This window comes from Streptomyces sp. NRRL B-3229 (assembly GCF_000719505.1).
Classification (GTDB): domain Bacteria; phylum Actinomycetota; class Actinomycetes; order Streptomycetales; family Streptomycetaceae; genus Streptomyces; species Streptomyces griseorubiginosus.
The window spans coordinates 56,597-109,257 of record NZ_JOGP01000034.1 but is presented as its reverse complement, the minus strand read 5'-3'; the positions used below and the strand labels follow the sequence as shown (position 1 = coordinate 109,257).

Here is a 52,661-nt window from a genome sequence, read left to right as displayed (position 1 = left end):
CAACCTCAGCCTGGGCGGCGGCGACACCCCGGAGATCGACCCGCTCGAGGCGGAGGTCAACAAGCTCTCGGCCGAGAAGGGCATCCTGTTCGCCATCGCGGCAGGCAACTCCGGTCCTGAGTCCATCGGTTCGCCGGGCAGCGCGGACGCCGCGCTCACCGTCGGCGCCGTCGACGACAAGGACAAGCTGGCCGACTTCTCCAGCACCGGTCCGCGCGTCGGGGACGGAGCCATCAAGCCGGACGTCACCGCGCCCGGCGTGGACATCACGGCCGCAGCGGCCAAGGGCAGTGTCATCGACCAGGAGGTCGGTGAGAAGCCGCCGGGCTACCTGACCACTGTGGCCGCACACCGACGACAAGCCGGTCACCAAGAAGCTGACCTACCGCAACCTCGGGTCGAAGGACGTGACGCTGAAGCTGGCGTCAACGGCGACCAACCCGAAGGGCCAGGCCGCTCCGGCCGGCTTCTTCAAGCTGGGCGCGACCACGGTGACGGTTCCGGCGGGCGGCAAGGCCTCCGTCGATGTCACGGTCAACACCAAGCTGGGCGGCACCCTCGACGGCGCCTACTCCGCGTACGTGACGGCGACCGGCGGCGGTCAGACCGTGCGCACCGCGGCCGCGGTGCAGCGCGAGATCGAGTCGTACGACGTCACGGTCAAGCACATCGGCCGTGACGGCAAGCCGACCGCCGACTACAACACCATCCTCTACGGCTACTCGGGTCTCGGCGAGGGCCGTGGCTTCCAGGTGACGGTCGCGCCGCCCTCCGGTACGACGACGATGCGCGTCCCCAAGGGCACCTACCTGCTGGACGCCTGGATCGCCAAGGACTTCGTGAACTTCGAGGGCGGCGTGGACTGGCTGGTCCAGCCCAAGCTGAGCGTCACGAAGAACGTCTCCGTGACGATCGACGCCCGCAAGACCAAGACGTCCGACATCACCGTCCCGGACGCGCAGGCCAAGCAGCAGCTCGGCGTGATCAGCTACAACTACGACCCGGCCGGCATCGGCTTCAGCATCGGTCTCAAGTCCTTCGAGGGCGTCCGCGTGGCTCCGCTCGGCGGTGACGTCTCCGGTCTGCACCAGACCTGGAGCGGTCAGTGGACCAAGGGCGATAACACCGAGTACGACGTGGCCACCACGGCCGACGTCAAGAAGATCCAGGGCGACAAGGTCCGGCACTTCAAGGCCGGCGAGCTCGCCACGGTCAAGAACAACCTCGGTTCGGGCGGCTCCGGCAAGACCGGCGCGATGTCCGTGATGGGCTTCTTCCCGACCGACTTCACCCTCGGCATGTCGTTCGAGCAGAAGCTGCCGAGCACCCGCACGCTGTACCTGTCGACGGTCGACAAGGTCAAGTGGATGTTCGACCTCTCGCAGTACAAGGGCAAGGACGCGGACGGCTTCCCGATCACGGAGGCCTACTACAGCCTGGACGACGCGCAGACCTTCAAGGCGGGGCAGAAGTACTCGAAGACCTTCAACACGGCGGTCTTCGGCCCGCACCTGAACAAGTACTACGGGCTCTTCCGCTACGAGAACGCGATCTACGGCATCGTGCCGCTGTTCGCCGACGGTGCCGGCCACGCCGGTTCGTCCGACTTCACCGCGGTCAGCACCAGCCTCTACCGCAACGGCGTCAAGGTCGGCACGAACGACGACCCGCTGTTCGGCGGCAAGGAGTTCACGGTCCCGTCCGGCGAGGCCAAGTACAAGCTGACCACGTCGGTCAAGCGCAGCGTCAAGGTCGCGGCGGCCTCCACCCGCATCGACGCCAGCTGGGAGTTCAAGTCCAAGAAGCCGACCGGCGCCGATGCGGCCACCCTCCCGAAGAACCCGGCGAAGGGCAAGGCCATCTCCTTCCACGCCAAGATCGCCGACAAGAAGGGCAACAAGTCGACGATCTCGATCTACAACGCGTACTACGGCAAGTGATCGCGTACTACGGGCTGTAGAACCCCGTAGGCAGCGGTAGTCACGACGCCCGCCGGAAGCACTGCTTCCGGCGGGCGTCCGTGTTTGAGTGGCCGTATGACCACAGAGACCGTCGAGTACATCCGCTACCGCATCCCGGAAGACCGCTCGGCGGAGTTCCTGTCCGCCTACACCCACGCCTCGGCCAAGCTGGCGGCGGCCCCGCAGTGCGTCGACTACGAACTCGCGCGCTGTGAGGAGGACTTCGAGCACTACGTGCTGCGCATCACCTGGACCTCGACCGAGGACCACCTGGAGGGCTTCCGCAAGTCGGAGCTGTTCCCGGACTTCCTCGCCGACATCCGGCCGTACACCGAGAACATCGAGGAGATGCGGCACTACAAGCCGACGGCGGTCCGCGGCCGGGGCGCCGCCGTCCCCACGCTCTTCGCCTGGGCGGGCGGCGCGGAAGCCTTCTCCCGGCTCACCACGGTCTTCTACGAGAAGGTTCTCGCCGACGACCTCCTGGCCCCGGTGTTCGAGGGCCTGGCCCCGGAGCACGCCGAGCACGTGGCGCTCTGGCTCACCGAGGTCTTCGGCGGACCGCCCGCCTACTCCGAGACGCAGGGCGGACACGGGCACATGGTCGCCAAGCACATGGGCCGCGGGATCACCGAGCCGCAGCGCCGCCGCTGGGTGAACCTCATCCAGGACGCCGCCGACGAGGCCGGCCTGCCCACCGACCCGGAGTTCCGCTCGGCGTTCCTCGCGTACGTGGAGTGGGGCACCCGTCTCGCGGTCCACTTCTCGGGCCCGGACGCGAAACCGCCGGCGGACCAGCCGGTTCCCGTGTGGACGTGGGGGGCGGCGCCGCCGTATCGAGGCTGAGACCCGGGGGGAGGAGGGGAGAGAAACCCGGTGCTGCCGATCAGCGTTCGGGGGCGTGCCCGGGGTTCAGGGGCGCGCCAGGGGTGTGCCCATGCCCGGTGTTCAGGGGCGCGCCGACTCCCCCGCGCGGGTCGCGTCCGCGCCCCAGCTGGCCAGGAGGCGGAGGGCTTCCGCCGAGGGGGAGCCCGGTTCCGCGTGGTAGGTGATCAGGGCCTGGTCGGTGCCGTCGGACAGCCGGAAGGACTCGAAGTGCAGGGCCAGGTCGCCGACCAGCGGATGCCGGAGGCGCTTGACGCCGTAGCTCTTCTCCTTGACGTCGTGCGTGGCCCAGAGCCGCCGGAACTCCTCGCTCTTCAGCGAGAGCTCACCGACCAGCGTGGACAGCAGCGGGTCGTCGGGGTGGCAGCCGGCGTCCATCCGCAGATAGCTGACCATGTCGTACGCCTTCTGGTCCCAGTCCACGAACAGATCGCGGTACTCCGGCTTCAGGAACACCAGCCGGGCCCAGTTCCGCTCCGCCACCGGCAGCTCCGACCAGTCCCCGAAGACCGCTGCCGCCATCCGGTTCCAGGCGAGGATGTCCGACCGGCGCCCCGAGACGTACGCCGGGACCTCGATCGAGTCCAGCAGTTGCCGCAACGGCCCGCGCACCTGCTCGGTCCGCGCGCCCGCCTTCTTCTTGTGCTGCTTCGGCTTCGCCAGATGCGTCAGGTGCGCCTGCTCGGCGTCGCTCAGCCGCAGCGCGCGGGCGATCGCGTTCAGGACCTCCGCCGAGACGTTGCGCCCGTTGCCCTGCTCGAGGCGGGTGTAGTAGGCCACCGAGACGCCCGCCAGCTGCGCCAGCTCCTCCCGCCGCAGCCCCGGCACCCGGCGGTGCCGCCCGAACTCCGGCAGCCCCACGTCCTCCGGCTTCAGCCGGGCCCGCCGGGTGCGCAGAAACTCGCTGAGCTCGGCACGCCGGTCCAGTGAGCCGCCTCCGGCGCGTTCCTCGGCCATCTCGTCCATACGTCAAGTATTCACGGTCGTACGCACACGATCCTGTCCCCGCCAGTAGTAGGCACAGCGAACGTAGGCTGAGCGGTGACCTGGGTGGATGACGGTTCTCCGGGCACGCTGTACATCGTGCCCGGACGGATGGAACACGACAGAAGGCAGCCGGGCGCGCACCCCCCTTCGAGGAGAACCACCCTCATGACCACTGTTGCCGCATACGCCGCCCCCGCCGCCAAGGCTCCCCTGGAGCGCACCACCATCGAGCGCCGGGCGGTCCGCGAGCACGACGTCCTGATCGACATCAAGTTCGCCGGTATCTGCCACTCCGACATCCACCAGGCCCGCGAGGGCTGGGGCGAGGCCATCTTCCCGATGGTCCCGGGCCACGAGATCGCGGGCGTGGTCTCCGAGGTCGGCCCCGGTGTCACCAGGTTCAAGGTCGGCGACCGCGTGGGCGTCGGCTGTCTCGTCGACTCCTGCCGTGAGTGCGAGAACTGCAAGGCCGGTCTGGAGCAGCACTGCACCGGCGGCAACGTCGGCACGTACAACGCCGTCGGCAAGGACGGCGAGCCCACCTACGGCGGCTACTCCGAGAAGGTCGTCGTCGACGAGAACTTCGTGGTGGGCATCCCCGAGGGCCTGTCCCTCGACGAGGCCGCGCCGCTGCTGTGCGCCGGCATCACCACCTACTCCCCGCTCAAGAAGTGGGGCGCCGGCCCCGGCAAGAAGGTCGCCGTGATCGGCCTGGGCGGCCTCGGCCACATGGGCGTCAAGATCGCGCACGCGCTGGGTGCCGAGGTCACCGTCCTGTCGCAGTCCCTGCGCAAGAAGGACGACGGCCTGAAGCTGGGTGCCGACCACTACTACGCGACCAGCGACGAGAACACCTTCAAGGAGCTCGCGGGCACCTTCGACCTGATCCTCTCCACGGTGTCGGCCCCACTGGACTTCGGCGCCTACCTCGGCCTGCTCAAGACGGGCGGCGCGCTGGTCAACGTCGGCGCCCCCGAGGAGCCCGTCGCGCTCAACCTCTTCTCCCTCATCGGCGGCAACAAGACCCTCGCCGGTTCGATGATCGGCGGCATCGCCGAGACCCAGGAGATGCTGGACTTCTGCGCCTCGCACGGCCTCGGCGCGGAGATCGAGCTGATCGCCGCGTCCGAGATCAACGAGGCGTACGAGCGGGTCGTCAACAGCGACGTGCGGTACCGGTTCGTGATCGACACGGCGACGATCTGACACCGACCGGTTGGGTGGAGGGCCCCGGCGAGCAGCCGGGGCCCTTCGCCGTACGGCGGCCGACGGGGTCCTTGGGCGTACGGCCGCCGGAGAGGTCCTTGCGAGTAGGCTTTTCGTGAGGAGGCACTGTCACGCACCGTGGCTTCCGGGAGGCCCGCACGATGACCGTTCAGCTGAACCACACCATCGTCGCCGCTCACGACAAGCAGGCCTCGGCCCGCTTCCTGGCCGACATCCTGGGCCTGAGGGTGAGCCCGCAGTACGGCCCCTTCGTCCCCGTCGAGATCCCCAACGGCGTGACCCTGGACTACATGGACACGTCCGACGAGATCACGCCCCAGCACTACGCGTTCCTGGTCTCCGAGGACGAGTTCGACACGATCTTCGCGCGTGTGGAGCGAGCGGGGCTGACGTACTGGGCGGACCCCTTCCACCACCGCCCCGGCGAGATCAACCGCAACGACGGCGGCCGGGGCGCGTACTTCGACGACCCGAACGGCCATCGGCTGGAGATACTGACGCGGCCGTACGGGAGCGGGGGATAGGGGACAGCGGTAGGGGGCGGCGTCGGCCGCCCCCGCTCCTGCTGCCTTTCTACGGGGTGCCGTTGGCCGGGAACGTCCACACCGCGTGGCTGCCGGGTCCGACGGTGAGCGTCGAGTTGCCGATCTCCTCCACGTGCCGGTCCTTCACGGGCCGGTTGAGGGACATGGTGACCCGCTGCAACCCGGCCTGCGCGCGCGGCACGGCGTCGAGCCGGATCGTGGTGCCGCCGCCCTCCGCGACCACGCCACCACTGGCGAGGGTCCGCACGGTGAACCCGCCGGCCCGCAGCAGCGGCACGGTGTCGGCGAGGTCGCCCTCGGTGACGGCGAGGTGGACCGAGGTGATGTCACGCATCAGGTGGTTGCGGTAGTCGTCGGAGAGATAGCGCTCCCTGCCGACGTCGCCGGGAAAGCTCGCCGGCTCGGTGTTGCTCCGGGGATCGGCGAAGTACTCCGGCCGGTACTCCATCGCCCAGGCCTGGAAGGCGTCGTACTCGGTGGCGGTGAGCAGGGCGTCGAACCACGGCACGGGCACCCCGTCACCGAAGTCCCGGGTCTGGAGGAACTCGACGGGGGTGGCGCCCTCGCTCTTCATGCGCTCGGCGACCGTGGCCAGGTCGCCGTCCCGTTCGGTCGACACGCCCAGTCCGGCGGCGCCGAGCGTGCCGTCCGGGCCGGGGAGGTCACCGACCCCGAACAGCTCCAGGTAGGTCTCGCGCCCCCGCAGATAGCGGCCGGTCCAGGTCTGCCCGCCGGAGCCGGTCGTGGTGCGGACCTCGAAACTCGCGAAGTCCTTCAGGTAGGCGGAGTGCTCGATGGCATCGGCGGTCTCCCGGTCGAGCACGCCGTAGGAGTGGTTGTAGAACAGCAACTGCCGGTCGTAAGAGGCTCCGCTTCCGCTTCCCTCGGCCTGGGCGGTGCCCACACCGCCCCTGACCGCTCCGACGAGGGTTACGGCGAGTATGACGATCATCCGTAATGTCCGACGAATCAGCATGCGGGGATCGTAGGACAGGGTGCTCGCGGCCAAAGCTCCTTTTCGGCGGAGGCCGAATGACGGGGAGGCGGCGTTTGAGATGCCCGTCGGCCTCACGGCGGCACGGCGGCACGGCGGCTCAGGGAGGCGGAATCGGCGGGACCCTTGCTGCGTTGAGCACAGTGGGCGTGGACTGCCGGTGAGATGTGGGCCGAGCGCCTCGAATGACCGAGCGGACATATATGGGAGGAGCGGCAATGGCTGCGCAGACGCAGAGGGCCGTGCTGGCGGGCGGATGCTTCTGGGGGATGGAGGAGCTGATCCGCCGTCTTCCCGGTGTGACGGCGACCCGGGTCGGATACACCGGGGGCGACGTGCCGAACGCGACGTACCGCAACCACGGCACCCACGCGGAGGCCATCGAGATCCTCTACGACCCCGAGCGGACCGACTACCGCACCCTGCTGGAGTTCTTCTTCCAGATCCACGACCCGAGCACCAAGAACCGCCAGGGCAACGACATCGGCCTCAGCTACCGCTCGGCGATCTACTACGTCGACGACGAGCAGAAGCGGATCGCCGAGGACACGATCGCGGACGTGGACGCGTCCGGCCTGTGGCCCGGCAAGGTCGTCACCGAGGTCGAGCCGGTCGGCCCCTTCTGGGAGGCCGAGCCGGAGCACCAGGACTACCTCCAGCGCTACCCCGACGGCTACACCTGCCACTTCCCCCGCCCGGGCTGGAGGCTGCCGGAGCGGGCGAAGGACTGACGCGCGGGAGTGCAGGCCGCCCTCCTGTCGTTCGCGGCCGCCCTCCTACCCTTCTCGCACTCGCGCCTGCTCCAGGTTCGAGCGGTGGGGGGCGGCCAGCCATTCCGCGGCCGCCAGGCGTGCGTCGGCCGGTTCCTCTCCCCGTCGTAGGGCGGCGATGTAGGTGCGGTCGGCGGTGAGGCGGGCCGTCACCTCGCTGCCTGTGGCGAGGGCGCCGTGGCCGGGGACGACGACATCTGCGTGGGCGGCGGCCTTCTCGAGAAGGTCGAGCGCCGTCTCGTAGGCGCTGAGCTGATCGTCCTGACGGATGTCCAGGAGCGGGATCAGTACGTCGGAGAGCATGTCGCCGACGAGCAGGACACCGCGGTCCGCGAGGAGGAGCGCGGCGTGGCCGACGGCGTGCGCCCGATGCTCGACGACCTCGCCCGGCAGGGGGCTGCCCTCCGCGGGCAGCGGGGTCACGAGTGCGACCAGGTCGAGAGGAACGGCGGAGGCGCTCTGCGCCGCCATCGCCTGGGCGCGCTCCCGGGCCTGGCCGGCGAGGTGGGCGCAGGGGGCCGTGGCGTAGCGCGGCACGTCACCGAACCGGGGGTGCCAGAGCAGGTGGTCCCAGTGGGGGTGGGTGGAGAACCCGGCGACCACCGGCACACCGAGCCCGTCCACGTCATCGGCGAGCCGGTCCAGCTCGGCGCCGTGGATGCCGGGATCGATCAGGACCAGCCCCTCGTCCCCGCGCACCACGACCGAGTTGGACCAGACCCACTCGCTCTGCCGCACCCAGACCCCGTCCGCGACCTGCATCAGCTCGCCCATGTCCACGCTTCCTTTCGCTTTCGCCCGCTCACGGAGCTGGGACTGCGGGCGGCCACGGAACTCATCGCTGTGGTCCGGTTCGGTTTCTCCGGGGGCGGTTTGTCGTCCGGTCGCGGTCCCGCGCGAACCCTCACCAAGTCGTGGCCGGTGCCCGGGGTGCGAGGCGAAACCGGCACCGAGAAGTCCACCGACCGGTCGTGACCAGATGGTGTTCGCCGTGATCGCGGGTGACCTCATGTCTTCCTCAGGAAATGCGACGAAGACGGGAGCCCGTCTCCAGGACTGACATGATCGCGGGAGGTGCTGGTACGTCCCCGAGGCATGCAAGGGCAGCGACCATGCCCGCAGCCTTCGCACGACGCCTCTGGAAGGACCGATATGCCGCGCTGGACCCGCGCAACAGGACTGAGTCTCCTGTGCGTTGCGACGGTCTTTCCCGCCGCCGCATGCACAACAGATCATCCGGACGCCAGGCAGGCCGCCCAGCCTCGGCATTCCTCCTCGGCCGGTCCGGCGACGGCGACCTCCGCGCCAAGCACCGCACAACCCTCCGTGCAGACCCCGCCGGAGCTGGACGTCAGTGAGACTCTTGCCGGCCGCCAGGAAATGACCAGCGGGGGCGCCGGTGTCGCTTACAGCAAGGGCAGGAAGGGCCAGACCCTCATCATTGCGGTGCGCTGCCAGGGCGAAGGGAAGATCAAGGTGGCCGTACGGTCCGTCCAGGTCTCCTTCTCGCAGCCATGTGCCGCCGACGAGAGCAGCACCATCTTCAACGAGGTGGCCCTGACAGGGGCGGACCGCGACGGCGTCGCCTCGGTCGAAGCACCCTCAGCCGTGCGCTGGTCCATGACCATCGGCCACGGCGCACCGGTGCAGGTAGAGCCACCGGGGGAAAGCTGAGCCTCAGAGGCCGGCCGCGCGAAGTCGCCGCTCATTCCCTGGACCGGCCCCAGCCCGAACGGGCACGAGGCACCTGTCCGGGACCACCGTGTCATCCGTGCAACGGGGCGAGGACCTCGTCCTCGACGGGGTAGGGGCGTTCCTGGGGCAGCAGCCGGGCGGCGGAGTCCAGGTCGCCGCTGCTGACGAGGGCGTGGATCTCGCGGGCGAGTGGGGTCACGTCGCGTATGGAGATGGTCCACTCGTCGGCGTAGCGTCGCGCGGCCTCGCCGGAGAGGCCGAGTTGCAGGGACCGGTACGGCATGGGTTGCAGGTGCAGGTCCCGCTCGGGATCCCACTGCACGCGCGCGGGAGCACGCTTCAACTGGCGTTGCCAGGTGGCCCGGTTGGGGTGCAGGCCATGGGCGTAGCTGGACAGACACGCGTTGCGCAGCGCCCAGTCGAAGCCCTCGCGACTGATCTCGACAGCGAGGACGGTCTCCTGCCCCTCCTTGGCGCCCCAGCCGCACCGGTACATCATCCACAGGAACGACGGCTTGATCCACGTCATCCTGTCCCGCTTCCACGCGGCCGGGAAACGACCGGCGCGGGCAGCCGGCAGGCCGATTTCGCGCGAGTACGCCTGGTAGACGGTGATCGTGGAGTCCGAGTGGGCCGCACGGATCCTGCGTGTTGGTTCTTCCATGGCGTACAGCGTGAGGTGGGCCGACAGGGGTGGCCACTGATTTTCGGCGAGGGTCTGCCGTTCCTGCGTCCCGAAACCCACCCGAGCCCACTCGGCAACGTCAGCCTTCGTCCTCGCCGATGCCGATGCCGATGCCGATGCCGATCGGACAGGACACGCCCGTCCCGCCCCACCCGCAGTACCGCCGGGTTCTTGTCAAGGTACTGCTGGTGTCAGTGCTCGATCGCGAAGGACCGAGGACCGTGTGCCGGTCCGGGACCCTGAACACCGGCTCCGGGCGCCCCTGCAACGCCTGCTCGGGCGTGGGCAGAACGGGTGTACGACCGAACAGCATGACGCGGGCTCCTTCTTCAGCGGCTGGGGAGACGCAAGTGAGGACGCAGAGAGTGGGCGTTGAGCGGCGAGACCGTGCACCGTCGCCTACGGCGTCACTGGGCGAGTGTCGCCGGACTGCCGCCGTTCGCCTCGTACCCCGCCACCGCCAGGGCCCGGTATATCGCGAACTCGGCGGCCGGGTCCGTGGACAGGGTCCAGGGCAGGGCGCCGACGTGGCCGTCGATGTGCACGAGCTGACTCATCGCCTCCGCCCAGCGCTCACCGCGCACCAGGAAGAACAGCAGCAGATGCCGCACATGAGCCAGCATCGGGTCGTCCGCGCGGGCCGAGTGCACCGCGTGCAGCGCGCCGTGGATCGCCTTGGTGACGACCTCGCTCTGATAGAAGCCGCTGACCAGGTTCACCTCCGGCAGGTGCTCGAAGACCGCGAACAGCGGCATCGCGGCCAGCAACGAACCCCGCGGGGCACGGGCGGCCGCCGCCTCCGCGAAGCCGTACGCCTGCTCCCGCGAGCCGTGCCACTTCTCGCACCAGTAGTGCAGCGCGGCCAGATGCGCTCCCATATGGGTCGGCGCCCGGTCCAGGATCTTCAGCCACAGCTGCTCGAACTCCGCCTGTGAGTAGCCCAGTCCGCGTGCGACGGACAGCTCCACGATGTACGGCACGGGATCGCCGGGAGCCAGCAGCGCCGCCTCGCCGCAGGCCGCCTTCGCCTCCTCCATGATGATCCGGAAGTCGTCGGTGCCCGGCGTCGACGTGCGCCACGCCTGCTGCACCAGGAACTCCGCGTGCACGGCCGCGCCGCCCGCGTCCTTGGGCTGCTCGGCCCGCCACACCCGCAGCCACTGTCCGCCCGGCGCCTCGCTCACGCCGCCCGGCCGCTGCTGCAACTCCAGCGAGGCGGCACCGGCGAAGGCCTGCACCCGCTGCCAGCGCTGCTCGCCCTCCCGCTCGGTGCCGGCCAGCAGCTGGGAGGCCGCCTTGTAGTCCTGGGTGCGCTGCACCAGGTCCAGGACGTCCAGCAGGTCCTGGTCGGGGCCGGGCATGCGGACGTCCAGCTCCTCTTGCAGCACGAAGCCGTAGTCCGCCGGGTCCGCGGCGTCCGGGTGGCCTGCCGGGACCTGCTCGATCCCGCCTCGCCTGCGCCGCAGGAACGGGAGCAGCACGAAGCCCAGCAGGACCACCGCCATCAGGACCCAGAGAATCTCCATGCCTCAAGAGTTCCAGACGCCACCGACAATTGCCCAACCCGGTCGGCGGCCTGTGGAAAACTCCCGCACCGACACACGAACCCACTGTGGAAAACCGCCCCGAGCAGCCCGAACGCCCTGCCGTGAAGCACAGGCCCGCGGCCCGAACGCCCTGCCGTGAAGCACAGGCCCGCGGCCCGAACGCCCAGCCGTGCAGCACCGGCCCGCGGCCCGCAAGCCCCGCCGCGCAGCACCGGCCCATGGCCCGACCGCCCCGCAACACCGCACGCCCGCTCAGGAATCCCCCGCCCCGACGCCGGGGGAAAACCCTGCCGTACGACCGCCCCGACCTCGGTGTCCGTCATCCGCCTCGCGAGCGGACTACCCTCGGGGCCCATGAGCGACACGCACATCAGTCAGCACTTCGAGACCCTCGCGATTCACGCGGGCAACACCGCGGACCCCCTCACCGGCGCGGTGGTCCCCCCGATCTACCAGGTCTCGACCTACAAGCAGGACGGGGTCGGCGGTCTGCGCGGCGGCTACGAGTACAGCCGTAGCGCCAACCCGACGCGCACCGCCCTGGAGGAGAACCTCGCCGCCCTCGAGGGCGGCCGCCGGGGCCTCGCGTTCGCGTCCGGACTGGCTGCCGAGGACTGCCTGCTGCGTACGCTGCTCAGCCCCGGCGACCACGTGGTCATCCCCAACGACGCGTACGGCGGCACCTTCCGGCTGTTCGCCAAGGTCGTCGCCCGGTGGGGGGTCGAATGGTCGGTCGCCGACACCAGCGACCCGGCCGCCGTACGGGCCGCGATCACCCCGAAGACCAAGGCCGTGTGGGTGGAGACCCCCTCCAACCCGCTGCTCGGCATCACCGACATCGCCGCCGTCGCCCAGGTCTCCCGGGACGCGGGCGCGAAGCTCGTCGTCGACAACACCTTCGCCACGCCCTACCTCCAGCAGCCGCTGTCGCTGGGCGCCGACGTCGTCGTGCACTCCCTGACCAAGTACATGGGCGGCCACTCCGACGTCGTCGGGGGCGCGCTGGTCACCGCCGACGAGACGCTCGGCGAGGAGCTGGCGTACTACCAGAACGCGATGGGCGCGGTCGCCGGGCCCTTCGACTCCTGGCTTGTGCTGCGCGGCGCCAAGACGCTGTCGGTGCGGATGGACCGGCACAGCGAGAACGCCACCAAGGTCGCCGACATGCTCACCCGGCACGCGCGCGTGACGCAGGTCCTCTACCCGGGCCTGGCGGAGCACCCCGGCCACGAGGTCGCCGCCAAGCAGATGCGTTCCTTCGGCGGCATGGTCTCCTTCCGGGTGGAGGGCGGCGAGGAGGCGGCCGTCGAGGTCTGCAACCGCGCGAAGATCTTCACCCTGGGAGAGTCCCTGGGCGGCGTCGAGTCGCTGATCGAGCACCCGGGCCGGATGACGCACGCGTCCGTGGCTGGCTCGGCCCTGGAGGTGCCCGCGGACCTGGTGCGCCTGTCCGTGGGCATCGAGAACGTCGACGACCTGCTGGAGGACCTCCAGCAGGCGCTGACCAAGTAGTCCGGGAGCAGTCCGGGGCCGCACCGGCCGGCGGCCGGGCTCACGAGCGGCCCGGGCTCACCAGCCCGTCATCGGTGGAGTCGTCGTGGACGGCGGCTCCACCCACGGGTGCGCGGTCAGCGCCCACACCGTGAACGCCACACCCGCCGCGAACAGCGCCAGCCACATGAGCCGGCGCGCCACGACCCTGCGCCGCAGCATGCGCGTCCCGCGCCGTACGGCGTCCCCGTAGAGGTCCGCCGGCACCTGCGGCGTCGCCCGCTCCATGAGCTGCCGCACGGCGGCCTCACGCTGGCTCCGGTTCACGCGAACCTCCCCGGGCGTTCCGTGCGTCCAAGGAGCGGGTGTCTCACGAGCGCGGGTCTCGGGAGCGGGTGTCCCAGGAGTGCGGGTCCCGGGAGCGGGTGTCTCACGAGCGCGTGTCTCATGACGCCGCCACCTTCGCCTTCGCGCCCACCACCGCCGGTGCGGCCTCGCGCGGGGGATGCAGGAGGGTCGCCGTCGCCCGGTCGCAGATCGTGCTGACGCGTTCCGTGGGCAGACCCAGCAGCGCCGCCGCCTGCTCCTCGGCCACCCCCTCGTAGAGCCGCAGCACCACGATCAGACGTTCCTGGGGGGCCAGCCCGGCCAGTGGGCCGGCGGAGTGCGTACGGCCGCGGAGCAGCAGTCCGTGGCGGCGCCAGGTGCCGTGCGCGTAGCGCAGCGCGAGGTCCTGGCGGGTCCGGTCGTAGGGATCCTCGCCGCGCAGCCGGTCCCAGCACGCGTACGTGTGGGCGAGCGCCAGGGTCAGCAGCCGTCGTGCGCGCGGGTTGTCGTCCGGGGCCTCCGCCGTCAGGAGGGTGGCCGTGTGCAGCAGCCGCCCGGATGCGCCCGCGACGAACGCCTCGAACTCCCTGGCCCGACGCGTGCCCTGGACCACCTGCCGTTGCCGCACCGCACCTCCCGCCGCCGCGGACGGTCGTACGACGGCTTCGCACGACCACGAGAACCCGGTCTCGAAGGCCCCCCGGTCTCATATGAGGCCCGGCACGGCCGTCCGGTCAAGAGGTGGGGCCGCACACGCGTGTGCGGGGAGGGGCTAGGACGACTGGACCTCCGGTGCCGGGACGTCCTGGGCGGCCATCCGGGAGGAGAGCGCCGTGTTGAAGCGCGTGAGGAGCGTGCAGAACGCCTCGCGCTCCTCGGGCGCCCAGTCGTGTGTCAGCTCGGCCATCAACTGACGCCGGGAGGAGCGCACTTCCTCCAGCCGGGACTGTCCGCGCGGGGACAGCTGGAGCACCACGGCGCGCCCGTCCTCGGGGTGCGAGGTGCGCTTGACCAGCCCGGTGTCGACGAGCGGGGCCACCTGCCGGGTGACGGTCGACGAGTCGATCCCCATGCTCGCCGCGAGGGCCTTGACGCCCATCGGACCTTCCTTGTCGAGCCGGTTGAGCAGCAGGTACGCGGCCCGGTCCATGGAGTTGCGCACCTGCCCCACCCCGCCGAGCCGGGTCTGTTCGGCACGACGGGCGAAGAGCGCCACCTCGTGCTGGAGTGTGTCGAGGAGACCGGTGTCACCGACGGTCGTCATGTCCATCGACATTTCAGGTGTAGTGGGCATGGCCGGAGGCTCACTTCATGAAAGGGGGAGCTGAATTGGGGGACAGAGTACGCGGCCGGGAGGCAAGCCGTACCAGCGCTGCGCAAACCCGTCTCGGACGTTGGTCACAGCGCGAGTCCGCACGTGTGAACTGCGAGACTTGAGTCATGAACTACCGCAAGGCCCACTCCGTGCCGCCGGTGACACTAGACGACGTGCGAGGCGCGCAGAAGATGCTGTCGGGCGTGGCGCGGACGACCGCCATGGAGGGCAGCCGCCATCTGAGTCAGCTGGTGGGCGCGCCGGTGCACTTCAAGTGCGAGAACCTCCAGCGGACGGGGTCGTTCAAGCTCCGCGGCGCCTACGTGCGGATCGCCGGGCTGCTGCCCGAGGAGCGGGCCGCGGGTGTCGTGGCCGCGAGCGCCGGAAACCACGCGCAGGGCGTCGCGCTGGCCTCCACGCTGCTCGGCGTGCGCTCCACGGTGTTCATGCCGAAGGGCGCCCCGCTGCCGAAGGTCAGCGCGACCAGGGACTACGGCGCCGAGGTGCGGCTGCACGGCCAGGTGGTCGACGAGACGCTGACCGCCGCCCAGGAGTACGCGGCCGAGACGGGCGCGGTGTTCATCCACCCCTTCGACCACCCCGACGTCATCGCGGGCCAGGGCACGGTCGGCCTGGAGATCCTGGAGCAGTGCCCCGAGGTGCGCACGATCGTCCTCGGCATCGGCGGCGGTGGACTCGCGGCCGGCGTCGCGATCGCCGTGAAGGCCCTGAGGCCCGACGTGCGGATCGTGGGCGTGCAGGCGGCGGGCGCTGCCGCCTATCCGCCCTCGCTGGCGGCCGGGCGCCCGGTGGCGATCGAGAACCCGGCGACGATGGCGGACGGCATGAAGGTCGGGCGGCCCGGCGACGTGCCGTTCGGGATCGTGGACGCACTGGTGGACGAGGTCCGCACGGTGTCGGAGGACGAGCTGTCCGCCGCCCTCCTGCTGTGCCTGGAGCGGGCCAAGCTGGTCGTCGAGCCGGCCGGGGCGAGCCCGGTCGCGGCCCTGCTGAGCGACCCCGGCGCCTTCGAGGGACCGGTCGTCGCGCTGCTGTCCGGCGGCAATGTCGACCCTGTCCTGCTCCAGCGCGTCCTGCGCCACGGCATGGCCGCGCAGGGCCGCTACCTGGCCGTACGGCTCCGCCTCACCGACCGGCCGGGTGCCCTCGCGACGCTGCTCGGGGTGCTGTCGGCGGTCGACGCCAACGTCCTCGACGTGAGCCACGTCCGGACCGATCCACGGCTCGGGCTCGCGGAGGCGGAGGTCGAGCTGCACCTGGAGACCAAGGGGCCGGAGCACTGCGCCGAGGTCGGCCGCGCCCTGCGCCAGGCGGGTTACCTCGTCATCGACTGAGGTCATCGGCTGAGGTCACCGGGCAGGTCATCGGCCAGGCCCCCGGCCCCGGGGTTCACTCGTTCGGGAAAGTCCATTGAGAGACGCGATACATCGCGTTATGGTGTGTGCGAAAAGAGAAGGCGGACGCAGTCGCGCCTCCCTAGGCTTTCCCCAGATTCCCCGACGACGTGGAGACTCATATGCCTGGCGCCATCTACGCCGAAGGCCTGGTCAAGACCTTCGGTGACGTAAAGGCTCTGGACGGCGTCGACCTCGATGTCCCGGAGGGCACCGTCCTGGGCCTCCTCGGACCGAACGGCGCCGGCAAGACGACGACCGTCCGCTGTCTGACCACCCTGCTCAAACCCGACAGCGGCCGCGCGGTCGTCGCGGGCCTCGACGTGCAGCAGCAACCCGACGCCGTCCGCCGCTCCATCGGCCTCTCCGGCCAGTTCGCGGCGGTCGACGAATACCTCACCGGCCGCGAGAACCTCCAGATGGTCGGCCAGCTCTACCAGATGAAGGCCAAGGCGGCGAAGGCCCGCGCGACCGAGCTGCTGGAGCAGTTCGACCTCGCCGACGCGGCCGACCGCCCCACCAAGACCTACTCCGGCGGCATGCGCCGCCGACTCGACCTCGCCGCCGCGCTGGTCGTCTCGCCCCCCGTGATGTTCATGGACGAGCCCACGACCGGCCTCGACCCGCGCAACCGCCAAATGCTGTGGGAGGTCATCAAGCAGCTGGTCTCCGGCGGTACGACCCTCCTGCTGACCACCCAGTACCTGGAGGAGGCCGATCACCTCGCCCACGACGTCGCCGTCGTGGACCATGGCCGGGTCATCGCCCAGGGCACCTCCGACGAGCTCAAGGCCCGCACCGGAGGAGAACGCGTCGAGGTCGTCGTGCACGAACGCGAGCACATCCAGTCCGCCGCGGAGGTCCTGCGCGGCTTCGGCAAGGGGGAGACCGCCGTCGAGGACCACATGCGCAAGCTCACCGTCCCGGTGACCGGCGGCGCCAAACTGCTCGCCGAGGTCATCCGTGAGCTCGACACCCGCGGCATCGAGATCGACGACATCGGACTGCGCCGGCCCACCCTCGACGACGTCTTCCTGTCCCTGACGGGACACGTGGCCGAGGCCAAGGGCGAGGAGAGCGACAAGAAGGAGAGCGCCAAGTGAGCGCCGTGAGCGATTCCCTGGTGATCACCCGCAGAAATCTGATCCGCATGAGCCGGATCCCCGAGGTGATCATCTTCGGTCTGATCCAGCCGATCATGTTCGTGGTGCTGTTCACCTACGTCTTCGGCGGCTCTATCCAGGTCGGCTCGTCCACCTCCACCCAGGCCTACCGCGAGTTCCTGATGGCCGGCATCTTCGCCCAGACCGTCACCTTCGCCACGGCGGGCGCGGGCGCGGGCATCGCCGACGACATGCACAAGGGCCTCATCGACCGGTTCCGCTCCCTGCCCATGACCCGGGGCGCGGTACTCACCGGCCGGACCATCGCCGACCTCGCCCAGACGGCGCTCACCCTCGTCGTACTCGCGCTCGTCGCGCTGATCGTCGGCTGGCGCACCCACGAGAACTTCGGCAAGGTCCTCGCCGGATTCGGCCTGCTCCTGCTGCTCGGATACGCCTTCTCCTGGATCGGCGCGCTCATCGGCCTGTCCGTGCGCACCCCCGAGGCCGCGACCTCAGGCGGTCTGATCTGGCTGTTCCCGCTGACGTTCATCTCGAACGCCTTCGTGGACGCGAACCAGATGCCGACGTTCCTGAGACACATCGCGGAGTGGAACCCGTTCAGCGCCACCGTGCAGGCATGCCGCGAGCTGTTCGGCAACCTCCCGCCGGGCTTCCAGGCCTCCGACGCCTGGCCCATGCAGCACCCCGTGTGGGCCTCGCTGATCTGGTCGGTCGTGATCGTCCTGGTCTTCCGCACCCTGGCGGTCCGCAAGTACCGCCGGGCGCACGGCTGAGCCCATGACACGGCCCCCGGCGCCGTAAGGGCGCCGGGGGCCGGTCGAGGGCGGTGGGGCGGCCGGGTCAGCCGCTGTAGGGCTCGGCCTTCAGAATGGTGACGGAGGCCTTCTTGCCGTTCGGCAGCTCGTACTCCGCGTCCTCACCGACCCGGTGGCCGATCACACCGGAGCCGAGCGGGGACTGCGGCGAGTAGGTCTCGACGTCCGCACTCGCGTACTCGCGGGAGGCGAGCAGGAAGGTCATGGTGTCGTCCTCGTCACCGTCGAAGGCGATGGTCACGACCATGCCGGGCGCCACGGTGCCGTCCGCCGACGCCGGAGCCTCGCCGACCTTGGCCTTCTCCAGGAGCTGGGTCAGCTGGCGGATGCGGAGCTCCTGCTTGCCCTGCTCTTCCTTGGCTGCGTGGTACCCGCCGTTCTCGCGCAGGTCGCCCTCCTCGCGCGCGGCCGCGATCTTCGCGGTCACTTCCTCGCGCGCGGGACCAGACAGGTACGCCAGCTCTTCCTTGAGCTTGGTGTACGCCTCCTGCGTAAGCCAGGTGACGTCTTCGCTGGTCTGGGTCACAGGTGCTCCTCGTAGGTACTGGGAATACAAAGCATCGCCCTACCCAGAAGAATGTTCCTTCACGGATGGGCGAAACCACGAGCCTAACAATTCGGGGGCCGAAGGGGGAGGACATAAGCCCACAGAAATACGTCGACGCAGCTCAGAGGCAAGCATCGGGGGTGACGTCAGTCGGCGTGACAGCCCAGCAGCTCGGCCGTGGTGCCCGGGGCCGTCGTACGGAGTGTGACGAGCCGGTCGATGCGGGTGGCGTCACCGCTGAAGCGGAAGTCGGCCCGGCCCACCTCGGAGCCGTCGGCCGCCTGGGAGCGGACCGTGCAGTACCCGGAGGCGCCGGAGTCCTTGCGGACCTCCAGATGCACCTCGACCGCGGTCTTCTTCGCGTCGAAGGCGATCACCTCGCCGCTGATCTTGTTCTGGCCCACGTAGTGGTACGCGAAGTAACCGATCAGCACGAGAACGAGGGTGCCGAGCACGGCGCCGACGATCTTGAGCTTGTGGTCGGCGCGCTCGTCCGAGGAACGGCCGTAGCGGCCCTCGGGCAGCTGAGTGCTCGCCGTGCTCATGATCGTCTCCTGGTAAACCGAGACCGTGGAATGAAACGCCCCCCGATTCGGTCACTATAGAAGCCGCCGTTCGCACCCGAAGACACCGGGGGCGCCGACCTACGAGGATTGAGTCTTGACTGACCAGCTGCGACTGATGGCCGTGCACGCCCACCCCGACGACGAGTCGAGCAAGGGCGCGGCCACCATGGCGAAGTACGTGTCCGAGGGGGTGGACGTGCTGGTCGTGACCTGCACGGGCGGGGAGCGCGGCTCCATCCTCAACCCGAAGCTCCAGGGCGACAAGTACATCGAGGAGCACATCCACGAGGTACGCAAGAAGGAGATGGACGAGGCCCGCGAGATCCTCGGCGTCAGGCAGGAGTGGCTCGGCTTCGTCGACTCCGGACTGCCCGAGGGCGACCCGCTGCCGCCGCTGCCCGAGGGCTGCTTCGCCCTGGAGGACGTCGACACGGCGGCCGGCGAACTGGTGAAGCAGATCCGCTCCTTCCGTCCCCAGGTGATCACCACCTACGACGAGAACGGCGGCTACCCGCACCCCGACCACATCATGACCCACAAGATCTCCATGGTGGCGTTCGAGGGCGCGGCGGACATCGAGAAGTACCCGGAGGCCGAGTTCGGCCCGGCGTACCAGCCGCAGAAGCTGTACTACAACCAGGGCTTCAACCGCCCCCGCACCGAGGCCCTGCACAACGCCCTGCTGGCGCGCGGGCTGGAGTCGCCGTACGGGGACTGGCTCAAGCGCTGGGAGGACTCGCCGATGCGGGACCGGACGCTGACCACGCACATCCCGTGCGCGGAGTTCTTCGAGATCCGTGACAAGGCGCTGATCGCGCACGCGACCCAGATCGACCCCGACGGCGGCTGGTTCAAGGTGCCGCTGGAGATCCAGAAGGAGGTCTGGCCGACGGAGGAGTACGAGCTGGCGAAGTCCCTCGTCGATACCTCCCTCCCCGAGGACGACCTCTTTGCGGGCATCCGCGACAATGCCTGACATGAGCGCAAGCGCAAGCCTGGCAATGACGCACGTCGTGACCTTCGCCAAGGAGGTCGACGAGGACAAGGTCACCCCCGGCGTCCTCGGCTTCATCGTCTTCGCGGCGATGGCCCTGGCGGTGTGGGCCCTGATGAAGTCCATGAGCAAGCACATGAGGAAGGTCGACTTCAAGGAGACCCCGGAGGACGGGGCCTCCGGCGACGGCACGGCCGGCAAGGAGACCGCAGCGCAGGGCTCCGCCGCCCGAGGCGCCACGGAGGGGCCGTCCGGCCCGTCGGGGAAGGCCTCGCCGAGCAAGGGCTGATCGCTGCGGCAGCTGGCGGGAGCCGGCGAGAGGGGCCGTACCCCCTCCCGCCGGTGGGTGAGCGGCGGCCGGTGACCACGGTGTGGAAGACGGACCGGGCGATCCGAGCCGTCCGAGCCCGTGTGCCGGCCCACGTCCCGTCCACGATCGGGGCGCTGCGATCGGCGCGACGCCAGTAGGGAGCGAAGAGCTCCCGCCGTCCCGGTGTCGGTAGGAAGCGAGGCGCTCCGGCGGTCCCGGTGTCCCGTCCAGATTCGCCGCACCCAGCCGGGTCGAGCCCCCCTGCCCGCGCCCACGCCGCCGGGCCCCGCCCGCGTCCCTCCGCGGAGCTGCCGTCACTGCGGCGCAGCCGTTGTCTCCACCCCCATCACCTCTCGGGCGTGCCGGTTCGGGACCATTCCCAGGCGCCAGGCCTGCCAGCCCGCCTCCAGGTTCACGCCGCGTTCCAGGAGGAGGGAGTAGGCCTCGACGTACTCCTCCAGCTTGCCGTCGCGGGTGGGGTGGCCGTCGCGGGCGAGGGTCGCGAGTTCCTCCGCCGCCACCGCCGAGCCCACCTCCACGCCGCCCGGCGCCGCATAGGGCAGCAGCGTGCAGCGCAGGAAGCGGGCCCAGTCCTCGCCGCGCCGGTCGCCGTACGAGGTGAAGAGCGCCGTCGCCTCCTCGCACAGGGCCAGCGCCTGCGGGGTACGGCCGTTGCCCGCGTCGACCACCGCGAGTTCCAGGCAGGTCCACGCCTCGCCGTGGGCGACACCGATGCGCTGGAAGTCGGCGCGGGCGTCGACCAGGAGCTGGCGGGCGAAGCCCGAGTTGCGCAGCGAACCGGTCTGGGCGGCGCGCTGGTCGCGGGTGGCACGGGCCGAGTGGTGACGGGCGCAGGCAAGCCCGTAGACGTCCCGCATGCGCGAGAACATCGTGCGGGAACGTTCCAGTTCCCGGACCGCGAGGTCCAGGTTGCCCGTCTCCTCCAGCGCCTGCCCCAGGTAGTACACCGTCCACGCCTCCCCGCGCGCGTCCTCGTTGTCGCGGTGCCGTGAGGCCGCCTGACGCAGACCGTCCACCGCTGCCGAGGGGTCACCTGCCACCAGCCGGGCCCGGGCCAGCTGGGTCAGCGCCCACGCCTCGCCACGGCCGTCGCGGGTACGGCCGTACAGGTCGAGGGCGGTCCGCAGTTCCGATTCCGCGCGCGGAACGTCGCCCATCCGCAGGCTCAGCTGGCCGAGCTGGAAGTGTGCCCACGCCTCGCCGTGCACGGACTCGCCGGCGCGGTGCAGGACCAGGGAGCGGGTGAGCAGGTCAAGGGACTCGGCGACCCGCCCGCGGTCCCGCTCCACCGCCGCCAGGGCGTGCATCGTCCAGGCCCGGTCGGTGGCCAGCTCCGGGACGGACTGGAGCCGCAGGGCCTCCTCCAGCTTCGCCGCCGCCTCCGTCAACTGGCCCTGGTGATGGAGCGTGATGCCCAGCGAGCACAGGGCCCGCGCGGCACCCGCGTCGTGATGGGCCTCCATGTACAGATCGACCACCGAGGTCAGCGTGGTGCGGGCCTTGTCCAGTTCGCCCAGCTGACGGGCGGCGATACCGGTGCGCCACTGCACCGAGCGGACCAGCAGCCCCTGGTCCACCGCCTGCGCCAACTCGCTGATCTCACCCAGTCGGTAGAGGTCGCCGCGCAGCAGGCAGTAGTCGCACAGCGCGCCCAGGAGGTTCAGGACCGCCCCCTGGTTCACGCCCTCCGCGTGCCGCAGCGCCGCCGTGATGAAGCTCGACTCGTCGTCCAGCCAGCGCAGCGCCTCGTCGAGGGAGGTGAAGCCGTGCGGGCTGAAACGGTCCGAGCGGGTCGACATGTTGCCGTCCACCAGACGCAGCACGGAGTCGGCGAGATCGGCGTAGTTCACGATGAGACGTTCCTGCGCGGCCGTGCGCTCGGCCGCCTCCTCCTCGTCCAGCAGCCTGGCCTGGGCGAACGCCCGCACCACGTCGTGGACGCGGTACCGGCTGCCGCGCACGTTGTCGATCAGGCCCGCGCGGGCCAGCGCGACCAGATGCCGGGTCGCCTCCGTCTCGTCGGTGGCCAGCAGCGCGGCCGCCGCGGCGGCGCCGAGGGAGGCCCGTCCGGCGAGCGCGAGCCGGCGCAGCAGCCGACGGGCCGGCTCCGACTGGTCGGTGTACCGGAGCCACAGGACCCGCTCGATCGGTTCCACCGGGCCGTACGCGCTGAGATCCGTGGCCAGTTGACGGGGCGAGCGCGGACCGAGGGACGAACCCGCGATCCGCAGCGCCAACGGCAGACCGCCGCACAACTCCCTGATCAGATCGGCTGATTGAGCGTCGTACGGGCCGGTCGCGGACTGTGCCGCCGCGTCCAGGAGCTCCTCGGCGCCCGCCGCGTCCAGGGCGGCCACCGGCAGCTGGTGCACCTGCGCGGCGAGGGACTCCGGCAGGTCGAGCGGCCCGCGCGCGGTGACCAGGACCAGGCTGTCGGAACGCTCCGGGACCAGGACGCGGACCTGCTCGGGGTCCGAGGCGTCGTCCAGCACGATCGTCACCGCCAGCCCGGTCAGATGCTGGTGGTACAGCTCGCTCAACCGCTTGACCTGCTGGTCCGGCGAGGAACGCTCACGGAACAGCAGTTGCTCGCGCGGCGCGCCGAGCCGGTTCAGCAGATGCAGCAGCGCGTCCCGGGTCGACAGCGGAGGCTCCTCGGAGCTGTCGCCGCGCAGGTCCACGACACACGCGCCACGGAAGTAGTCCTTCAGGTCGTGCGCCGCGCGGACCGCGAGCGCCGTACGGCCGCTGCCGGGCGGCCCGTGCAGCACGACCACCGTCGGCCGGGTCTCGGTGGCCGCACGCGAGGCCTGCACCCACTGCCGTATCCGCCCCATCTCGGTACGGCGGCCCGCGAACTCAGCTATCAGCTCCGGGAGTTGTCCGAACGACTGCTCCAGCACACTCCGGCCACGGGCCGCCGCGCTCTTGTCCGCGCCGCGCAGTCGCGGACCGCCCGCCTTCTTCGGGCCGGTGGACGCGCTCAGCACCCGCTGCTGGTCGAGGAAGGGCCGGATGCCCCGTACCTCCAGGGCGGTCAGCCACTGGAGCCGCAGCTGCTCGGGGCCGCCGGGCTGACCGAACGCCCCCGCCCGGTGGTGCGCGGCCGGCAGATGCGAGCCCGCCACCTTCACCACGGTCGCCGCCGCGCCCACGACCCCCACGACCGCGCCCGCGCCCAGCGCGGTGCCCGCGCCGGTGCCGAGCGAGAGGTCGGCGACGGCCGCCGCGACCGCGGCAACCGCCGCCACCAGCAGGGGAGTTCCGGACGCCTCCTTCGCGTACCGCTGCCCGAAGGTGAGCTGCCCCGCCTGCGCCTCGTCCAGCGCGCGCGTGTACGCCTCGTACTCCTCCGCGGCCGACTGCGCCATCGCGTCCAGCGATCCGCGGGCCCGCGACAGCAGGACGACCCCGTCGACCCGCCCGCCCGAACGCCGCACCTCCTCCTCGACGGCCCGCACCAACAGCCGTTCGGCTTCCGCCCGATGGGCGTCCCGCATGTCACTTCCCCCTCCGGCGGCAACGGCTTTCTTGGTCAAGTGTGCTGCCGACGGCGCACCGGGGCGAGAGGGCGGGGGTGCCGGGTCACGGTGAGCGGGTCGGTGAAGCCGCTGCGCGGGGTGGCGCGCCCGGCGGCTCCCCCGGCAGGTGAAGGCCCGACGTCACCCTCCGGGGCCCGCCTGACGGCGCACCGCCGGGGTACTGCGGCAGGATGGACCCCATGCCGAACCGACTGGCCCACGAGACGTCCCCCTACCTTCTCCAGCACGCCGACAATCCCGTCGACTGGTGGCCGTGGTCGGCCGAGGCCTTCGAGGAGGCGCGCAGGGCGAACAAGCCCGTCCTGCTGAGCGTCGGGTACGCGAGCTGCCACTGGTGCCATGTCATGGCTCATGAGTCCTTCGAGGACCAGGCCACCGCGGACTACCTCAACGAGCACTTCGTGAGCGTGAAGGTCGACCGCGAGGAGCGTCCCGACGTCGACGCCGTCTACATGGAGGCCGTGCAGGCCGCCACCGGGCAGGGTGGGTGGCCCATGACCGTGTTTCTCACCGCGGACGCCGAGCCGTTCTACTTCGGTACGTACTTTCCGCCCACTCCCCGGCAGGGCATGCCCTCCTTCCGGCAGGTGCTGGAGGGGGTGCGGGCCGCCTGGGCCGATCGGCGGGACGAGGTCGGTGAGGTGGCGCAGAAGATCGTGCGGGATCTCGCCGGGCGGGAGATCTCCTACGGCGACTCGAAGGCACCCGGTGAGGAGCAGCTCGCCGCGGCTCTGCTGGGGCTGACGCGGGAGTACGACGCGCAGCGCGGCGGATTCGGCGGGGCGCCGAAGTTCCCGCCGTCCATGGTCGTGGAGTTCCTGCTCCGGCACCACGCCCGCACCGGCGCCGAGGGCGCGTTGCAGATGGCGCAGGACACCTGTGAGCGCATGGCCCGCGGGGGCATCCACGACCAGCTCGGCGGCGGGTTCGCCCGGTACTCGGTCGACCGGGACTGGGTGGTGCCGCACTTCGAGAAGATGCTCTATGACAACGCGCTGCTGTGCCGCGTCTACGCCCACCTCTGGCGTGCCACCGGCTCCGAGCTCGCTCGGCGGGTCGCTCTCGACACCGCCGACTTCATGGTGCGTGAACTGCGCACCGCCGAGGGCGGGTTCGCCTCCGCGCTGGACGCCGACAGTGACGACGGGAGTGGGAAGCACGTCGAGGGTGCGTACTACGTGTGGACGCCGGAGCAGTTGCGGGAGGTGCTCGGGGAGGAGGACGCCGAGCTTGCCGCGCAGTACTTCGGGGTCACCGAGGAGGGCACCTTCGAGCACGGCCAGTCCGTGCTGCAACTGCCGCAGCAGGACACCGTGTTCGACGCCGAGAAGGTCGAGTCGATCCGGCGGCGGCTGCTCGAGGCGCGGGCGCTGCGGCCTGCCCCCGGGCGGGACGACAAGGTCGTCGCCGCGTGGAACGGTCTCGCCGTCGCCGCGCTCGCCGAGACCGGTGCCTACTTCGACCGTCCCGACCTCATCGACGCCGCGCTCGGCGCCGCGGACCTTCTCGTACGGGTTCATCTGGACGAGCAGGCACGTCTCTCCCGTACCAGCAAGGACGGTCAAGTCGGTGCAAACGCGGGGGTATTGGAGGACTACGCCGATGTCGCCGAGGGCTTCCTCGCGCTCGCGTCGGTGACCGGGGAGGGCGTCTGGCTCGACTTCGCCGGGTTCCTGCTCGACCATGTGCTGACCCGGTTCACGGGGGAGGACGGGGGGCTCTTCGACACCGCGTCCGACGCCGAGCGGCTGATCCGCAGGCCGCAGGATCCGACGGACAACGCGGTGCCGTCCGGGTGGACCGCCGCTGCCGGGGCGTTGCTGTCCTACGCGGCGCAGACCGGTGCCGAGCCCCATCGGGCTGCCGCGGAGAAGGCGCTCGGGGTGGTCAAGGCCCTCGGGCCCCGGGTGCCGCGGTTCATCGGGTGGGGGCTCGCGGTGGCCGAGGCGTTCCTGGACGGGCCGAGGGAGGTCGCGGTCGTGGGGCCCTCGCTGACCGACGACGCGACCAGGGCCCTGCACCGCACGGCACTTCTGGGGACCGCGCCGGGTGCGGTCGTGGCCGTCGGGACCCCTGACAGCGGTGAACTCCCACTGCTCGCCGACCGGATCCTCGTGGGCGGTGAAGCCACGGCGTACGTGTGCCGGCACTTCACCTGTGACGCGCCGACGACGGACGCGGACGCCTTGCGGGTGGCATTGGGGGGTTGAGCGGGTGCGGCCGGTGGGGGCTGGTCGCGCCCCGCGGCGGAGGCGCACATCGACACGGACCCGCGCCCCTAGGTCGGGGACGTGAACTCGGCCAGGGCGCGCTCCACGATCGCCTCCAGCTGTTCGTGGTGGGCGCCCTTCCAGTACGGCCGGCCGCAGTCCTCGCATTGCGCGAAGACGTCGTACGAGCGCTGGGTGCCGCTCTCCAGCCGGTCCGCCACCTCCTGCCTGGTCGCCGCGCGCAGCAGGCCGTTGCAGGCGGTGCAGCGGGTCCAGGGGCGCAGGTCGGGGCGGAAGCGGTCCAGGACGTCGTGGAGCTGTTCGTCGGGGCGGGTGCTGTAGACGAAGGCGCCGGCCCAGAGCTCCCTGCGGTGCAGCAGACCCCGGTCGCGGCTGAGCAGGACCCGTTTCTCGGTGGCCGAGCGGGTCGCGAGGGCAGGGTCGCCGATGTCCGTCGACTCGTACGCCGTGTCCACGCCGAGCAGGCGCAGCCGGCGGGCGAGGGTTCCGAGGTGGACGTCGAGGAGGAAGCGCAGTGGGGCGCCGGGGACCTGTTGGGGGCGGGCGACGGGCTCGACCTGGACGGAGTCGCCCGCTGCGGGGACGTAGGACCTCGGGACCTCGCGGCCGTCCACCCGCAGCGTGCCGACCTCGGTGAGCGGCACGCCGGTCGACTCGACGACGTGGCCGAGGGAGGAGACCCCGTCGGTGGTGAGCGGGGTGGTTCCGTCCCGGCGTCCGTGTGGGACGAAGAGGGCCAGTTCGGGGGCGAATTGGATGTGGATCTCCGGGGCGCTCACCCGGTCAGGATGTCATGCGGGGCGGGGCCGGTCTCAGGGGTTTTTCGTGGGCAGGCCGCGTTCGATGACCGTCAGGGCGCGCTCGAAGAGCTCGGCGAAGTCGTCCTGGAAGTCGTTCTCCGCCCAGTACAGGGAGACCTCGGTGAGGCCGCCGATGAGGGACATCGTGTAGACCCGGACCTCCAGGCTGTCCCCGGACCGGCCGCTGCGTTCGGCGACGGCCTCGCCGAGCATGCGGCCGGTGACGGACATGCTCTCCAGCATCCGGGCGCGCACCGCGGGGACCTGGAGCATGAGCTGGGAGCGGATCCGGGTGGCCTCCGGGTCCTCGGCGAGGCCGACCGCGACGGCCTTGCGCAGCACGTGCCGCAGGGACTCCGTCCACGGTTCGTCGGCGGGCCGCTCGTGGAGCTCCCGCACCAGGATCGGGTCGTACTCGTCGGTGAGGACGATGTCCTCCTTGGTGGGGAAGTAGCGGAAGACCGTGGACGGTGACACCTCGGCACGCTCGGCGATCTGCTCGACCGTCGTCGCCTCATAGCCCTGTTCCCGGATGAGGGCGTAGGTCGCGTCGCGGATCGCCGTGCGTGTCTTGATCTTCTTCCGCTCGCGAAGTCCCAGTTGGGGGCTGTCGGAGAGGGGGAAGGAGCGTGCGGGTGTCATGTGAGTCATTGTCGGGCATCGGCCTCCTCGGCAGCCGTGTCCGGGGCGGTGGAGGTCTCGGTGGGGCGGGGTGCGGAGGGCAGGAAGGCCGCTGCGAGCAGGGCGGCGACGAGGGCGGCGATCCCGCAGACCAGCAGGACGACGCCCATGCCGTGGACGTACGCGCTGTTGGCGGAGGCCAGCAGGTCGGCCGAGCCGGTGCGCCGGGCGACGAGGTGCGCGGCGACGACCGACTCGCCGGCGGTGTCGGCGGCCTCCGGGGGCAGCCCGGTGACGTCGAGCCGGTCCTTGAAGCCGGCGGCGAGCAGGCTGCCGAGCAGGGCGATGCCGATGGCGCCGCCGACCTGGCGCATGGTCATCAGGAGTCCGGACCCGCTGCCGGCGCGGTCGCGGGGCAGGGCGCTCAGGCCGCCGTTCATGGCAGGGATGAGGGAGAGGCCGAAGCCGAATCCGGTGAGGGAGAGCCAGAGCGCGACGAAGCCGTAGCCGGACTCGATGGTCGTACGGCTGCCGAGGATCCCGGCGAAGGCCAGGACCACCAGGCCGGCGCTCACCGTGGCGCGGGCGCCGAAGCGGGCGACCGCTTTCGGGGCGAGGCGGGAGGCGATCAGGAGTCCGCCCATCATCGGCAGCAGGCGGACGCCGGTGCCGAGGGCGTCGTGGCCGAGGACGGCCTGGAGGAAGGGCGGGAGCACGAACAGCAGGCCGGAGAGGATGAAGTTCACCAGGGTCGCGGCGACGGTGTTGAGCAGGAAGCCGCGGTGGGTGAGCAGGCTCATGTCGAGCATGGGGCGCCGGACCCGGCGTTCGCGCACGACCAGGGCGGCGATCAGCAGGGCGGACGCCGCGAGCATGCCGAGGACCAGCGGGTCGCCCCAGCCGCGGGTGGGTGCCTCGATGATCGCGTAGACCAGGCTGCCGAGGCCGGTGACGGTGAGCGCGGCGGAGAGGGCGTCGACCTCGGGGGAGGACGGGTCCCGGGTCTCCGGGAGCAGGAAGACGCAGGCGGCGATGCCGAGCGCGGCCATCGGGACGTTGACCAGGAAGACCGATCCCCACCAGAAGTGGTTGAGCAGCCAGCCGCCGATGATCGGGCCGAGCGGCAGGCCGAGCGCGGAGGCGGCGGAGACGATGCCGACGGCCTTGGTGCGCTCGTCGGGGGCGAAGAGCGTGGGCAGGACGGACAGGGCGAGCGGGGTGACGAGGGCGCCGCCGACGCCCATGACCGCGCGGGCGGCGATCACCGCGTTCACGTCTCCGGCCAGGGCGCCGACCAGGGAGCCGGCGAGGAAGATGCCGAGTCCGGTGATCAGCATGCGGCGCCGGCCGAAGCGGTCGCCGAGCAGGCCGGCGGGGAGCATCAGGGCCGCGAAGACGACGACGTAGGCGTCCGCCATCCACTGCTGGGCGCCGGTGCCGGCGTCGAGGTCGGCGGCCATCGTCGGCAGCGCCACGTTGAGGATCGTCAAATCGAAGCCGAGCGTGAGCATGCTCGCGACGAGGGCGGCCAGGGCCCACCAGCGGCGGGGGTCTGGAGTGAGAGTGTCCATGAAATGAGAGTAACTCTCAAAAGAGAGTGAGTGTCAATCTATTGGGGCGTGCAAAAAGGGCCACGGCGGGAAGCCGTGGCCCTGGAAGCTGCCGGTGGGGCTATCCGTGCTGGTAGGCCACCAGTGAGATGCCGACGTAGTGGACGGCGAACGCGGCCAGGGTGAGGGAGTGGAACACCTCGTGGAAGCCGAACCAGCGCGGTGACGGGTTCGGCCGCTTGAGGCCGTAGATCACCCCGCCCGCGCTGTACAGCAGACCGCCGACGATCACCAGGACCAGCACCGCAACGCCGCCCGCGCGCATGAAGTCGGGCAGGAAGAACACGGCCGCCCAGCCCATCGCGATGTAGCAGGGTGTGTAGAGCCAGCGCGGGGCGCCGACCCAGAAGACCCGGAAGAGGATGCCGGCCACGGCCGCACCCCAGATGCCCCACAGCAGCCACTGCCCCTTGCTGCCCGGCAGGAGCAGCATCGTCAGCGGGGTGTAGGTGCCGGCGATGATCAGGAAGATGTTGGCGTGATCCAGCCTGCGCAGGACGCCGTCCATGCGCGGGCTCCAGTTGCCCCGGTGGTACAGCGCGCTGACGCCGAACAGCAGGCAGGCCGTCAGGACATAGATGCTGCACGCGATGCGGCCTCTGGTGGAGTTCGCCAGGGCGGTCAGGACCAGACCTGCGATCAGCACGGCCGGAAACATGCCCAGATGCAGCCAGCCGCGGAGCTTCGGCTTGATCGGCTCGGCAAGGTGCTGAGCGGTCTGCTTGATCTGGTGGGACAGGGAGGGCGCGTCGGGGGCGGGCAGCGTCATGACCCGCATCGTACCGAGACGGCCGTAGGTGCCGGGTGAGTGCGGAGGGGTCGACGGTCAGGAGTGGCCATCGGCTCGCGGGAGTTGGCTGTAAAGAAACGGTCAGGACAACTCTACGTACACGCAAATAAACGCGCTGTGCACAAGGAAAGCGTGGCGATCCTCACTCCGCTCACCTGTGATGCCCTCTGGACAGATGGGCGCTTCAGTCGGATGATCAAATGAGTGCGGTCGGCACCGGATGAGCGCCTAGGTCACCACCGAGAAGGCGCGAGAAGCATCCGGGCCGCAGCCCCCACGGGGCCTCCAAACCAAAAATCCCTCATCTAGGAGCAATCGTGGCGCGCGACATCGCGGCTCCCTCTGTCATCCCGACCCAGCACAAGGAACTGATCTCGTGGGTGAACGAGATCGCCGAACTGACCCAGCCGGACAGCGTGGTCTGGTGCGACGGATCCGAAGCGGAGTACGAGCGCCTGTGCGGGGAGCTCGTGGCGAAGGGCACCTTCAAGAGGCTCGACCCGATCAAGCGCCCCAACTCCTACTACGCCGCCTCCGACCCGACCGACGTCGCGCGCGTCGAGGACCGGACCTTCATCTGCTCGGAGAAGGAGGAGGACGCGGGCCCCACGAACCACTGGAAGGCCCCCGCCGAGATGCGGGACATCTTCCAGGGCGAGAAGGGCGTCTTCCGCGGCTCGATGAAGGGCCGGACGATGTACGTCGTCCCGTTCTGCATGGGCCCCCTCGGCTCGGACCTCTCCGCGATCGGCGTCGAGATCACCGACTCCGCCTATGTCGCGGTCTCCATGCGCACGATGACCCGCATGGGACAGCCGGTCCTCGACGAGCTCGGCTCCGACGGCTTCTTCGTGAAGGCCGTGCACACCCTGGGCGCCCCGCTCGCCGAGGGCGAGGCGGACGTCCCGTGGCCGTGCAACTCCACCAAGTACATCTCGCACTTCCCCGAGACCCGCGAGATCTGGTCCTACGGCTCCGGCTACGGCGGCAACGCCCTGCTGGGCAAGAAGTGCTACGCGCTGCGGATCGCGTCGGTGATGGCCCGGGACGAGGGCTGGCTCGCCGAGCACATGCTGATCCTCAAGCTCACCCCGCCGACCGGTGAGTCCAAGTACGTGGCCGCCGCCTTCCCTTCGGCCTGCGGCAAGACCAACCTCGCCATGCTGGAGCCCACGATCTCCGGCTGGACCGTCGAGACCATCGGCGACGACATCGCCTGGATGCGGTTCGGCGAGGACGGCCGCCTCTACGCGATCAACCCCGAGGCCGGTTTCTTCGGCGTCGCGCCCGGCACCGGTGAGCACACCAACGCCAACGCGATGAAGACGCTGTGGGGCAACTCCGTCTTCACCAACGTGGCCCTCACCGACGACAACGACATCTGGTGGGAGGGGATGACGGAGGAGACCCCGGCGCACCTCACCGACTGGAAGGGCAACGACTGGACGCCGGCGTCCGAGACCCCGGCCGCGCACCCCAACGCCCGCTTCACCGTGCCCGCCTCGCAGTGCCCGATCATCGCGCCCGAGTGGGAGGACCCCAAGGGCGTGCCGATCTCCGCGATCCTCTTCGGTGGGCGCCGCGCCTCCGCCGTACCGCTGGTGACCGAGTCCTTCGACTGGAACCACGGCGTCTTCCTCGGCGCCAACGTGGCCTCCGAGAAGACCGCCGCCGCCGAGGGCAAGGTCGGTGAGCTGCGCCGCGACCCCTTCGCCATGCTGCCGTTCTGCGGCTACAACATGGGCGACTACATGGGGCACTGGGTCGACGTGGCCAAGGACAAGGACCAGTCCAAGCTGCCGAAGATCTACTACGTCAACTGGTTCCGCAAGAACGACGACGGCAAGTTCGTGTGGCCCGGGTTCGGTGAGAACAGCCGGGTCCTGAAGTGGATCGTGGAGCGGCTGGAGGGCCGGGCGGAGGGTGTCGAGACGCCGATCGGCGTGCTGCCGACTCCTGCGGCGCTCGACACCAAGGGCCTCGAACTGGCCGACACCGACCTGGAGTTCCTGCTCACGGTCGACAAGGAGGTGTGGCGGGAGGAGGCCTCCCTCGTCCCCGAGCACCTCAACACCTTCGGCGACCACACGCCGAAGGAACTGTGGGACGAGTACCACGCGCTGGTGAAGCGCCTGGGGTGACGTCCCCTCCCACACCCCCGCGGCCGGCCCCGATGGGAGCCCTGACCCGTGATCGTCACGGGCCGGCCGCGGGAGGCGGCACGAGGGCCGTCAGGCCCTGAGTCACGAACAGCCCCGCACAACGGCGTGCGGGGCGTGCTGCCTTTTGCACCCAGAGGACTGTGCCTGTCTCATTGCCGGGCCCGACACCGACACCTGCCCGACCGACCCGGGCGACGTCCGTGTCAGCTGCCTCTGATCCCGTGCGGCCCGCCCCGGTCCTCCAGGTACCGGGTGTGGGTCTCCTGGCGGCGGGCCTCCGTGTCCCGGAGTGCCGCCGCCAGCTGCTGCGCGTCCCGTTTCATCAGCCCGAGCTGCTGCTCCAGCTGGAGTTCGGGGGAGTCCGCGCCCGGGGTCATCCGCGTCCACCACCGGGTCCGGGCGAAGCTGTCCACCGCCTCCGGCAGGTCCCGGCGCACGATCCGGGACAGCGCGTGCACGCCCTCCGGGTCGTGGGCCAGCAACTCGGCGGACCAGGTGCGGTCCAGCAACGCGGCCAGCAGCTCGGTGAGTTCGCGCAGCCGGGCGGCCGCCGTGACCGACAGCTCGATGTCCGTCAGATACTCCCGCAGCTTCTCGAAGTCGCCCCGCACCTGGTCCAGTTGGGTCGACGGGTCCGGGAAGTCCGGCAGTGCCGGCCGTTCCGGCGGGGCGATCAGGGCGCCCGCGCCGTAGAGCCCGGCCACCACGACGGGCCAGTACGGTCCCGCCACCCCCGTGAAGGTCAGGGCCAGACCGACCAGGCCGCACGCACTGCCCGCGATGTTCTTGCGGGACTCCAGATATCTACTGATAGCCACGGATCTCCTTGAACGCCCCGTCCAGCGAGCCCTGTTGGGCGTCGAAGAGACGGCCGCCGGTCAGGTCGGCGATATGGGCCAGCTCGGAGCGGTCGGAGTCGCCGAAGAGGATGGGGAAGACGGGGATGTCCCGCCGGCCCCCTCGGAGCCGGGCGTAGAAGGCGTCGAAGTCCTTCGCCTCGGCGCCCGCCGTGTTCTCGCCGTCCGTCATCAGCACGATCGACGTGAAGGTGTCGCCTCCGGTACTGAGATGGTCGTACGCCTTCTCCAGCGAGGTGTAGATCGCGGTGTCCCCGTCCGCGGACAGCGCCGCGGTGTCCGCGCGGATCGCGTCCAGGCCGGACCCCGGGTCCGACGGCTCGACCACATGCGTGCGGACGTCCTTCACCCGCGACCCGAACGGCATCAGCGTCACCTCCTCGCGCTCGCGGAAGTCGCCGGTGAGATCGGTCAGGGCCGACTTGAGGCGGTCCAGGCGCTCGCCCTCCATCGAGCCCGAGGTGTCCAGGACGTATACGGTCCGCGACGGGCGGCGCAGTTCGTTCTCGTAGGAGTCGACCAGCCCGTCGGCGACGGAACGGGTGCCCGGGAAGGGCAGTTCGCGGCGGCGGGCCGTGTCGAGTCCGGCGGCCGGCGGCACGGAGGCGACGACCGGACGGCGATGGGTGCGTGCGGTGATCTCCCGCTGGACCTTCTCGGTGCGCAGGTCCTCGGTCACCCGCCGGACGTCCTCGCGGGTCCGCGCGTTCGTGGACTTCAGCGAGGTGAGCGGATAGTCGGCGGTGATCACGCCGTCGCGGGGGCGGATCACGGTCAGACCCGGGACGCCCTTGAGGACGGATTCGTAGTTGAGCAGGGCGTCCACGTCACCGCGCCGGCCGTAGGCCGCGGCCAGCCAGCCCGAGGAGCCCGAGGTCAGCTTCTGGCCCTTGAAGAACTCCTTGAGCCGGGGCGTGGCCTTCGTGACGTCCGCGTCGGTGAGCGCCGACTGGGCGCCGGAGAGGGCGGAGGCCACCGAGACCAGTGTGGCGAAACCGGAGTTGGAGCGGGCCGGGTCCGTCATGCCGTACGTCAACCGGCCGTCCTGGACGGCCTGTTCGACCTGGGACCAGGTGACGTCCGCGGGCTTCCAGCCGAGCCGGGTGACGGTGGCGTTCCTGACGCCGATCGCGACCGGGCTCGACATGACCGGCGTCTCGGAGACCACCTTCCGCGCCGCTTCGGGCCGCAGGCGCAGGTAGTCGTTCGAGGACAGCCACAGCGCGTCGTAACGGCCGTCGACGGCCCCTTTCGCCAGCATGTTCACGGCGTCCAGGGTGCCGACGTACGTCGGCCGGACCGTGACGCCGGTGTCCTTCCCGACCTGGGCGAGGACCGGGCCCATGTCGCTGAGCTCGCTGGAGGCGAGGACCCGCAGGGTGCCCGGTTCGGCGGGGCCGGGGACACCGGGCGTCGGGACACCACCGGTCCCGTCGCCCTGTGCCGTGCAGGCGGTGAGCAGGCCGAGCGCCGCGAGGCAGACGGCCAGTGCGCGTCGTCTCATCCGAGGCCCCCTTCCAGGGCGCCCTGCGACCGGCTGCGCTCCAAGTACCCGCTGGCCTCCTGGAGTTCGGCGGTCAGCGACTCCACGGTCGCCGCCATCGCCTCGGTCGCCCGGACCTTGTAGGTGTCGATCGCGTCGAGCGTGCGGTAGATCTGCTGGAAGGCGCCCCGCAGGGTCTCGGCGCCCACCGCGGGGTCGGCGGCGATGCGCTGGATCTCCCCGCTCTGGGTCGCCAGCATCTCGGCGTTGCCCCGGATCAGGTCCTCGGTCGTCCCGCGCAGCGCGTTGACCTGCTCGACGACCTTCTTCTGGTTGTCGAGCGCGGACGCCAGCATCACGGAGATCCTGAGCGCCGAGACGGTGGTCGTGGCCGCCCGGTCGACGCCCTTGATCAGCTCCTCGTTGTTACGTCGTACGACGTCCATCGCCAGGTACCCCTGCGCGCAGACGGCGAGTTGGGTGAGCAGGTCCTGGTGCTTCTGCCGGACCGGGAAGAGCACGTCGGCACGGAGCGAGTCGGCCGCCTCGGGATCCGCCACGGCGGTGATGTGCTGTTCGACGGCCGCGTCCAGGGCCTCCGTGAGCACGACGTACTCCTGGAGCTTGCCCATGGTCTCCCACAGCCGGACCCGCTCGGTCTGCAACGCGGCGTTGTCACGCCGGAGTTCGTCCTGTCCGCCGCGCAGCGAGCCCACGATCCGGTTCAACGTGCCCTGCGCGGAGGCGTACTTGGCGATGTGGTCGCGCAGCCTGTTGCCGCCGGGGAGCCGGGAGAGAAGCTTGCGGCCCTTGGAGGCGGGCACGTCCCGTGGGTCCAGGTCCTCGACCACGCGCCGCAGTTCGACCAGTGACCCCGCCACCTGCGACTGGGCGTCCCCGCCCCGGTCCGGCAGGCTGCGCACGGTCCGCTCCAGCATCCGGTTGGACTGCGCGGCCGCGGCCCGCATCTCGCCGGCCCCGAGCCCGGTGATCTCACCGACCTTGCCGGCGAACTCGGGCGACCGGGCGTCGAGCGCCGCGAGCCCCTCCACATACGCGGAGGCCCTCTCGGCCATGCCGGCCCGCACCGAGTCATCGACGGGAACGAGCCCGCCCGCCTTCTCCCGCGGTACGGCTGCGACGGCCTCGGGCGGTGTGAGCACGAAGGTGTCGTCGTTCATGGATGTCATAGGTGATGCCCCCCGTTATCCGCGCGCCCGTCGCGCCAGCTCGTGCAGCACCGCGGAGGTGGGCACGGGCGCCTGGCGGACGCCGGTCAGTTCCTGCTGGAGATAGCTGGTGTCCGAGGCGAACCCGGTCGCCTCGCCCTGCGGCCGGAACCCGTGCCGGACCTCCAGCTTGCGCAACTGCGGTTCGGTGGACAGGAGTTCGGCGAGCGCCTGACCGTTCTCGGTCAGGGGTACGACCGTGTGGTCGCTGTTGACCGTGGTGTCCGGGTAGAGCACGACCAGGTCGTCCGGGTGCTGCCCGTCCGCGAGGAGCGAGGCGACCTGGGACTCGTAGACGAGGACCAGGGGATTCCCGGCGCCGCTGACGAAGTCCCGGAAGGCCGCGTCCGTACTGGACTGCTGGGCGCCCTGCACGCTGACCAGCTTGTGCAGCAGGGGAGTCGTCCCGTTCACCTCGGCCGCACTCGCGACGACCTTGCCGCCGTTCGCCACGTAGGAGGCGGCGGCGAGGTAGAGGGCGCCTGAGCTGGAGGTCTCCGGGTCGGTGCTGGACAGATAGAGGGTGCCGGTCAACTCCCCGTACTTCCCGGCCCCCTTGAGTTGCTGCCAGGTGCGGTCGGCGCGGGCCGCGTCGAGATAGGCGGCCATCTTGAGGATGCCGCGGTGGCCTTCGTCCAGGGTGGCCAGGCCGTTGCCCGCGAGGACCTCGGCGGCGCTCTTGTGCGCCACGACGACGAGGGGCGAGTAGAAGGGACGCGGGAGGGTCCCCCGCACCTTGTACTTCGCGGCGAGCTCGGCGGCCGGGGCCTGGCTGGACGGGAACGCGAAGTCGTACCCGCGCAGGTCCAGCCCCTCCATGGCCCAGGACCCGGAGGTCTCGGCCCTGACGGTGTAGCCCTTGGCGGCGAGGGCCTTCACCACGTCCGGGTCCTCGAAGAACTCCGCCTTCTCCGACCCGATCACTCCACGCACGGTCTTCGTTGCCGTGCCACTGTCCTCACTGCTGCGGCCCGCCACGACGGCGGCCACCACGCCACCGATCAGCAGTACCGCGAGGACGATTCCTGCAATTCGTCTCACGCCGTGAAGAGTGCTCGCGGAACCCAACATTCCCCGGCGAAGAGGGTGAACGGGAGGTGTAGTACCGGTCCCGGATTCAAACGGACGGCACGGTGGGCGCCCCTCCGGGGGCGCGGGGAACTGCGCGACAAGCCACGACCAACCCGCAGCCGCCCGACAACAGGAACCCCTACGGCGAGAAGGCACCCCGTCCCAGGCCAACGCAGTGCATGGCACCCGGTCCGCACGTCGCTGCGGGTGCGCGCGGACCGGGGCCGTCAGAAGGAGCCGTAGGGCTCAGTGGGCGGCGAGTTCGCGAGGCTCCAGAGCCGCCGCGTGGGAGTCCATCCGCTCCGCCGCCAGGATCGCCGCCGCCGTGTCCGCGCGGGACGCCGCCACGAGCAGCGCCCGCCCCGCCACCGCGTGGGCGCGGCGGTGCAGGTCGGTGATGTCGGGGGTGGAGGGGACCGCGGCCAGGGGCACGCGCGCCGGTGCGCCGCCGCCCCGCAGTCGGGCCACCTGGGCGGCGAGCCGCTCGGCCGCGGTGTCCAGGTCGGCGGACGGCTCCAGCGCGCGCAGTTCGTCGGTGACGGCGAGCAGCGCGGCGAGGTGGCCGGCCAGCTGGATGTCCAGCTCTTCCTCGCGCGAACGGTGGGGGAAGTCGGAGGGGGCGTCGGCCATCGTGGAGTGGACCGACTTGGTGCGGATCGGCTCGTACATGGGATGGCCTCCTGAGCTGTCAGGAAACCATCCTAGCTTAGATTCCGTCTAAAGTTGAGCGAGCTGAAAAACCGGACCGAAAGATCTACGGCTGGCCGTACCCGTCCAGGAAGTTCCCGATCCGCCCCACCGCATCCCGCAGGTCGCCGACGGTCGGGAGGGTCACGACCCGGAAGTGGTCGGGTTCGGGCCAGTTGAAGCCGGAGCCCTGGACGACCATGATCTTCTCCTGGCGCAGCAGGTCGAGGACCATCCGCCGGTCGTCCTTGATCTTGAAGACCTTGGGGTCCAGGCGCGGGAAGAGGTACAGCGCGCCCTTCGGCTTCACGCAGCTCACGCCGGGGATCTGGGTCAGCAGCTCGTACGCCACGTCCCGCTGCTCGACGAGCCGGCCGCCCGGCAGCACGAGGTCGTTGATCGACTGGCGGCCGCTGAGCGCGGCGACCACGCCGTGCTGTCCCGGCATGTTCGCGCACAGCCGCATGTTCGCCAGGACGGTCAGGCCCTCGATGTAGGAGTCGGCGTGCGCGCGGGGGCCGGAGATCGACATCCAGCCCACCCGGTAGCCGGCCACCCGGTACGCCTTCGACATGCCGTTGAAGGTGAGGGTGAGCAGGTCCGGGGCGATCGACGCCGTCGGGGTGTGCGTGGCGCCGTCGTAGAGGATCTTGTCGTAGATCTCGTCCGAGCAGACCAGCAGGTTGTGGCGGCGGGCGATGTCGGTCAGCCCCTTGAGCATGGTCTCGTCGTAGACCGCGCCCGTCGGGTTGTTGGGGTTGATGATGACGATCGCCTTGGTGCGGTCGGTGACCTTCCGCTCCACGTCCGCGAGGTCGGGCATCCAGTCGGACTGCTCGTCGCAGCGGTAGTGCACGGCCGTACCGCCCGACAGTGACACGGCGGCGGTCCACAGCGGGTAGTCGGGGGCCGGTACGAGGACCTCGTCGCCGTCGTCGAGGAGGCCCTGCATGGCCATCACGATCAGCTCGGAGACGCCGTTGCCGATGAAGACGTGCTCGACGTCGGTCTCGATGCCGATGGTCTGGTTGTGCATGACGACGGCGCGGCGCGCGGCGAGCAGCCCCTTGGCGTCGCCGTACCCGTGGGCGGTCGACACGTTCCGCAGGACGTCCTCGAGGATCTCCGGGGGCGCCTCGAACCCGAACGCGGCGGGGTTGCCCGTGTTCAGCTTGAGGATGCGGTGCCCGGCCGCCTCCAGGCGCATCGCCTCCTCGAGAACCGGGCCCCGGATCTCGTAACAGACATTGGCGAGCTTGGTCGACTGGATCACCTGCATGTCTGGGAGCTTACGGCCCGGTAACGCTCCATGGTCCGTGTTTTCCGCCACTTGAGACGTGGTGGTTTGGTCCGTTATCGCCGGTAGCTGTCCCACGGGCCTCTTCCGTCCCTAGAATCCGTCGCCATGTCGAGGCCAGTCGAATACGAGTCCGGGGCGCCGAACGTCTATCAGCCGCAGCCCGCGGTGACCCCCGCGTACGAGGAGTTCCCGGACCCCGCGGCCGCGCACGGCTGGCAGAACGCGTACGACGCCACGGCCGAGCTCCCCCTGATCGAGTCCGGTGCCGTGGGGGCGGGCACCCCCGGGGGCGGCGGCTCGGAGTCCGTCGCCCCCGAGTCGGTCGACCCGGAGTCCGGCGGCCGGGCCGCCCGGCGGCGGGCCGCCCGCTCCACGGGAGGTCGGCGCTCGCGCCGGGTCGTCGCGGTCGTCGGAGCCGTGGGGGCCGTGGGGGCGGCGGCGCTGATCGTGGGGCTGTCCCTGACGGATTCCGGGCCCGAGCGGGGACCGGGGGCCGGTGCCCCCTCGGCCTCCTCGGTGACGGGTGAGGCCACCGGCCCGGCCTCCTCCACCCGCCCGGAGGGCCCGGGTGCGAACGCCTCGGGGGGCCCGGAGTCCGGTGCCACCGCATCCCCGGACCCCGGCACCTCGGACGCCGGTACCTCCGCCTCCGCGGACGCGTCCGGGGACCGGGCTTCCGGGAGCCCGTCGGCGCGTACCTCCTCCGGTACGTCGGCCACCCCTTCGGTCACGGTCACCGCGGACGGTCCGGGGAACTCCGGCGGCAAAGGGCGCGGACAGGGCGGTTCGAAGAAGCCCAAGTAGCCCTGTGCATGGGTAAGTTGATCTCGCCGGGGACGAACGCCGGGTGCGTGCCGCCCCGGATGTGCAGGTTCGCCCGTCGAGGGGCGCGGGCTCGGCACAGCTTCTTGCCCAAGTGACCACCCTTCTTCACAATGTGCATGACAAACTCACGGGCGGCCGGAAGATTTCCGGCCGCCCAAGTCGCAAGAGGGGACCCCCACATGAGAAAGCCTCTCGTCGCCGTGCTCAGCGCCCTGGCCCTGGCCGGGATCGGCGCGGCACCCGCGGTCGCCGCCGAACCCACCGCGGCGGGCGTCGGCAAGAGCGTCGACACGGACACGGTCACCTCCGTGGTCCACGACACGCTCACCTCCGCCACGGCAGGCCTGTCCCAGCTGACGTCACCGTCGCCGTCGCTCAAGGCCGTCACCCTCGCCGGAACCGTCTCGCTCAGCAACTGCTCCGGCTCGGTCATCCGGTTCCCGAACTCCCTGGACACCGACCCCGCGCTGGTCCTCAGCAACGGCCACTGCCTCACCACCGGCTTCCCCGAGCCGGGCGAGGTGCTCACCAACCAGGCGTCCAGCCGGACCTTCGGGCTGCTCAACTCCTCCGGCACCCGCGTCGCCACCCTGCGCGCCAGCAAGCTCGCCTACGGCACGATGACCGACACGGACGTGTCGATCTACCAGCTCACCTCCACGTACGCCTCGATCAAGAGCGCGTACGGCATCTCCGCCCTCACCGTGCAGGACACCCACCCGACCGCCGGGACCGCGATCACCGTGGCCTCCGGTTACTGGAAGCGGCTCTACAGCTGCAACATCGACGGGTTCGTGTACCGGCTGAAGGAGGGTGACTGGACCTGGAAGGACTCGGTCCGTTACACCTCCGCCTGCCAGACCATCGGCGGCACCTCGGGCTCGCCCGTCATCGACCAGTCCACCGGCAAGGTCGTCGCCGTCAACAACACCGGCAACGAGGACGGGCAGCGGTGCACGGAGAACAACCCGTGCGAGGTGGACGCGAACGGCAACGTGACCGTCCGTGAGGGGATCAACTACGCGCAGGAGATCTACAACATCCCGGCGTGCTTCACGACGGGGAATCAGCTGAACCTGAACGCGAGTGCGTGCACGTTGCCGAAGCCGTAGCGCCTACTCGGGTGCCATGAGGGTTGTGCGGCGGGCGCGGGTCCGTTGTGGCTTGTCGCGCAGTTCCCCGCGCCCCTAGGTGGGTGACCTGGGCGTTCCGTTACATGGGACTGTTACGGACCGCCCGCCCCGCCAAGACCTCTGTGCGTTCGCCGTCCTCGATCACGAACCTGCCGTCGATCAGGACATGGGGGATGCCCGTCGGGAGTCGGCGGGGGTTCTCGAAGGTCGAGCCCGGGGTCACCGTCCTCGGGTCGAAGAGGACCAGGTCGGCCCGGTAGCCCTCCTTGACCAGGCCTCGGTCCGGCAGGCGCAGTCGGGAGGCCGGGCGGGACGTGAGGTGGGCGACGCACTCCTCCAGGGACAGCACGCCCAACTCCCTCACATACGTGCCGAGATAGCGCGGGAACGTGCCGTAGGCCCTCGGGTGCGGCTTCGCGCCCTGGAGTATGCCGTCCGAGCCCCCGGTGTGGGCCGGGTGCCGCATGATCGTGCGGACGTTCTCCTCGTGGCCCACGTGCTGGAGGATCGACGAGGCCAGCCGGTCGGCGAGGAGCAGGTGGCGGGCGGTCGGCCAGCCGTCCAGGCGGCGGCCGACGTACCGCGCCAGCGCCGGGTCCCCGACCCCCGAGATCTCGATCGTCTCCCAGTCCACCGGCACCCCGTGGCAGCCGTCCGCGCCGACGACCTCCAGGTCGTGGCGGATGCGCTCGGCCGTCCCGTCGTCCGCGAGCCTTTTCAGGGTCTGCTCCGGGCCGCCCTCGCTCGCCCAACTCGGCAGCAGCGCCGCGAGGGTGGTCGAGCCGGGGGTGTAGGGGTAGGTGTCGAGGGTGATGTCGGCGCCCGCCGCCAGAGCCTCGTCCAGCAGCGACAGCAGCTCCGGCGCCCGGCCCTCGTTCACGCCGAAGTTCATGGTGGCGTGGGCCAGATGGAGGGCGCAGCCGGCCTCCCGGGCCAGCGCGACCATCTCCGCGTAGGCCTTCAGGGCCCCCGCTCCGTACGAGCGGTGGTGGGGGCAGTAGTAGCCGCCGTACCGCGCCACCACCCGGCACAGCTCGGTGAGTTCGGCGTCCTCGGCGTACATGCCGGGGGTGTAGGTCAGCCCGGACGACATCCCCACCGCCCCCTGTTCCATCCCCTCCGCGACCAACCGCCGCATACGGTCCAGCTCTTCGGGTGTCGCCGCCCGGTCCTCCCAGCCCACGGCGAGCGCGCGGACCGTGCCCTGCGGAATCAGATAGGCCGCGTTGACGGCGATGCCCCGGTCCAGGCGGTCCAGGTACTCGCCGACCGTCCGCCAGTCGAAGTCGATGTCGTCGCCGTGGCCGTTCCACCCGGTGACGGCCCGCCGGACCTCCTTCAGCGTCCGGTCGTCAACCGGGGCGTACGACAGCCCGTCCTGGCCCAGGACTTCGAGGGTGACGCCCTGCGCGGCCTTGGCGCTGTGGTCGGGGTCGCGCAGGAGGGCCAGGTCGCTGTGCGCGTGCATGTCGATGAAACCGGGGGAGAGGGCGAGCCCCTCCGCGTCCAGCTCCCGGCGGGCCTTGGGGCGTTGGCAGCCCGCGTCGGCCGCCTCCTTGACGATCGACACGATCCGGCCGCGGTCGACCACCACGTCGGCGCGGTACCAGGGGTCGCCGCTGCCGTCGACGACGTCCGCGTCCCGGATGACGAGCTCCTCCATGCCGGACCTCCCGCGTCTGGAAGCTTCTGAAGCCTCCGTCTGAAGCTTCTGAAAGGAACAGTGCGGACGTACTAGAAGAACGTGCGCACGTAGTCGACGACCGTGCCGTCCGCCTCGGCCACCGGGATCAGCTGCCACTTGTCGAAGGACGTGCACGGGTGCGAGAGACCGAGGCCGACCCAGTCGCCCACCTCCATGTCCACCCCGGGGGCGGTGCGCAGCCACGCGTGCTGGTCGGAGAGGGCGGTCACCTCGATGCCGGTCGCGGGCCGCTCGGTGCCGTCGCGGTGGACCACCTGGGGGAGCGGGAGGTCGAGGTCGTAGGCCGCGTCCCGCTTGCCCGCGTTGGTGAAGGCCTGCTCGGGGGAGGGGCGGGAGACGACCTGCGACCACAGCCGGAACGCGGGCTCCAGCGCGCCTTCCTCCGGGACCCGGTTGAAGGGTGTCAGCCGGCGGTAGTGGCCGTCGTCGTGCGAGACATAGGCGCCGGAGCGCAGCAACTTCAGCACCGGCAGGGAGAGTTCGGGGATCTCGGCGAAGACGTCGGCGACCGCGTCGAACCATGCGCTGCCGCCGGCGCTGATCACGATCTCGTCGAGTCCCTCCGCCCCGAACCGCCCCGCCTTGTCGAACTCCGCGGTCAGGGCCACCAGCCGGCGCAGCCAGGAGTGCACGCGCTCCGGGTCCGGCCGCGGGACCTCGCCCTCGTAGCCGGCGACCCCGACGAGCCGCAGCGTCCCGGTGGCCGCGACCGCGTCGGCGACCGCCCCGCACTCCGCCTCCGTGCGGACACCGGTACGGGCGTCCTCCCCGGCGGCCAGCTCGACGACGACGTCCACCGGGCGGGACGCCCCGCGCAGCGCCTCGTCCATCAGCTCGACCCCGCGCACGGAGTCGACGTAGCAGACGAACCGGAAGTCCTCGTCGTGCGCGAGTTCCCCGGCGATCCAGCGCAGCGCCGCCGGGTCCACGAGTTCGTTGGCGAGGAAGACCCGCTGGACTCCGTACGCCCGCGCGACCCGGACCTGGTGGGGGACGGCCAGGGTGATGCCCCAGGCGCCGTGCTCGATCTGCCGCTGGAAGAGCTGGGGGGCCATGGTGGTCTTGCCGTGCGGGGCGAAGGCGAGGCCGTGGCGGGTGGCGTACGTCTCCATGAGCGCGAGGTTGTGCTCCAGGCGCTCGGCGGACAGGGCCAGTACGGGGGTGGTGAAGCCGCCGGTGAAGAGGTTGCGGCGCTGGGCGGTCAGTTCGGCGACGGTCAGGCCGTCTGCGTCCGGGGGGAGACCCTTGAACCGGTGGTCGACGCGGTCCTCCGAGAGGCGGGCGAGCGCTTCGGTACCGGACACAGGGCCTCCCGATGAGTCTGTTGCATTGTGTGCAACGTCCATTGCGTGTACCGCTCAGTGCTGTCTAACATCCTGGCGAACACCGGGTCAATGAAGGAGCCGCGCCCCTCGTGAACGCCTCCGACGCCGTGGACGTCGTCGCGCTCGGCGAGTCCATGGTCACGCTCCTGCCCGGCCGGCCGGGGCGGCTCGCCGACGTGCCGTCCTTCGACCGGGGGATCGGGGGCGCGGAGTCGAACGTGGCCTGCGGGTTGGCTGCCGCGGGCTTCGCGGTGCGGTGGGTCAGCCGGGTCGGGGCCGACGGGTTCGGGGATCATCTGGTCGAGACGATCGGGGGGTACGGGGTCGATGTCTCGGCCGTGGGCCGTGATCCTTCGCGACCGACGGGGGTGTATTTCCGTACGGCGGGGGAGCGGGGCTCGGACGGGCACGAGGTCGCCTACTACCGGGCCGGGTCCGCCGCCTCCGCGATGTCCGTGGCCGACGTCGATCTGTCGGTGGTGCGGGCGGGGAGGGTGCTGCATCTTTCGGGGATCACCGCGGCGTTGTCCTCCGAGTGCCTGGAGCTGGTGCGTGAGTTGCTGACTCCCGCGCCGGGGCGTCCGCTCGTCTCCTTCGACGTCAATCACCGGGCCGGGTTGTGGCGGGACGCCGGCGCAGACGGGCCGCGGGTGCTGCTGGAGCTGGCCCGGGGGGCCGACATCGTGTTCGTGGGGGAGGACGAGGCGGAGGAGGCGTGGGGGGTGACGGGGGGTCCGTCGGCGATTCGGGCGGAGCTGCCGGAGCCAGGGGTGCTGGTCGTGAAGCAGGGCGGTGAGGGAGCTACCGCGTTCGTGTCGGCTGCGGCCGAGCGGGGGCTGGTCGCGCCCCGCGGCGGAGCCGCACATCGACGAGGCCCCGCGCCCCCAGGTAGGTTCCAGCCGCCGACAGTTGGCACGCCGCCGTCGGGCACCTTCGCTCCCGCCCTCGCCGTCGACGTCGTGGCCAGCACCGGCGCCGGTGACGCCTTCGCCGCCGGGTTCCTTGCCGCGACCCTTCGGTACCTCCCCCTGCGCGACCGCCTCCGGCACGGTCACCTCTGGGCCGCCGCCGTCCTCACCGCCCCCGGTGACCTCGCCCCGCCCCCCGCCCGCGCACACGCCGACCGGCTCGTCGCCCTCGGGGACGACGGGTGGGGGAGACTTCGACTCGGCCCCGGCTGGACGCAAGCCGAGACGGCCTCGGAGGAGGTACGCACGCCATGAGTCAGACCGTCGACCGCGCGCTCAGCATCCTGCCGTTGCTCGCCGAGGGGCCCGCCGATCTCGGCCAGGTCGCCGACCGGCTCGGTGTGCACAAGTCCACCGCGCTGCGGCTCCTGCGCACGCTCCACGAGCACGGCATGGTCTACCGCCAGTCCGACCAGCGCTACCGCCTCGGCGCCCGCCTCATCGCGCTCGCCCAGGAGGCGATGGAGAACCTCGACATCCGCGAGATCGCCCACCCCCATCTCGTACGGCTGAACGAGAGCTGCGGGCACACCGTCCACCTGGCCGTGTACGAGGACGACGAGGTGCTCTACATCGACAAGGTCGAGAGCCGCTACCCGGTGCGGATGTACTCGCGGATCGGCAAGCCCGTCGCCCTCACCGTCGCCGCGGTCGCGAAACTGCTGCTCGCGGACCTTCCCGAGGCCGAGCGGCGGGCCCTCGTCGGCACGCTCGAATACCCCCTCTACACGGCCCGTTCGACACCCGACGCCCCTGCTTTCCTGGAGGAGTTGGCGCGGGTGCGTGAACAGGGCTGGGCCGTCGACCTCGGTGGCCACGAGGAGTCCATCAACTGCATCGCGGCCCCGGTCCGCGGTGCCGACGGCAGGGTCGTCGCCGCGATGTCGGTCTCCGCGCCGAACGTCGTCGTCACCGCCGAGGAACTCCTCACCCTGCTCCCGCAGCTCCGCCGCACGGCCGACGCCGTCAGCGGCGAGTACTCCGGCAGAACGACAGCGAAGGAACCCGCATGACGGACAAGATCGCGCTCACCCCGAGCACCCACACCACCCCGCCCGCGAAGTTCTCCCACGGGGTGCGCAAGGGCAACATCCTCCAGGTCGCCGGGCAGGTCGGCTTCCTTCCTGCCGAGGAGGGCAGGCCGCCCACGCCCGCCGGGCCGACCCTGCGCGAGCAGACCCTCCAGACCCTCGCCAACGTCAAGGCGATCCTGGAGGAGGGCGGTGCCTCCTGGGACGACGTGATGATGATCCGCGTCTATCTGACGGACGTGGACCACTTCGCCGAGATGAACGCCGTCTACAACACCTACTTCGAGGAGCAGGGCCTCACCCAGCCGCCCGCCGCGCGTACGACGGTCTACGTCGGTCTGCCCGCGGGCCTGCTCGTCGAGATCGACGCGCTCGCCGTCCTGGGCTAGCGAAGACGGCCACTCCATGTGCACGCCCGGCCCACATACATGCCCGCCCCCTGTGCACAACCGCCCCATGTAGGCGTCCGGTAACGATGTAGGGGCCGACTGTGCCGGGCACAGGATCGTCGACCATACTGCCCGCTGTGGAGCAGCGCATAGGTTCGAGCAGCCAGCCCCTGGAAGGCGCCGGATTCGACCCGGCCTACATCCCCGGGCTCACCTCACCCGTGTCCGGCGAGGCGGAATCCGCCCCGGAGAGGGCGGAGGTGACCGCGGAGGAGGCCGTCGAGGAGCCTGTCGAGGAGTCCACCGGTGAGCCCGCCGAGGAGCCCGCCGAGGAGGAGGCTCCCGACGGGCCCGTCTTCGAGGCCTCCGACCGCCGCGCGAAGATCGTCGCGGACCACCAGGGCGTACGACTCTCCCTCGACGACCAGGCATGCGAGTTCCGTTGGGACGAGATCGGCGCGATCGAGACGGAGACCCCCCGCTTCGGCAAGCGCTACACCCTCACCGTGCACACTCCCGACCGGCGCTGGTACCCGATCGAGATCGAGGCGGCGGCACGGTCCGAATTCGCCGAGTGGGACCAGCAGTTGGACGCGGTGATGGACAAGTACTTCGAGGACGGGACTCCGGAGCCGGCTGAAGAGAAGTCCGACGAGACTCCCTAGGGGCGCGGGGCTGCATCGATATGCGGCTCCGCCGCATGGGCGCGACCAGCCCCCAACGGCCCGCAGCTCGCCACCACCGGTCCAACCCCTAGCAGTACTGCGCCTGCTTGCCGATCGACCGGTACATGCAGTCCGAGTTCTCCAGCAGTTGCAGCACCGCGTCCCGGTTGCGTGACGTCTCCCGCTCGATCACCTCGTCGGGCGGGTAGAACCCGCCCCCGGAGCTGGACGACGGGTACATCTCGAAGGTGTACGAGAAGATCTTGTGCGTGCCCCAGAGATAGTCGTCGATCGACCCGTCGGTGATGTACAGGTCGCTCGACTGCTCCGCCGTGTACCCGTTGCTCGCGGCCATCTTCTGCCCGACCGCCTTGAAGGCGGCGTTGTCGTCGGCGGTCATGCCGGTCGCCGTGTCGGAGTAGGTGTACCCGAAGGGCCACAGCACCAGTTCGCTGTACGTGTGGAAGTCGATGTTGGTCTTGATCTGCTGCACTCCGCCGACGACCCGGCTGCGCACGAAGTTCGCGACCACCTTGACCTCGGGCGCCGACTCGGCGGACGGGCCCCGATAGGTCTCGGAGGACGTCGACCCGGAGGAACCGCCGCAGCAGCCCCAGCGGTAGGCCCAGTTGCGGTTGAGGTCCGTACCGACCGCGGAGGAACCGGAGTTGGGCTGCCGGTTCTTGCGCCACGAACGGTACGAGCCGGTGGCGATGTCGTACTCGCCGCCGTCCGGATTGAGGTCGGGGATGATCCAGATCTCACGGTTGTTCACCATGTTGGTCACCCGGGAGTCGCTGCCGTAGCCCGCGCCGAGTTCGCGCAGCAGGTACAGCGCCATCTCGACGGTGAGGTGCTCACGGGCGTGCTGGTGGGCGGTGAACAGCACCTCCGGCTCGGCCTCGTCCGTCGCCACGTTGTCGCTGATCTTGATGGCCACGATGTCCCGGCCCTGGTACGACGTGCCGATGACCCGCTTGCTCATGATGCTCGGGTAGGCGGCGATCCGCTGGTCGATCTCGGCGGTCGTCTCGGCGTAGTTGTGGTAGCGCGAGTCGGCCGAGGGGAAGTCGAAGAGCCGCGCCTCGCCGGAAGCGACCCGGTCCGGTGCGGTGCCCAACGGCTCGACGTCGTAGCCGAGTTGGCGAAGCCTCTTGATCTGCGAGGCCCGGCCGGAGACGACCACCGTCTCCTCGTCCGCCTCGTCGACCGTCACCCCGGTCTGCTGGATCGCCGTACGGGTCACGGGAGTCGACTGCTGGTGGATCTCGTACTGCCGGACGGCCTCGGCGCTCGGGGCCGCCTTCGGGGTGCTGTCGGCGTTCGCGGAGAGCGGGGCCGCGAGGGCGAAGGTCATGAGGGAGGCGACGGCGGCGAACGTGGCGTAGCGGGTGCCGCCGCGGGTGCCGGAACCGCGTATGCGAAGTCGCATGAAGTCTCCTGTGTTCTCCAGGGATTCCGGGATCTCCGGAAGCGGGGAGTGGAGCGGGGGGTGGTTCAGCGACGTACAGGTGCGGGTGTGCCGCTTATCGTCCGTGCATGACATGGTCAGGTCAATAGGGCCGGGGTCCGCGGGCCGCCGGAGGGGTGGGGGCTCGCGCTTCTTCACCGCATGCCCTCTTGCCGGTCCGAGATCTTTAGGGTTTCTTGACCTTCATGGCGGACACCACGGACAACACAGTGACCGGTGAGGCGAGTTCTGTACCCCGCAAGGCCAGTTGGCGGTACATCGGACCGGGCATCGTCGTCGCCGCGACCGGCGTCGGCGCCGGTGACCTCGTCGCCACGCTCATCGCGGGCAGCAACTTCGGCTACACGCTGCTGTGGGCGGCGGTGATCGGCTGCCTGGTGAAGATCTCCCTCGCGGAGGCGGCGGGCCGCTGGCACCTGTCCACCGGCCGCACCCTGTTCGACGGCTGGGCGAGCCTGGGCCGTTGGACCACCTGGTTCTTCGCCGTCTACGTGGTCGTCTGGGGCTTCGTGTACGGCGCGGCCGCGATGTCGTCGAGCGCGCTGCCGCTCCAGGCGCTGTTCCCGGACGTGATGGAGCTCGAACTGTGGGCCGTGGCCTGCGGGTTGGTCGGGCTGGTCTTCGTCTGGTTCAACAAGTACGCGGTCTTCGAGAAGGTCATGACGGTCCTGGTGGGCGTCATGTTCGTGGTGACGGTGTACCTGGCGATCAGGGTCACCCCTAACCTGGCGGACGCCTTCGCGGGCCTGCTGCCCGTCCTGCCCGACGAGAACGACTCGATCCTCAACACCCTCGGCCTGATCGGCGGGGTCGGCGGCACCATCACGCTGGCCGCGTACGGCTACTGGGTCAACGCCAAGGGCTGGACCGACACGGGCTGGATGAAGGTGATGCGCCTGGACAACCGGGTCGCCTACCTCACCACCGGCATCTTCGTCATCGCCATGCTCTTCGTCGGCGCGGAGCTGCTGCACTCCGCCAACGTGGCGATCGCGAGCGGCGACAAGGGGCTCATCCAGCTGAGCGACATCCTGGAGGACGAGTACGGCGCGGCCACGGCCAAGTTCTTCCTCATCGGCTTCTTCGCCACCTCCTTCACCTCGCTGATCGGCGTCTGGCACGGGGTGAGCCTGATGTTCGCGGACTTCGTGGCCCGCTTCCGGGGCCAGGGCGCGCAGAAGGGGGAGGAGGTCGCCTCCGGCACCCGTGAACGCTCGTGGCCCTTCCGCGCGTACCTGCTGTGGCTGACCTTCCCGCCCATCGTCCTGCTCTTCCAGGGCCAGCCCTTCCGCCTGATCATCCTCTACGGCGTCCTGGGCGCGGCCTTCCTGCCCTTCCTGGCCGGCACCCTCATCTGGCTCCTCAACTCGGCCCGCACCCCGAGGGAATGGCGCAACGGCCCGCTGAGCAACGGGATGCTGGCGATCGCGGGCCTGCTGTTCCTGACGCTGTGCGTGAAGCAGATCTGGGACCAGCCGTGGGGGGAGTTCTTCTGACGTGGTGGGGGAGAGGCGGGCGGGCAGGTGCGGCCGGGGCCGTCCCCGCGTCCGCTGCCGGGAGGGCCGGATATCCTCGGCCGACGGGAACCACACCACCGACGAGGGCCGACGCAGATGACCACCCCACCGCCTCCCTCCGGACCGACCCCACCGGCCCCCACCCCGAACGCGACCCCACCGGCCCCCACCCCGAACGCGACCCCACCGGCCTCCGCCCCGTACACGCCGGCCACCGCCTCGGATGCCGTTGCTCCGGTACGGCCGTCCGCAGATCGGCAGGCGTCTGTTCCGAACGGGCCGGCCCCCGAGCCGCAGGTCTCCCCTCAGGTGTGGCCCTCCGCTGATCCGCAGCCGCCCGCTCCGGTCCCGCCGAACGCCGCCGCGCCGGGTTCACCGCACCCCGTCGCGCCGGCGGCCGTCGCACAGCCCGACGCGTCCACGCCGGAAGCGGACTGGCTCATCGCCCCGCCCGTCCCCGCTCCGGCCGAGGGTTCGGAGGCCGTTGCTGCGGACAGGCCACCCGCCGCCTCGCCCGTCGCTGCTCCGGTATGGCCGTCCACCGATCCGCAGGCCGCGGCTCCGATGTCGTCAGGGGCCGTCGCACAGCCTGAGGCGCCCCCGTCGGAAGCGGACTGGCTCATCGCCCCGCCCGCCCCCTCGGCGCGGGCGGCCACCCCAGCGGACAGCGCTTCGCCGACCCACGTCGAGCCGCCGACCGCCTTCCCGCAGACGCGCCCCCAGCTCCGCCGACCGCCTTCCCGCAGGCGCCGGTCGAGGCGCCCCCAGCTCCGCCGACCGCCTTCCCGCAGGCGCCGGTCGAGGCGCCCCTGGGCTCGCACGCCCCGGTCGAAGTGCCCCCGGCTTCGGCGGCCCCGGTCGAGCCGCCCCCGGCTCCCACCCCGCCGCCCCCTCCCGGGGCCCACCCCGGCTTCGGTCCGCCGGCTCCCATGACACCCGGCTTCGGCCCTCCGGCGCCCCCGGCGTCCCCCCAGTACGGTCAGCCGGCACCCCCTCCGTACGGCCACCCCGCGACGCCCCCGTACGGCCACCCCGCGACGCCCCCGTACGGCCACCCCGCGACGCCCCCGTACGGCCACCCCGTCGCCCCGCCGCCGTACCCGCATCCCGTGCCTCCGCCGTACCCACAGCAACCCCAACCGCCCTCCGAAGGGCCGGAGTTCATGGCGGTCGACCGGCACAACTCCGTCGTCGTGGACTCCGCCGGCGTCGCCTTCGAGGATCACGGGCGGTCCGCCGAGTTCCCCTGGCACGAGATCCGCAGCGTCCACTACAAGGCCGGCCCCAACGGCAAGACGCTGATGATGGCCGTCATCCACCTAGACGGACGCTTCTACGAGTGCGTCGTGGACGCGAAGAGCCGGGACCTGCTGGGCACCTGGTTCGCCCAACTGGCCCCGGTCCTCGGGTACTACCGCCCGCTGGGGTGACAGTGGACGCCGAACTCCAGATCCATGAGCTGTGGAGAGCGGACGCCACGGAAGCGACGGCAGTCGTGCGCTGCCTCCGAGGCCCCGTCCGGCTCGGCGCCCGTTTCTCGCGGGTGCGCGATACGCGGGCACCGATCGCCCTGACGGTGACGAGCATCGTGCGCTACAGCCGCCCGGACCACACGATCGACCCCGCACACTCCGGCCTGGTGACGCTCCAGGGCACGGGCGCGCGCGAGCTGAGCCCGACGATCGCGGAGACGGGACGGCCGGTCGTGCCGGTCATTCAGGGTGACAACCCGCCCCCACCCTGATCACCCCCTACGGCAACCCGTGCACATGCGGCCCCACCGCGTTGGACCACGTGTTCCCCGCCGCCGCGTCCCAGTTCGTCGACCAGGTCATGGCGCCGCGGAGGTCGGGGTAGGTCCTCGAGGGCTTGAAGGAGCCGCACCCCGTGCCCTTCGTCAGGCAGTCCAGCGCGTTGTTCACCGCGGTCGGGGAGACATAGCCGCTGCCCGCCCCGCTCGTGGAGGCCGGCAGGCCGAGGCCCACCTGGGACGGGGACAGGCCGCCCTCCAGCTGGATGCAGGCCAGCGCGGTCAGGAAGTCCACCGAGCCCTGGGAGTACACCTTGCCGTCGCAGCCGAGCATCGAACCGCTGTTGTAGTACTGCATGTTGACGACCGTGAGGATGTCCTTCACGTTCAGCGCGGTCTGGAAGTACGCGTTCGACGTCGACTGCATGTCGATCGTCTGCGGCGCCATCGTCAGCACCAGCGACGGCCCCGCCTTCGCTGACAGCGACCGCAACGCCTGTGACATGTAAGTCGCGTTGAGCCCGTTCTCCAGATCGATGTCGACGCCGTCGAAGCCGTACGTCTGCATCAGCGCGTACACCGAGTTCGCGAAGTTCGCCGCCGACGTCGGGTCGCTCACCGACACCGTGCCGTTCTGGCCGCCGACCGAGACGACGACCTTCTTGTCCGCCGCCTGCTTCGCCTTGATGTCCGCCTTGAACTGGTCGACGGTGTAGCCGCCGAGCCCGGCCGAGTCCAGGTTGAAGGTCACGGCACCCGGTGTGGTCGTCGCGTCCGCGAACGCCACCGCGATGATGTCGTACTGCGCCTGCACGGCCGACAGCTTCTGGACCGTCGCCCCGTTGTTGAAGTTCTGCCAGTACCCGGTGACCGCGTGCTTCGGCACCGTGCCGCCGCCACCGCCCGTGGCCGTGGTCCGGCCCGTCACGGTCGCGGACTTCGCCGACTCGCCCGCCGCGTTGGTCGCCGTGACCTGGAAGCCGTACGACGTCGACGCGGCGAGCCCGGTCACGGTCGCCGAGGTTCCCGTCACCGCCGTGACCTTGGTGCCGTCGCGGTACACGGTGTACCCGGTCGCCCCCGACACCGCGTTCCAGGCCAGCGAGACCGACGAGGACGACGTACCGGACACCGTCAGGCCGCCCGGCACCGAGGGGACCGTAGGGGCCGGGTCGCCGCCACCGCCGCCGTCGGGGCCGTAGACCGACACGTCGTCCGCGAAGTACGCCGCCTGGCCGTACCAGCCGTGGGTGTACACCGTCACCGAGGTGGTGG

47 protein-coding genes and 2 pseudogenes (1 of these 49 cut by a window edge) are annotated in these 52,661 nt (G+C 70.7%); 23 read left to right on the top strand and 26 right to left on the bottom strand.

Annotated elements, in window-relative coordinates; all coding sequences use genetic code 11:
* A pseudogene (locus IF54_RS40020) lies at positions 1–1,940 on the top strand (S8 family serine peptidase); the annotation flags it as partial.
* Positions 1,941–2,036: 96 nt separating this feature from the next.
* Positions 2,037–2,807, top strand: coding sequence for a group II truncated hemoglobin (locus IF54_RS0136185; protein WP_030326707.1), 771 nt, complete (start codon positions 2,037–2,039; stop codon positions 2,805–2,807).
* 102 nt (positions 2,808–2,909) lie between these two features.
* Here IF54_RS0136185 and IF54_RS0136180 read toward each other — a convergent pair whose 3' ends face one another.
* The gene (locus IF54_RS0136180; protein WP_030326702.1) at positions 2,910–3,812 is read right to left on the bottom strand and encodes a helix-turn-helix domain-containing protein; all 903 of its coding nucleotides are present in this window, start codon (positions 3,810–3,812) and stop codon (positions 2,910–2,912) included.
* Positions 3,813–3,998: 186 nt separating this feature from the next.
* On the opposite strand from IF54_RS0136180, the gene IF54_RS0136175 reads away from it, so the two are divergent.
* Positions 3,999–5,039 carry an NAD(P)-dependent alcohol dehydrogenase gene (locus tag IF54_RS0136175; RefSeq protein ID WP_030326700.1) on the top strand — a complete coding sequence of 347 codons (1,041 nt, stop codon included), beginning with the start codon at positions 3,999–4,001 and terminating at the stop codon, positions 5,037–5,039.
* A gap of 161 nt (positions 5,040–5,200) precedes the next feature.
* Positions 5,201–5,584, top strand: coding sequence for a VOC family protein (locus tag IF54_RS0136170; protein ID WP_030326698.1), 384 nt, complete (start codon positions 5,201–5,203; stop codon positions 5,582–5,584).
* A gap of 49 nt (positions 5,585–5,633) precedes the next feature.
* On the opposite strand, the gene IF54_RS0136165 is transcribed toward IF54_RS0136170, so the two are convergent.
* The gene (locus IF54_RS0136165) at positions 5,634–6,557 is read right to left on the bottom strand and encodes a DUF5829 family protein (protein ID WP_030326697.1); all 924 of its coding nucleotides are present in this window, start codon (positions 6,555–6,557) and stop codon (positions 5,634–5,636) included.
* 260 nt (positions 6,558–6,817) lie between these two features.
* Here IF54_RS0136165 and msrA point away from each other — a divergent pair, with 260 nt between their 5' ends.
* Positions 6,818–7,330 (top strand): peptide-methionine (S)-S-oxide reductase MsrA, encoded by a 513-nt coding sequence (msrA, locus tag IF54_RS0136160; protein WP_030326696.1) that lies wholly within the window; start codon positions 6,818–6,820, stop codon positions 7,328–7,330.
* A 45-nt stretch (positions 7,331–7,375) separates the two neighbouring features.
* On the opposite strand, the gene IF54_RS0136155 is transcribed toward msrA, so the two are convergent.
* On the bottom strand, positions 7,376–8,143 hold the full coding sequence (locus tag IF54_RS0136155) for an MBL fold metallo-hydrolase (RefSeq protein WP_030326695.1): 768 nt from the start codon (positions 8,141–8,143) through the stop codon (positions 7,376–7,378).
* A gap of 552 nt (positions 8,144–8,695) precedes the next feature.
* On the opposite strand from IF54_RS0136155, the gene IF54_RS0136150 reads away from it, so the two are divergent.
* Complete coding sequence (locus IF54_RS0136150; protein ID WP_159002277.1) at positions 8,696–9,043, top strand: hypothetical protein; 348 nt, start codon at positions 8,696–8,698, stop codon at positions 9,041–9,043.
* A 91-nt stretch (positions 9,044–9,134) separates the two neighbouring features.
* On the opposite strand, the gene IF54_RS0136145 is transcribed toward IF54_RS0136150, so the two are convergent.
* From IF54_RS0136145 to IF54_RS0136135, 3 genes and pseudogenes are all read right to left on the bottom strand, one after another.
* The gene (locus tag IF54_RS0136145) at positions 9,135–9,728 is read right to left on the bottom strand and encodes a DUF4291 domain-containing protein (RefSeq protein WP_030326691.1); all 594 of its coding nucleotides are present in this window, start codon (positions 9,726–9,728) and stop codon (positions 9,135–9,137) included.
* A 232-nt stretch (positions 9,729–9,960) separates the two neighbouring features.
* Positions 9,961–10,062 (bottom strand): annotated as a pseudogene (locus tag IF54_RS42455) (peptide-methionine (S)-S-oxide reductase); the annotation flags it as partial.
* A gap of 94 nt (positions 10,063–10,156) precedes the next feature.
* A complete protein-coding gene (locus IF54_RS0136135) occupies positions 10,157–11,275 on the bottom strand; it encodes a hypothetical protein (RefSeq protein WP_030326687.1) in 1,119 nt (372 codons plus the stop codon).
* A 375-nt stretch (positions 11,276–11,650) separates the two neighbouring features.
* On the opposite strand from IF54_RS0136135, the gene IF54_RS0136130 reads away from it, so the two are divergent.
* Positions 11,651–12,808: a cystathionine gamma-synthase gene (locus IF54_RS0136130; RefSeq protein ID WP_030326685.1), complete on the top strand. Its 1,158-nt coding sequence runs from the start codon at positions 11,651–11,653 to the stop codon at positions 12,806–12,808.
* 57 nt (positions 12,809–12,865) lie between these two features.
* Here IF54_RS0136130 and IF54_RS0136125 read toward each other — a convergent pair whose 3' ends face one another.
* From IF54_RS0136125 to IF54_RS0136115, 3 genes are all read right to left on the bottom strand, one after another.
* Positions 12,866–13,114, bottom strand: coding sequence for a hypothetical protein (locus tag IF54_RS0136125; RefSeq protein ID WP_030326682.1), 249 nt, complete (start codon positions 13,112–13,114; stop codon positions 12,866–12,868).
* Between the two features lie 118 nt (positions 13,115–13,232).
* The gene (locus IF54_RS0136120; protein WP_030326681.1) at positions 13,233–13,742 is read right to left on the bottom strand and encodes a sigma factor-like helix-turn-helix DNA-binding protein; all 510 of its coding nucleotides are present in this window, start codon (positions 13,740–13,742) and stop codon (positions 13,233–13,235) included.
* Positions 13,743–13,886: 144 nt separating this feature from the next.
* A complete protein-coding gene (locus tag IF54_RS0136115) occupies positions 13,887–14,390 on the bottom strand; it encodes a MarR family winged helix-turn-helix transcriptional regulator (RefSeq protein ID WP_030326680.1) in 504 nt (167 codons plus the stop codon).
* 164 nt (positions 14,391–14,554) lie between these two features.
* Between IF54_RS0136115 and ilvA the strand changes: the two genes are divergently transcribed.
* The 3 genes from ilvA to IF54_RS0136100 all read left to right on the top strand — a co-directional run bounded on the left by ilvA (position 14,555) and on the right by IF54_RS0136100 (position 17,744).
* Entirely contained in the window at positions 14,555–15,784 is a 1,230-nt protein-coding gene (ilvA, locus tag IF54_RS0136110; RefSeq protein ID WP_030326679.1) for a threonine ammonia-lyase, read from the top strand.
* A 182-nt stretch (positions 15,785–15,966) separates the two neighbouring features.
* A complete protein-coding gene (locus IF54_RS0136105) occupies positions 15,967–16,947 on the top strand; it encodes a daunorubicin resistance protein DrrA family ABC transporter ATP-binding protein (RefSeq protein WP_030326677.1) in 981 nt (326 codons plus the stop codon).
* On the top strand, positions 16,944–17,744 hold the full coding sequence (locus IF54_RS0136100; RefSeq protein ID WP_030326675.1) for an ABC transporter permease: 801 nt from the start codon (positions 16,944–16,946) through the stop codon (positions 17,742–17,744). Before IF54_RS0136105 ends, IF54_RS0136100 begins: the two co-directional genes overlap by 4 nt.
* Before the next feature lie 67 nt (positions 17,745–17,811).
* Here IF54_RS0136100 and greA read toward each other — a convergent pair whose 3' ends face one another.
* Together greA and IF54_RS0136090 are read right to left on the bottom strand one after the other, a co-directional pair.
* Positions 17,812–18,312, bottom strand: coding sequence for a transcription elongation factor GreA (gene greA / locus IF54_RS0136095; RefSeq protein ID WP_020136900.1), 501 nt, complete (start codon positions 18,310–18,312; stop codon positions 17,812–17,814).
* A gap of 167 nt (positions 18,313–18,479) precedes the next feature.
* A complete protein-coding gene (locus IF54_RS0136090) occupies positions 18,480–18,878 on the bottom strand; it encodes a DUF4307 domain-containing protein (protein WP_030326672.1) in 399 nt (132 codons plus the stop codon).
* A gap of 136 nt (positions 18,879–19,014) precedes the next feature.
* Here IF54_RS0136090 and mca point away from each other — a divergent pair, with 136 nt between their 5' ends.
* Complete coding sequence (mca, locus tag IF54_RS0136085) at positions 19,015–19,875, top strand: mycothiol conjugate amidase Mca (protein ID WP_030326670.1); 861 nt, start codon at positions 19,015–19,017, stop codon at positions 19,873–19,875.
* The gene (locus IF54_RS0136080; RefSeq protein WP_030326667.1) at positions 19,868–20,182 is read left to right on the top strand and encodes a hypothetical protein; all 315 of its coding nucleotides are present in this window, start codon (positions 19,868–19,870) and stop codon (positions 20,180–20,182) included. The genes mca and IF54_RS0136080 overlap by 8 nt, the downstream gene beginning before the upstream one ends.
* 335 nt (positions 20,183–20,517) lie before the next feature.
* On the opposite strand, the gene IF54_RS0136075 is transcribed toward IF54_RS0136080, so the two are convergent.
* Complete coding sequence (locus tag IF54_RS0136075; protein WP_030326665.1) at positions 20,518–23,724, bottom strand: tetratricopeptide repeat protein; 3,207 nt, start codon at positions 23,722–23,724, stop codon at positions 20,518–20,520.
* 221 nt (positions 23,725–23,945) lie between these two features.
* Here IF54_RS0136075 and IF54_RS0136070 point away from each other — a divergent pair, with 221 nt between their 5' ends.
* Positions 23,946–25,976: a thioredoxin domain-containing protein gene (locus IF54_RS0136070; RefSeq protein ID WP_030326664.1), complete on the top strand. Its 2,031-nt coding sequence runs from the start codon at positions 23,946–23,948 to the stop codon at positions 25,974–25,976.
* Between the two features lie 68 nt (positions 25,977–26,044).
* On the opposite strand, the gene IF54_RS0136065 is transcribed toward IF54_RS0136070, so the two are convergent.
* From IF54_RS0136065 to trhA, 4 genes are all read right to left on the bottom strand, one after another.
* Positions 26,045–26,776 carry a Mut7-C RNAse domain-containing protein gene (locus IF54_RS0136065; protein ID WP_030326663.1) on the bottom strand — a complete coding sequence of 244 codons (732 nt, stop codon included), beginning with the start codon at positions 26,774–26,776 and terminating at the stop codon, positions 26,045–26,047.
* A gap of 33 nt (positions 26,777–26,809) precedes the next feature.
* The gene (locus IF54_RS0136060) at positions 26,810–27,439 is read right to left on the bottom strand and encodes a TetR/AcrR family transcriptional regulator (protein ID WP_030326662.1); all 630 of its coding nucleotides are present in this window, start codon (positions 27,437–27,439) and stop codon (positions 26,810–26,812) included.
* 5 nt (positions 27,440–27,444) lie between these two features.
* Positions 27,445–28,989, bottom strand: a complete 1,545-nt coding sequence (locus IF54_RS0136055) for an MFS transporter (protein WP_030326661.1) — start codon at positions 28,987–28,989, stop codon at positions 27,445–27,447.
* A 100-nt stretch (positions 28,990–29,089) separates the two neighbouring features.
* Positions 29,090–29,797: a PAQR family membrane homeostasis protein TrhA gene (trhA, locus tag IF54_RS0136050; RefSeq protein WP_030326658.1), complete on the bottom strand. Its 708-nt coding sequence runs from the start codon at positions 29,795–29,797 to the stop codon at positions 29,090–29,092.
* A gap of 338 nt (positions 29,798–30,135) precedes the next feature.
* On the opposite strand from trhA, the gene IF54_RS0136045 reads away from it, so the two are divergent.
* Entirely contained in the window at positions 30,136–31,959 is a 1,824-nt protein-coding gene (locus IF54_RS0136045; protein WP_030326656.1) for a phosphoenolpyruvate carboxykinase (GTP), read from the top strand.
* Between the two features lie 224 nt (positions 31,960–32,183).
* Here the strand turns inward: IF54_RS0136045 and IF54_RS0136040 are convergent, their stop codons facing one another.
* The 6 genes from IF54_RS0136040 to IF54_RS0136015 form a co-directional block, all read right to left on the bottom strand.
* The gene (locus IF54_RS0136040; RefSeq protein ID WP_030326654.1) at positions 32,184–32,798 is read right to left on the bottom strand and encodes a hypothetical protein; all 615 of its coding nucleotides are present in this window, start codon (positions 32,796–32,798) and stop codon (positions 32,184–32,186) included.
* Complete coding sequence (locus IF54_RS0136035) at positions 32,785–34,341, bottom strand: substrate-binding and vWA domain-containing protein (protein ID WP_030326652.1); 1,557 nt, start codon at positions 34,339–34,341, stop codon at positions 32,785–32,787. Before IF54_RS0136035 ends, IF54_RS0136040 begins: the two co-directional genes overlap by 14 nt.
* Positions 34,338–35,510 (bottom strand): toxic anion resistance protein, encoded by a 1,173-nt coding sequence (locus IF54_RS0136030; RefSeq protein WP_030326650.1) that lies wholly within the window; start codon positions 35,508–35,510, stop codon positions 34,338–34,340. The genes IF54_RS0136035 and IF54_RS0136030 overlap by 4 nt, the downstream gene beginning before the upstream one ends.
* 15 nt (positions 35,511–35,525) lie before the next feature.
* Positions 35,526–36,590 carry a substrate-binding domain-containing protein gene (locus IF54_RS0136025; RefSeq protein ID WP_030326648.1) on the bottom strand — a complete coding sequence of 355 codons (1,065 nt, stop codon included), beginning with the start codon at positions 36,588–36,590 and terminating at the stop codon, positions 35,526–35,528.
* Positions 36,591–36,866: 276 nt separating this feature from the next.
* Complete coding sequence (locus tag IF54_RS0136020; protein WP_030326647.1) at positions 36,867–37,289, bottom strand: hypothetical protein; 423 nt, start codon at positions 37,287–37,289, stop codon at positions 36,867–36,869.
* Positions 37,290–37,374: 85 nt separating this feature from the next.
* Positions 37,375–38,586, bottom strand: coding sequence for a pyridoxal phosphate-dependent aminotransferase (locus IF54_RS0136015; protein ID WP_030326646.1), 1,212 nt, complete (start codon positions 38,584–38,586; stop codon positions 37,375–37,377).
* Between the two features lie 126 nt (positions 38,587–38,712).
* Here IF54_RS0136015 and IF54_RS0136010 point away from each other — a divergent pair, with 126 nt between their 5' ends.
* Both IF54_RS0136010 and IF54_RS0136005 read left to right on the top strand, forming a co-directional pair.
* Positions 38,713–39,411, top strand: coding sequence for a hypothetical protein (locus IF54_RS0136010; RefSeq protein ID WP_030326643.1), 699 nt, complete (start codon positions 38,713–38,715; stop codon positions 39,409–39,411).
* A 200-nt stretch (positions 39,412–39,611) separates the two neighbouring features.
* Positions 39,612–40,544: a S1 family peptidase gene (locus IF54_RS0136005; protein WP_030326642.1), complete on the top strand. Its 933-nt coding sequence runs from the start codon at positions 39,612–39,614 to the stop codon at positions 40,542–40,544.
* A 100-nt stretch (positions 40,545–40,644) separates the two neighbouring features.
* Here IF54_RS0136005 and IF54_RS0136000 read toward each other — a convergent pair whose 3' ends face one another.
* Both IF54_RS0136000 and IF54_RS0135995 read right to left on the bottom strand, forming a co-directional pair.
* The gene (locus IF54_RS0136000) at positions 40,645–42,228 is read right to left on the bottom strand and encodes an N-acyl-D-amino-acid deacylase family protein (RefSeq protein WP_030326640.1); all 1,584 of its coding nucleotides are present in this window, start codon (positions 42,226–42,228) and stop codon (positions 40,645–40,647) included.
* 71 nt (positions 42,229–42,299) lie between these two features.
* A complete protein-coding gene (locus tag IF54_RS0135995) occupies positions 42,300–43,616 on the bottom strand; it encodes an amino acid deaminase (protein ID WP_199821290.1) in 1,317 nt (438 codons plus the stop codon).
* Between the two features lie 113 nt (positions 43,617–43,729).
* Between IF54_RS0135995 and IF54_RS0135990 the strand changes: the two genes are divergently transcribed.
* From IF54_RS0135990 to IF54_RS0135975, 4 genes are all read left to right on the top strand, one after another.
* Complete coding sequence (locus IF54_RS0135990) at positions 43,730–44,818, top strand: sugar kinase (RefSeq protein WP_234439146.1); 1,089 nt, start codon at positions 43,730–43,732, stop codon at positions 44,816–44,818.
* Entirely contained in the window at positions 44,815–45,576 is a 762-nt protein-coding gene (locus tag IF54_RS0135985; protein WP_030326633.1) for an IclR family transcriptional regulator, read from the top strand. Before IF54_RS0135990 ends, IF54_RS0135985 begins: the two co-directional genes overlap by 4 nt.
* Positions 45,573–45,983 (top strand): RidA family protein, encoded by a 411-nt coding sequence (locus tag IF54_RS0135980; RefSeq protein ID WP_030326631.1) that lies wholly within the window; start codon positions 45,573–45,575, stop codon positions 45,981–45,983. Before IF54_RS0135985 ends, IF54_RS0135980 begins: the two co-directional genes overlap by 4 nt.
* Before the next feature lie 137 nt (positions 45,984–46,120).
* Entirely contained in the window at positions 46,121–46,648 is a 528-nt protein-coding gene (locus IF54_RS0135975) for a hypothetical protein (protein ID WP_030326629.1), read from the top strand.
* An 88-nt stretch (positions 46,649–46,736) separates the two neighbouring features.
* Here IF54_RS0135975 and IF54_RS0135970 read toward each other — a convergent pair whose 3' ends face one another.
* The gene (locus tag IF54_RS0135970) at positions 46,737–48,080 is read right to left on the bottom strand and encodes a M14 family metallopeptidase (RefSeq protein ID WP_030326628.1); all 1,344 of its coding nucleotides are present in this window, start codon (positions 48,078–48,080) and stop codon (positions 46,737–46,739) included.
* Positions 48,081–48,304: 224 nt separating this feature from the next.
* Between IF54_RS0135970 and IF54_RS0135965 the strand changes: the two genes are divergently transcribed.
* The 3 genes from IF54_RS0135965 (at position 48,305) to IF54_RS0135955 (ending at position 51,380) form a co-directional block, all read left to right on the top strand.
* Positions 48,305–49,615 carry an Nramp family divalent metal transporter gene (locus tag IF54_RS0135965; protein ID WP_030326627.1) on the top strand — a complete coding sequence of 437 codons (1,311 nt, stop codon included), beginning with the start codon at positions 48,305–48,307 and terminating at the stop codon, positions 49,613–49,615.
* 1,184 nt (positions 49,616–50,799) lie between these two features.
* Positions 50,800–51,066, top strand: a complete 267-nt coding sequence (locus IF54_RS41715) for a hypothetical protein (protein WP_078852229.1) — start codon at positions 50,800–50,802, stop codon at positions 51,064–51,066.
* Complete coding sequence (locus IF54_RS0135955; RefSeq protein WP_159002275.1) at positions 51,063–51,380, top strand: hypothetical protein; 318 nt, start codon at positions 51,063–51,065, stop codon at positions 51,378–51,380. Before IF54_RS41715 ends, IF54_RS0135955 begins: the two co-directional genes overlap by 4 nt.
* Before the next feature lie 7 nt (positions 51,381–51,387).
* Here the strand turns inward: IF54_RS0135955 and IF54_RS0135950 are convergent, their stop codons facing one another.
* Positions 51,388–52,661: the 3' portion of a chitinase gene (locus IF54_RS0135950; RefSeq protein WP_030326621.1), read on the bottom strand. It continues 445 nt past the right edge of the window; 1,274 of the gene's 1,719 nt are visible here — the last part of the coding sequence; its start codon lies off the right edge, out of view; the stop codon is at positions 51,388–51,390.

Excerpts from the sequence above, each read along its gene's own strand:
- trhA (WP_030326658.1), bottom strand. The coding sequence starts at position 29,797 with ATGACGCTGCCCGCCCCCGACGCGCCCTCCCTGTCCCACCAGATCAAG.
- mca (WP_030326670.1), top strand. The coding sequence starts at position 19,015 with ATGGCCGTGCACGCCCACCCCGACGACGAGTCGAGCAAGGGCGCGGCC.
- IF54_RS0135990 (WP_234439146.1), top strand. The coding sequence starts at position 43,730 with ATGGTCACGCTCCTGCCCGGCCGGCCGGGGCGGCTCGCCGACGTGCCG.
- IF54_RS0136000 (WP_030326640.1), bottom strand. The coding sequence starts at position 42,228 with ATGGAGGAGCTCGTCATCCGGGACGCGGACGTCGTCGACGGCAGCGGC.
- IF54_RS0136175 (WP_030326700.1), top strand. The coding sequence starts at position 3,999 with ATGACCACTGTTGCCGCATACGCCGCCCCCGCCGCCAAGGCTCCCCTG.
- ilvA (WP_030326679.1), top strand. The coding sequence starts at position 14,555 with ATGAACTACCGCAAGGCCCACTCCGTGCCGCCGGTGACACTAGACGAC.
- IF54_RS0136130 (WP_030326685.1), top strand. The coding sequence starts at position 11,651 with ATGAGCGACACGCACATCAGTCAGCACTTCGAGACCCTCGCGATTCAC.
- IF54_RS0136075 (WP_030326665.1), bottom strand. The coding sequence starts at position 23,724 with ATGCGGGACGCCCATCGGGCGGAAGCCGAACGGCTGTTGGTGCGGGCC.
- IF54_RS0136070 (WP_030326664.1), top strand. The coding sequence starts at position 23,946 with ATGCCGAACCGACTGGCCCACGAGACGTCCCCCTACCTTCTCCAGCAC.
- IF54_RS0136010 (WP_030326643.1), top strand. The coding sequence starts at position 38,713 with ATGTCGAGGCCAGTCGAATACGAGTCCGGGGCGCCGAACGTCTATCAG.
- IF54_RS0136170 (WP_030326698.1), top strand. The coding sequence starts at position 5,201 with ATGACCGTTCAGCTGAACCACACCATCGTCGCCGCTCACGACAAGCAG.
- IF54_RS0136015 (WP_030326646.1), bottom strand. The coding sequence starts at position 38,586 with ATGCAGGTGATCCAGTCGACCAAGCTCGCCAATGTCTGTTACGAGATC.
- IF54_RS0136165 (WP_030326697.1), bottom strand. The coding sequence starts at position 6,557 with ATGATCGTCATACTCGCCGTAACCCTCGTCGGAGCGGTCAGGGGCGGT.
- IF54_RS41715 (WP_078852229.1), top strand. The coding sequence starts at position 50,800 with ATGGCGGTCGACCGGCACAACTCCGTCGTCGTGGACTCCGCCGGCGTC.
- IF54_RS0136020 (WP_030326647.1), bottom strand. The coding sequence starts at position 37,289 with ATGTACGAGCCGATCCGCACCAAGTCGGTCCACTCCACGATGGCCGAC.
- IF54_RS0136155 (WP_030326695.1), bottom strand. The coding sequence starts at position 8,143 with ATGGGCGAGCTGATGCAGGTCGCGGACGGGGTCTGGGTGCGGCAGAGC.
- IF54_RS0136180 (WP_030326702.1), bottom strand. The coding sequence starts at position 3,812 with ATGGACGAGATGGCCGAGGAACGCGCCGGAGGCGGCTCACTGGACCGG.
- IF54_RS0135985 (WP_030326633.1), top strand. The coding sequence starts at position 44,815 with ATGAGTCAGACCGTCGACCGCGCGCTCAGCATCCTGCCGTTGCTCGCC.
- IF54_RS0135980 (WP_030326631.1), top strand. The coding sequence starts at position 45,573 with ATGACGGACAAGATCGCGCTCACCCCGAGCACCCACACCACCCCGCCC.
- IF54_RS0135970 (WP_030326628.1), bottom strand. The coding sequence starts at position 48,080 with ATGCGACTTCGCATACGCGGTTCCGGCACCCGCGGCGGCACCCGCTAC.
- IF54_RS0135965 (WP_030326627.1), top strand. The coding sequence starts at position 48,305 with ATGGCGGACACCACGGACAACACAGTGACCGGTGAGGCGAGTTCTGTA.
- IF54_RS0136115 (WP_030326680.1), bottom strand. The coding sequence starts at position 14,390 with ATGTCGATGGACATGACGACCGTCGGTGACACCGGTCTCCTCGACACA.
- IF54_RS0136060 (WP_030326662.1), bottom strand. The coding sequence starts at position 27,439 with ATGACACCCGCACGCTCCTTCCCCCTCTCCGACAGCCCCCAACTGGGA.
- IF54_RS0136005 (WP_030326642.1), top strand. The coding sequence starts at position 39,612 with ATGAGAAAGCCTCTCGTCGCCGTGCTCAGCGCCCTGGCCCTGGCCGGG.
- IF54_RS0136145 (WP_030326691.1), bottom strand. The coding sequence starts at position 9,728 with ATGGAAGAACCAACACGCAGGATCCGTGCGGCCCACTCGGACTCCACG.
- IF54_RS0135995 (WP_199821290.1), bottom strand. The coding sequence starts at position 43,616 with ATGGACGTTGCACACAATGCAACAGACTCATCGGGAGGCCCTGTGTCC.
- IF54_RS0136030 (WP_030326650.1), bottom strand. The coding sequence starts at position 35,510 with ATGACATCCATGAACGACGACACCTTCGTGCTCACACCGCCCGAGGCC.
- IF54_RS0136105 (WP_030326677.1), top strand. The coding sequence starts at position 15,967 with ATGCCTGGCGCCATCTACGCCGAAGGCCTGGTCAAGACCTTCGGTGAC.
- msrA (WP_030326696.1), top strand. The coding sequence starts at position 6,818 with ATGGCTGCGCAGACGCAGAGGGCCGTGCTGGCGGGCGGATGCTTCTGG.
- IF54_RS0136080 (WP_030326667.1), top strand. The coding sequence starts at position 19,868 with ATGCCTGACATGAGCGCAAGCGCAAGCCTGGCAATGACGCACGTCGTG.
- IF54_RS0136135 (WP_030326687.1), bottom strand. The coding sequence starts at position 11,275 with ATGGAGATTCTCTGGGTCCTGATGGCGGTGGTCCTGCTGGGCTTCGTG.
- IF54_RS0136185 (WP_030326707.1), top strand. The coding sequence starts at position 2,037 with ATGACCACAGAGACCGTCGAGTACATCCGCTACCGCATCCCGGAAGAC.
- IF54_RS0136035 (WP_030326652.1), bottom strand. The coding sequence starts at position 34,341 with ATGAGACGACGCGCACTGGCCGTCTGCCTCGCGGCGCTCGGCCTGCTC.
- IF54_RS0136090 (WP_030326672.1), bottom strand. The coding sequence starts at position 18,878 with ATGAGCACGGCGAGCACTCAGCTGCCCGAGGGCCGCTACGGCCGTTCC.
- IF54_RS0136055 (WP_030326661.1), bottom strand. The coding sequence starts at position 28,989 with ATGGACACTCTCACTCCAGACCCCCGCCGCTGGTGGGCCCTGGCCGCC.